This is a genomic window from Pseudoalteromonas sp. 10-33, assembly GCF_001469195.1.
In the GTDB taxonomy this organism is placed as follows: Bacteria; Pseudomonadota; Gammaproteobacteria; order Enterobacterales; family Alteromonadaceae; genus Pseudoalteromonas.
Genome location: NZ_LOFI01000005.1, coordinates 1 through 57,093 on the forward strand (window position 1 = coordinate 1; position 57,093 = coordinate 57,093).

60 protein-coding genes (1 of these 60 only partly in view) are annotated in these 57,093 nt (G+C 40.6%); 37 read left to right on the top strand and 23 right to left on the bottom strand.

Features of this window, described 5'->3' with window-relative positions; translation table 11 throughout:
* The coding region (locus tag ATS76_RS05390; RefSeq protein ID WP_082664322.1) for an EF-Tu/IF-2/RF-3 family GTPase at positions 1-631 on the top strand (631 nt) is incomplete at its 5' end.
* A gap of 529 nt (positions 632-1,160) precedes the next feature.
* Here the strand turns inward: ATS76_RS05390 and ATS76_RS05395 are convergent.
* The 5 genes from ATS76_RS05395 to ATS76_RS05415 form a co-directional block, all read right to left on the bottom strand.
* A complete protein-coding gene (locus ATS76_RS05395; protein ID WP_058551428.1) occupies positions 1,161-2,357 on the bottom strand; it encodes a dipeptidase in 1,197 nt (398 codons plus the stop codon).
* A 64-nt stretch (positions 2,358-2,421) separates the two neighbouring features.
* Complete coding sequence (locus tag ATS76_RS05400; protein WP_058551349.1) at positions 2,422-2,676, bottom strand: YheU family protein; 255 nt, start codon at positions 2,674-2,676, stop codon at positions 2,422-2,424.
* Between the two features lie 2 nt (positions 2,677-2,678).
* Positions 2,679-3,665, bottom strand: a complete 987-nt coding sequence (locus ATS76_RS05405; protein WP_058551350.1) for a hydrolase — start codon at positions 3,663-3,665, stop codon at positions 2,679-2,681.
* 1,032 nt (positions 3,666-4,697) lie between these two features.
* Positions 4,698-5,111: a TIGR02444 family protein gene (locus ATS76_RS05410; protein WP_058551351.1), complete on the bottom strand. Its 414-nt coding sequence runs from the start codon at positions 5,109-5,111 to the stop codon at positions 4,698-4,700.
* Positions 5,095-7,017 (bottom strand): ATP-binding cassette domain-containing protein, encoded by a 1,923-nt coding sequence (locus tag ATS76_RS05415; protein WP_058551352.1) that lies wholly within the window; start codon positions 7,015-7,017, stop codon positions 5,095-5,097. Before ATS76_RS05415 ends, ATS76_RS05410 begins: the two co-directional genes overlap by 17 nt.
* A 132-nt stretch (positions 7,018-7,149) precedes the next feature.
* Between ATS76_RS05415 and ATS76_RS05420 the strand changes: the two genes are divergently transcribed.
* On the top strand, positions 7,150-7,353 hold the full coding sequence (locus tag ATS76_RS05420) for a YheV family putative zinc ribbon protein (RefSeq protein WP_010557786.1): 204 nt from the start codon (positions 7,150-7,152) through the stop codon (positions 7,351-7,353).
* 30 nt (positions 7,354-7,383) lie between these two features.
* On the opposite strand, the gene ATS76_RS05425 is transcribed toward ATS76_RS05420, so the two are convergent.
* On the bottom strand, positions 7,384-7,599 hold the full coding sequence (locus ATS76_RS05425; RefSeq protein ID WP_058551353.1) for a SlyX family protein: 216 nt from the start codon (positions 7,597-7,599) through the stop codon (positions 7,384-7,386).
* Positions 7,586-8,584, bottom strand: coding sequence for a WD40 repeat domain-containing protein (locus ATS76_RS05430; protein WP_058551354.1), 999 nt, complete (start codon positions 8,582-8,584; stop codon positions 7,586-7,588). The genes ATS76_RS05425 and ATS76_RS05430 overlap by 14 nt, the downstream gene beginning before the upstream one ends.
* A gap of 216 nt (positions 8,585-8,800) precedes the next feature.
* Here ATS76_RS05430 and fkpA point away from each other — a divergent pair, with 216 nt between their 5' ends.
* Entirely contained in the window at positions 8,801-9,547 is a 747-nt protein-coding gene (fkpA, locus tag ATS76_RS05435; RefSeq protein ID WP_008126756.1) for an FKBP-type peptidyl-prolyl cis-trans isomerase, read from the top strand.
* A gap of 71 nt (positions 9,548-9,618) precedes the next feature.
* On the opposite strand, the gene ATS76_RS05440 is transcribed toward fkpA, so the two are convergent.
* Positions 9,619-10,089, bottom strand: a complete 471-nt coding sequence (locus ATS76_RS05440; protein WP_058551355.1) for an Rsd/AlgQ family anti-sigma factor — start codon at positions 10,087-10,089, stop codon at positions 9,619-9,621.
* A 523-nt stretch (positions 10,090-10,612) separates the two neighbouring features.
* Here ATS76_RS05440 and hemE point away from each other — a divergent pair.
* Positions 10,613-11,677: a uroporphyrinogen decarboxylase gene (gene hemE / locus ATS76_RS05445; RefSeq protein ID WP_008126752.1), complete on the top strand. Its 1,065-nt coding sequence runs from the start codon at positions 10,613-10,615 to the stop codon at positions 11,675-11,677.
* 74 nt (positions 11,678-11,751) lie between these two features.
* Here the strand turns inward: hemE and sthA are convergent, their stop codons facing one another.
* The gene (gene sthA, locus ATS76_RS05450; RefSeq protein ID WP_010557785.1) at positions 11,752-13,182 is read right to left on the bottom strand and encodes a Si-specific NAD(P)(+) transhydrogenase; all 1,431 of its coding nucleotides are present in this window, start codon (positions 13,180-13,182) and stop codon (positions 11,752-11,754) included.
* A 13-nt stretch (positions 13,183-13,195) separates the two neighbouring features.
* Positions 13,196-14,329, bottom strand: coding sequence for an acyl-CoA desaturase (locus tag ATS76_RS05455; RefSeq protein WP_006793749.1), 1,134 nt, complete (start codon positions 14,327-14,329; stop codon positions 13,196-13,198).
* A 126-nt stretch (positions 14,330-14,455) separates the two neighbouring features.
* On the opposite strand from ATS76_RS05455, the gene fabR reads away from it, so the two are divergent.
* The 5 genes from fabR to leuD all read left to right on the top strand — a co-directional run bounded on the left by fabR (position 14,456) and on the right by leuD (position 20,164).
* Positions 14,456-15,079 (top strand): HTH-type transcriptional repressor FabR, encoded by a 624-nt coding sequence (gene fabR / locus ATS76_RS05460; protein ID WP_058403645.1) that lies wholly within the window; start codon positions 14,456-14,458, stop codon positions 15,077-15,079.
* A 403-nt stretch (positions 15,080-15,482) separates the two neighbouring features.
* Positions 15,483-17,036 carry a 2-isopropylmalate synthase gene (leuA, locus tag ATS76_RS05465; protein ID WP_010557777.1) on the top strand — a complete coding sequence of 518 codons (1,554 nt, stop codon included), beginning with the start codon at positions 15,483-15,485 and terminating at the stop codon, positions 17,034-17,036.
* Positions 17,033-18,109, top strand: coding sequence for a 3-isopropylmalate dehydrogenase (leuB, locus tag ATS76_RS05470; protein WP_058551356.1), 1,077 nt, complete (start codon positions 17,033-17,035; stop codon positions 18,107-18,109). Before leuA ends, leuB begins: the two co-directional genes overlap by 4 nt.
* A gap of 55 nt (positions 18,110-18,164) precedes the next feature.
* Complete coding sequence (gene leuC, locus ATS76_RS05475) at positions 18,165-19,565, top strand: 3-isopropylmalate dehydratase large subunit (RefSeq protein WP_058551357.1); 1,401 nt, start codon at positions 18,165-18,167, stop codon at positions 19,563-19,565.
* A complete protein-coding gene (gene leuD, locus ATS76_RS05480; protein ID WP_058551358.1) occupies positions 19,565-20,164 on the top strand; it encodes a 3-isopropylmalate dehydratase small subunit in 600 nt (199 codons plus the stop codon). The genes leuC and leuD overlap by 1 nt, the downstream gene beginning before the upstream one ends.
* A 72-nt stretch (positions 20,165-20,236) precedes the next feature.
* Here the strand turns inward: leuD and ATS76_RS05485 are convergent, their stop codons facing one another.
* Positions 20,237-21,745: a DUF3360 family protein gene (locus ATS76_RS05485; RefSeq protein ID WP_058551359.1), complete on the bottom strand. Its 1,509-nt coding sequence runs from the start codon at positions 21,743-21,745 to the stop codon at positions 20,237-20,239.
* A 410-nt stretch (positions 21,746-22,155) separates the two neighbouring features.
* Here ATS76_RS05485 and ATS76_RS05490 point away from each other — a divergent pair, with 410 nt between their 5' ends.
* Together ATS76_RS05490 and ATS76_RS05495 are read left to right on the top strand one after the other, a co-directional pair.
* On the top strand, positions 22,156-23,142 hold the full coding sequence (locus ATS76_RS05490) for a hypothetical protein (RefSeq protein WP_058551360.1): 987 nt from the start codon (positions 22,156-22,158) through the stop codon (positions 23,140-23,142).
* Between the two features lie 43 nt (positions 23,143-23,185).
* Positions 23,186-23,779, top strand: a complete 594-nt coding sequence (locus ATS76_RS05495; RefSeq protein WP_058551361.1) for a hypothetical protein — start codon at positions 23,186-23,188, stop codon at positions 23,777-23,779.
* A 2-nt stretch (positions 23,780-23,781) separates the two neighbouring features.
* On the opposite strand, the gene ATS76_RS05500 is transcribed toward ATS76_RS05495, so the two are convergent.
* Positions 23,782-24,147 (bottom strand): hypothetical protein, encoded by a 366-nt coding sequence (locus ATS76_RS05500; protein ID WP_058551362.1) that lies wholly within the window; start codon positions 24,145-24,147, stop codon positions 23,782-23,784.
* Positions 24,148-24,245: 98 nt separating this feature from the next.
* On the opposite strand from ATS76_RS05500, the gene ATS76_RS05505 reads away from it, so the two are divergent.
* The gene (locus ATS76_RS05505; RefSeq protein ID WP_058551363.1) at positions 24,246-24,692 is read left to right on the top strand and encodes a tellurite resistance TerB family protein; all 447 of its coding nucleotides are present in this window, start codon (positions 24,246-24,248) and stop codon (positions 24,690-24,692) included.
* 11 nt (positions 24,693-24,703) lie between these two features.
* Here the strand turns inward: ATS76_RS05505 and ATS76_RS05510 are convergent, their stop codons facing one another.
* Positions 24,704-25,270, bottom strand: a complete 567-nt coding sequence (locus ATS76_RS05510; protein ID WP_058403636.1) for an NADPH-dependent FMN reductase — start codon at positions 25,268-25,270, stop codon at positions 24,704-24,706.
* A gap of 119 nt (positions 25,271-25,389) precedes the next feature.
* Between ATS76_RS05510 and ATS76_RS05515 the strand changes: the two genes are divergently transcribed.
* Positions 25,390-26,289: a LysR family transcriptional regulator gene (locus tag ATS76_RS05515; RefSeq protein WP_058551364.1), complete on the top strand. Its 900-nt coding sequence runs from the start codon at positions 25,390-25,392 to the stop codon at positions 26,287-26,289.
* On the opposite strand, the gene norR is transcribed toward ATS76_RS05515, so the two are convergent.
* On the bottom strand, positions 26,282-27,838 hold the full coding sequence (norR, locus tag ATS76_RS05520; protein WP_058403634.1) for a nitric oxide reductase transcriptional regulator NorR: 1,557 nt from the start codon (positions 27,836-27,838) through the stop codon (positions 26,282-26,284). The two genes, ATS76_RS05515 and norR, sit on opposite strands and share 8 nt — an antisense overlap.
* 160 nt (positions 27,839-27,998) lie before the next feature.
* On the opposite strand from norR, the gene ATS76_RS05525 reads away from it, so the two are divergent.
* The 3 genes from ATS76_RS05525 to hmpA are packed head-to-tail and all read left to right on the top strand — an operon-like array spanning position 27,999 to position 30,702.
* Positions 27,999-28,268, top strand: coding sequence for a hypothetical protein (locus tag ATS76_RS05525; protein WP_058551429.1), 270 nt, complete (start codon positions 27,999-28,001; stop codon positions 28,266-28,268).
* The gene (locus ATS76_RS05530; RefSeq protein ID WP_058551365.1) at positions 28,268-29,500 is read left to right on the top strand and encodes an NnrS family protein; all 1,233 of its coding nucleotides are present in this window, start codon (positions 28,268-28,270) and stop codon (positions 29,498-29,500) included. Before ATS76_RS05525 ends, ATS76_RS05530 begins: the two co-directional genes overlap by 1 nt.
* Before the next feature lie 20 nt (positions 29,501-29,520).
* On the top strand, positions 29,521-30,702 hold the full coding sequence (hmpA, locus tag ATS76_RS05535; protein ID WP_058551366.1) for an NO-inducible flavohemoprotein: 1,182 nt from the start codon (positions 29,521-29,523) through the stop codon (positions 30,700-30,702).
* 60 nt (positions 30,703-30,762) lie between these two features.
* On the opposite strand, the gene ATS76_RS05540 is transcribed toward hmpA, so the two are convergent.
* The 4 genes from ATS76_RS05540 to ATS76_RS05555 form a co-directional block, all read right to left on the bottom strand.
* Positions 30,763-31,134 carry a hypothetical protein gene (locus ATS76_RS05540; RefSeq protein WP_058551367.1) on the bottom strand — a complete coding sequence of 124 codons (372 nt, stop codon included), beginning with the start codon at positions 31,132-31,134 and terminating at the stop codon, positions 30,763-30,765.
* Positions 31,134-32,750: a S41 family peptidase gene (locus ATS76_RS05545; RefSeq protein ID WP_058551368.1), complete on the bottom strand. Its 1,617-nt coding sequence runs from the start codon at positions 32,748-32,750 to the stop codon at positions 31,134-31,136. The genes ATS76_RS05540 and ATS76_RS05545 overlap by 1 nt, the downstream gene beginning before the upstream one ends.
* 147 nt (positions 32,751-32,897) lie before the next feature.
* Positions 32,898-33,551: an endonuclease gene (locus ATS76_RS05550; protein ID WP_058551430.1), complete on the bottom strand. Its 654-nt coding sequence runs from the start codon at positions 33,549-33,551 to the stop codon at positions 32,898-32,900.
* 62 nt (positions 33,552-33,613) lie between these two features.
* Positions 33,614-34,312, bottom strand: a complete 699-nt coding sequence (locus ATS76_RS05555; protein WP_058551369.1) for a hypothetical protein — start codon at positions 34,310-34,312, stop codon at positions 33,614-33,616.
* 246 nt (positions 34,313-34,558) lie between these two features.
* Here ATS76_RS05555 and ATS76_RS05560 point away from each other — a divergent pair, with 246 nt between their 5' ends.
* Positions 34,559-34,939: a hypothetical protein gene (locus tag ATS76_RS05560; RefSeq protein WP_006793771.1), complete on the top strand. Its 381-nt coding sequence runs from the start codon at positions 34,559-34,561 to the stop codon at positions 34,937-34,939.
* Position 34,940: 1 nt separating this feature from the next.
* On the opposite strand, the gene ATS76_RS05565 is transcribed toward ATS76_RS05560, so the two are convergent.
* Positions 34,941-35,384, bottom strand: a complete 444-nt coding sequence (locus ATS76_RS05565) for a PaaI family thioesterase (RefSeq protein WP_006793772.1) — start codon at positions 35,382-35,384, stop codon at positions 34,941-34,943.
* 176 nt (positions 35,385-35,560) lie between these two features.
* Between ATS76_RS05565 and lexA the strand changes: the two genes are divergently transcribed.
* The 5 genes from lexA (at position 35,561) to ATS76_RS05590 (ending at position 40,769) form a co-directional block, all read left to right on the top strand.
* Positions 35,561-36,178, top strand: a complete 618-nt coding sequence (gene lexA / locus ATS76_RS05570; protein WP_006793773.1) for a transcriptional repressor LexA — start codon at positions 35,561-35,563, stop codon at positions 36,176-36,178.
* A gap of 415 nt (positions 36,179-36,593) precedes the next feature.
* The gene (coxB, locus tag ATS76_RS05575) at positions 36,594-37,736 is read left to right on the top strand and encodes a cytochrome c oxidase subunit II (RefSeq protein ID WP_058551370.1); all 1,143 of its coding nucleotides are present in this window, start codon (positions 36,594-36,596) and stop codon (positions 37,734-37,736) included.
* Positions 37,736-39,328 carry a cytochrome c oxidase subunit I gene (gene ctaD / locus ATS76_RS05580; RefSeq protein WP_058551371.1) on the top strand — a complete coding sequence of 531 codons (1,593 nt, stop codon included), beginning with the start codon at positions 37,736-37,738 and terminating at the stop codon, positions 39,326-39,328. Before coxB ends, ctaD begins: the two co-directional genes overlap by 1 nt.
* Positions 39,328-39,858, top strand: a complete 531-nt coding sequence (locus ATS76_RS05585; RefSeq protein WP_058551372.1) for a cytochrome c oxidase assembly protein — start codon at positions 39,328-39,330, stop codon at positions 39,856-39,858. Before ctaD ends, ATS76_RS05585 begins: the two co-directional genes overlap by 1 nt.
* A 35-nt stretch (positions 39,859-39,893) precedes the next feature.
* Positions 39,894-40,769, top strand: coding sequence for a cytochrome c oxidase subunit 3 (locus ATS76_RS05590; RefSeq protein ID WP_058551373.1), 876 nt, complete (start codon positions 39,894-39,896; stop codon positions 40,767-40,769).
* Here the strand turns inward: ATS76_RS05590 and ATS76_RS19530 are convergent.
* Positions 40,669-40,980 carry a DUF2909 domain-containing protein gene (locus ATS76_RS19530; RefSeq protein WP_082664323.1) on the bottom strand — a complete coding sequence of 104 codons (312 nt, stop codon included), beginning with the start codon at positions 40,978-40,980 and terminating at the stop codon, positions 40,669-40,671. The genes ATS76_RS05590 and ATS76_RS19530 overlap by 101 nt on opposite strands.
* Positions 40,981-40,994: 14 nt before the next feature.
* Here ATS76_RS19530 and ATS76_RS05595 point away from each other — a divergent pair, with 14 nt between their 5' ends.
* From ATS76_RS05595 to ATS76_RS05655, 13 genes are all read left to right on the top strand, one after another.
* Positions 40,995-41,735, top strand: a complete 741-nt coding sequence (locus tag ATS76_RS05595) for an SURF1 family protein (protein WP_058551374.1) — start codon at positions 40,995-40,997, stop codon at positions 41,733-41,735.
* On the top strand, positions 41,725-42,231 hold the full coding sequence (locus ATS76_RS05600) for a hypothetical protein (RefSeq protein ID WP_058551375.1): 507 nt from the start codon (positions 41,725-41,727) through the stop codon (positions 42,229-42,231). The genes ATS76_RS05595 and ATS76_RS05600 overlap by 11 nt, the downstream gene beginning before the upstream one ends.
* A 22-nt stretch (positions 42,232-42,253) precedes the next feature.
* On the top strand, positions 42,254-43,243 hold the full coding sequence (locus tag ATS76_RS05605) for a COX15/CtaA family protein (protein ID WP_058551376.1): 990 nt from the start codon (positions 42,254-42,256) through the stop codon (positions 43,241-43,243).
* Positions 43,244-43,255: 12 nt separating this feature from the next.
* The gene (gene cyoE, locus ATS76_RS05610; protein ID WP_058551377.1) at positions 43,256-44,185 is read left to right on the top strand and encodes a heme o synthase; all 930 of its coding nucleotides are present in this window, start codon (positions 43,256-43,258) and stop codon (positions 44,183-44,185) included.
* The gene (locus tag ATS76_RS05615; RefSeq protein WP_058551378.1) at positions 44,182-44,793 is read left to right on the top strand and encodes an SCO family protein; all 612 of its coding nucleotides are present in this window, start codon (positions 44,182-44,184) and stop codon (positions 44,791-44,793) included. Before cyoE ends, ATS76_RS05615 begins: the two co-directional genes overlap by 4 nt.
* Before the next feature lie 174 nt (positions 44,794-44,967).
* A complete protein-coding gene (locus ATS76_RS05620; RefSeq protein WP_058403661.1) occupies positions 44,968-45,240 on the top strand; it encodes an STAS domain-containing protein in 273 nt (90 codons plus the stop codon).
* 8 nt (positions 45,241-45,248) lie between these two features.
* Positions 45,249-45,611 (top strand): response regulator, encoded by a 363-nt coding sequence (locus ATS76_RS05625; RefSeq protein ID WP_006793785.1) that lies wholly within the window; start codon positions 45,249-45,251, stop codon positions 45,609-45,611.
* 14 nt (positions 45,612-45,625) lie between these two features.
* Positions 45,626-47,740: a chemotaxis protein CheA gene (locus tag ATS76_RS05630; protein WP_058551379.1), complete on the top strand. Its 2,115-nt coding sequence runs from the start codon at positions 45,626-45,628 to the stop codon at positions 47,738-47,740.
* On the top strand, positions 47,737-48,201 hold the full coding sequence (locus tag ATS76_RS05635) for a chemotaxis protein CheW (protein ID WP_058551380.1): 465 nt from the start codon (positions 47,737-47,739) through the stop codon (positions 48,199-48,201). The genes ATS76_RS05630 and ATS76_RS05635 overlap by 4 nt, the downstream gene beginning before the upstream one ends.
* A 50-nt stretch (positions 48,202-48,251) precedes the next feature.
* A complete protein-coding gene (locus ATS76_RS05640; protein ID WP_058551381.1) occupies positions 48,252-50,951 on the top strand; it encodes a methyl-accepting chemotaxis protein in 2,700 nt (899 codons plus the stop codon).
* Between the two features lie 72 nt (positions 50,952-51,023).
* A complete protein-coding gene (locus ATS76_RS05645) occupies positions 51,024-51,848 on the top strand; it encodes a CheR family methyltransferase (protein ID WP_058551382.1) in 825 nt (274 codons plus the stop codon).
* Positions 51,838-52,455, top strand: coding sequence for a chemoreceptor glutamine deamidase CheD (gene cheD / locus ATS76_RS05650; protein WP_006793790.1), 618 nt, complete (start codon positions 51,838-51,840; stop codon positions 52,453-52,455). Before ATS76_RS05645 ends, cheD begins: the two co-directional genes overlap by 11 nt.
* Positions 52,456-52,463: 8 nt before the next feature.
* Positions 52,464-53,498: a protein-glutamate methylesterase/protein-glutamine glutaminase gene (locus tag ATS76_RS05655; RefSeq protein WP_058551383.1), complete on the top strand. Its 1,035-nt coding sequence runs from the start codon at positions 52,464-52,466 to the stop codon at positions 53,496-53,498.
* A gap of 14 nt (positions 53,499-53,512) precedes the next feature.
* Here ATS76_RS05655 and ATS76_RS05660 read toward each other — a convergent pair whose 3' ends face one another.
* Positions 53,513-54,538, bottom strand: coding sequence for a polysaccharide deacetylase family protein (locus tag ATS76_RS05660; protein ID WP_058551384.1), 1,026 nt, complete (start codon positions 54,536-54,538; stop codon positions 53,513-53,515).
* Positions 54,539-54,580: 42 nt separating this feature from the next.
* Here ATS76_RS05660 and ATS76_RS05665 point away from each other — a divergent pair, with 42 nt between their 5' ends.
* Positions 54,581-55,852, top strand: coding sequence for an MATE family efflux transporter (locus ATS76_RS05665; protein WP_058551431.1), 1,272 nt, complete (start codon positions 54,581-54,583; stop codon positions 55,850-55,852).
* 3 nt (positions 55,853-55,855) lie between these two features.
* Here ATS76_RS05665 and ATS76_RS05670 read toward each other — a convergent pair whose 3' ends face one another.
* Entirely contained in the window at positions 55,856-56,125 is a 270-nt protein-coding gene (locus tag ATS76_RS05670; RefSeq protein WP_058403611.1) for a hypothetical protein, read from the bottom strand.
* 9 nt (positions 56,126-56,134) lie between these two features.
* On the bottom strand, positions 56,135-56,710 hold the full coding sequence (gene nfuA, locus ATS76_RS05675; protein WP_058403610.1) for a Fe-S biogenesis protein NfuA: 576 nt from the start codon (positions 56,708-56,710) through the stop codon (positions 56,135-56,137).
* Between the two features lie 149 nt (positions 56,711-56,859).
* Here nfuA and ATS76_RS05680 point away from each other — a divergent pair, with 149 nt between their 5' ends.
* A protein-coding gene (locus ATS76_RS05680) for a M14 metallopeptidase family protein (RefSeq protein WP_058551432.1) crosses the window boundary here: on the top strand, positions 56,860-57,093 show its 5' portion. Its footprint extends 2,316 nt past the window's final position; the window shows 234 of its 2,550 coding nt (coding positions 1-234); its start codon is at positions 56,860-56,862; its stop codon lies beyond the right edge, outside the window.

Here is a 57,093-nt window from a genome sequence, read left to right on the forward strand (position 1 = left end):
GGAAGACAAGATTGTAGAGCTTGCAGAAGCACTAGATTCTTACATTCCAGAGCCAGAGCGCGACATCGATAAGCCATTCATCATGCCTATCGAAGACGTTTTCTCAATCCAAGGTCGTGGTACAGTTGTAACTGGTCGTGTTGAAGCGGGTATCATCAACGTGAATGACGAAGTTGAAATCGTTGGTATCAAAGAGACTACTAAGTCGACTTGTACTGGTGTTGAAATGTTCCGTAAGCTTCTTGACGAAGGTCGTGCTGGTGAGAACATTGGTGCACTATTACGTGGTACTAAGCGTGAAGACGTTGAACGTGGTCAAGTACTAGCTAAGCCTGGTTCAATCAACCCACACACTACATTCACTTCAGAAGTATACGTACTTTCTAAAGATGAAGGTGGTCGTCATACTCCATTCTTCAAAGGTTACCGTCCACAGTTCTACTTCCGTACAACTGACGTAACAGGTGACGTACAGTTACCAGAAGGCGTAGAAATGGTAATGCCTGGTGATAACATCAAGATGACAGTAACTCTAATCGCACCAATCGCGATGGATGAAGGTCTTCGTTTTGCTATCCGTGAAGGTGGCCGTACTGTAGGTGCTGGTGTTGTAGCAACTATCGTAGAGTAATAATTAACATTTAAGTTAATTGTTAGAAAAAGGTCACTTAGGTGGCCTTTTTTAATGCCTGCAATTTACGTCACGTGAAGGTGGCGCTCTTATCTTAGGCGTAGGTGCTTTGTAGCAACTATCGTAGAGTAATAGTTAACTTTTAAGTTAATTAATACTAAAAAACCCGAGCTTAGTCTCGGGTTTTTTAATGCCTGCAATTTACATCACGTGAAGGTGGCGCTCTTACCTTAGGCGTAGGTGCTTTGTAGCAACGTTCAATGAGTAATATTTAGCGTATAAGTTAATTGTTAGAAAAAGGTCACTGAGGTGGCCTTTTTTAATGCCTAAAGAAAACTGTTTCGTTTTCAGCTATTAGTAGCTTGGTGTTAAATTATACTTAACACATAAAAAAGCACGACTTTAAGCCGTGCTATTAATTAAACTTTTTGACAACTGACAACTGACAACTGACAACTGACAACTGACAACTGACAACTGACAACTGACAACTGACAACTGACAACTGACAACTGACAAATTTTACAGCTTAGTGTTTTTTCGCATACGCTTCAGCTTGCTTCCATACTCTTAGTGTATTGCCACTTAAGATTTTTTTAATATCGGCGTCGCTGTAGCCTCTATCCATTAAGCCTTGTACTAAGTTTGGATAACTAGATACATCTTTTAAGCCAATGGGTAGTGAATCGCCAACGCCGTCGTAATCAGAACCAATGCCAACGTAGTCAATGCCAATTAATTCTACAACATGATCTATATGATCAAGTACTTGTTCAAGGCTTGCAAACGGATATGGATTTTTAGCGCGATAAGCCGCATCAAAATCATTACTTAATTTAGTGCCTTGTTTTTTGGCAGACTCTTTTGTGCTTTTTAGTTGCTTGCCCCATGCACCTGCTTTTGCTGTAACAAAACTCGAACCAAAGTTAATTTGAATTACGCCTCCATTTTCTTTTAGCGCTAGTAGCATATCGTCATTCATATTACGCTCAAAACCTGGAGTGTATTTACGAAGCGATGAATGTGATGCAATCACCGGTGTTTTAGACAATTCCATTACCTGATAAAACGCATCGTCAGAAATATGCGATACATCTATTAACATACCCATATTATTCATTGCAGTGACCAGCTCTTTACCAAAGGGGCTTAAGCCTTTCCATTTACGGCGAATATCGTAAGACGAGTCAGAAATATGATTACTTTGTGAGTGTGCAAGGGTGATATAACGTACGCCACGATCAAAAAAGTGCTGAAGGTTTTTTAAGTCACCTTCAATAGGGGAGCCGTTTTCCATTCCCATAGCAATAGACAATTTACCCTCTTTAAACTGTTGCTCTATGTCGTTTGTAGAGCTTGCCATTGCAAATTTAGCAGGCGCACGTTGTGCAATGGCTTCCATCCCATCAATTAACTGGTTAGCTAACTGATAGCTTTTGCCTTTACCTTCAAATTCTAAATGAGCAGGAATATAAATCGACATAAATGGCGCGTTTAATCCCCCCTCAACTGCGCGAGGGTAATCAAAATCGCCATCTTCAGTTGCTTTGGTTACATCAGCCCACGTATCGTGAATGCGGTAAGGAACATCAATGTGGGTGTCGATTAAAATAGTGTCTTTGGCAAGTTTAACCGCTTTGTCTGACGCGCTAATTGGTTGCTCTGCAAAGGCTTGGTTTGTTAAAGCTAGTGATATGGCTACCACTAGAGTGCTGAGTTTTATCATGTTTTGGCTCTTTGGGTAAAAAGCCATTGTGTACGCTCAGCTAAAAAGTTACAAGTATTACACTTTAATCATACGATGCTTGTTGATGCTCTTCACTTTGCAGTGCTTTAAATTCGCCCTTTGAAATAATAGTGACCGATTCGTGCAGCTCTGAAAAAAACACCATGGCTTCGCCGCTTTTTAATTGTTGATTTACCTGCGCGACTTTACTTTCAATACTGAATTCTTGTTCGCCATAATCGGTGCCTTCACGCAGTACATAGCTTTCAATTAGATTGTATAGGGTGTCTTTATCAAGTTGCTCAAAAGGAATAATCATTACTACTGGTTGCTCGCTTTATTTATTATGTGTTGGCCAAAATAACTGGGTACGGCTTTTTCTAACCAAAAAATGGGTTTAAACGGATTGTTTCCGCTAATGAATCCAACGTGCCCACCTTTTTCAGAAACACGCAGGGTAACATCTTCACTCACATCTTGCTTGCTTGGCACCGCTTTAATCGACAGCATTGGGTCGTCTTTCGCATGAATGATTAAGGTGGGTACAGCAATATGTTTTAAGTAGGGCATAGCACTGGCTTGGCGATAATAATCGTGTGCATTCTCAAAGCCATGCAAAGGAGCTGTTATATGGTTATCAAATTCTAATAAATCATCAATTTCCATTAATTCATCAGTGGTAATAGGTATTTGCTGCTTAATTTGAGGTAATTTGCGCTGCATCGATTTTTTCATACGATCAAGCAAATACTTTTGATAAATTTTACCTAAGCTTTTGCGTATTACATCACTTGATGATGATAAATCATACGGTGCGGATATAACGGCTGCTGCATTTAGTGGGCATCGCTGGGCTTGCTCACCTAAATATTTTGCTAATACATTACCACCTAGCGAAAAACCAACAGCAAATAAAGGTCTGTTTGGAAACAGTAACTTTAGGTGATTAATAAAAAAAGCTAAATCGTCCGTATCACCACTATGGTAGGCGCGAGGAAGCCGGTTTACCTCGGTCGAGCAGTTTCTAAAGTGCATGAGTACAACGGCATACCCTTGCTTTTTTAGCGCTTTCATCATGCCTTTGGCATAAAAACTATTTATATTACCTTCAAGGCCGTGTAACACAATGGCAAGTGGGGCAGTTTCGTTATGCGGAAGTGACCATGCAAGCTCGATAAAGTCACCATCAGGTGTATCAAGTTGCTCTAATTCGTAGCGAGTATTATGAAAAGGGCGGAAAAAACGCGGCATTATGGTTTGGACGTGACGATTGGTCATCCACCATGCTGGTTTAAACGTATGGATCATGTTTGTACTACACACTTTGCAAAAACGAAGCGTTAGTGTATCAAAAAGAATAAAAAGCGCCTAATTAGTAACTAATTAGACGCTTTGTGCGTCGTGCTTAATTTTTTAATGTTGTTCTGTCAGATCAGCGTCGTGTACTTTTTTCATGAAAAAATACACAAAAAATAGGCATAAACTAATAACGACGCCTAAAAAACCAAATGATAAAAATAACACTGGGTCGCTAAAAAAATCTCTAAAGAATACGTCCATAATTGCCTCCTGATGTCTATGGGTTAATCATAGGCTGGCTCAGCAGTGCTTGATATGATCCAGATCAAGCTATTTTCCTGATTATAAAAAGAGCTGTAAAGAAGTTGATTTGGATCAAAGTTGCCAAAAGAAGTTAGCGAGCTTGCAGGATTAAAGATCTTTTTGCACAAAGAGAAAAACATGAGAAGTAAATGAGAATTGCCAAGCAGTAGCACAGTTACTATTAGTTTTTATCACCCAATCTAAAAGCGTAGCGTCTCTAATCCTCTTTTTGATTCATTGGTTTAAAGATCTTTTTGCACAAAGAGAAAAGCATGAGAAGTAAATGAGAGCTGCTAAGCAGTTGCACGGTTAATATTAGTTTTTATTGGTCATTCTAAAGCGTAGCGTCTCTAACCCTCTTTGTGATTCATTGGCTTAAAGATCTTTTGCACAAAGAGAAAACATGAGGAGTAAATGAGAACTGCCAAGCAGTTGCACGGTTAATATTAGTTTTTATTGGTCACTCTAAAGCGCAGCGCCTCTAGCCCTCTTTGTGATTCATTGGCTTAAAGATCTTTTGCACAAAGAGAAAACATGAGGAGTAAATGAGAACTGCCAAGCAGTTGCACGGTTAATATTAGTTTTTATTGGTCACTCTAAAGCGCAGCGCCTCTAGCCCTCTTTGTGATTCATTGGCTTAAAGATCTTTTACACATAAAGAAAAACAATGAGTAGCAAATGAAGGTAACCAGGCTGCTGGTCGCTGACAGCTGAAAATGATAGCTAATTAGGGATTGCTTACAAATACAGCGCACTATTATCTGTTGCTGTACATGCTACTAACTCAAATCCATTAACGGCATTGATCAACATCTTTTGCTGCTGCTTTTCGAGCTTGAGCTCGGCGCTCAGTAGTTCTTGTCGAATGTTTGCGTAATCGGCAATCTCGGCTTGATTTGCTTTTAAGTAACCCCGAGCCCTGCGCAATGGCTTTAAAACCTCAGTATCAAACTCACTAATCACTTTTTGTAAGTGACTTAATTGCGCTGTATTAATGCTCAAATTTAACGAATCTAAATAATAAAGTAACAAGCACAGATTAACGTTTTTACCTTGCTGGTTTTGTAGTGCCAGCAAGGTGTGTTGTTGCCCAGGCTTTGCATACAAAGTGCATGCAAATTGCCAAAAGTCATCGCTATTGAGCAAGTTCATCGGCAAAGGCCTGTTCTTTTTCTTCCATTTCTTCAAGCGCCATAAGTAACTCTTCTTCAATGTCGTTAAGTTTAGGCGTAAGCGTGGCTTGCTTAGCTATTAATTCTTTTAATTGGGCTTTGTTGTCATCGTTATAGAGTTCATTATCGCCAAGTGCAACCTCCACTTCGCTAAGCTCTGCAGAGTGTTTGTCGAGTTGTTTTTCAAGTTTCTCAATTTGCTTTTTCAGCGGTTGAATCGCTTTTCTAAATTCGGCTTCTAAGCGTTTCTGCTCTTTTCGGTTCACACCTGAATTAGCTTTAGGCTCATCACTTTGCTGGGCTTTTACAGCTTCTTTATTCGCATTCAGTAACCACTGGTAATACGCATCTAAGTCGTAACCAAATTGAGTTACTTTGCCATCATCGACTAAATAAAACTCATCAGCAGTGTTTTTAAGCATATGGCGGTCATGCGATACGGTAACCATGGCGCCTTCAAAGCCTTGCAATGCCATCACTAGCGCGTGGCGCATTTCTAAATCAAGGTGGTTGGTAGGTTCATCAAGTAGTAGCAGGTTAGGCTTTTGATATACCAGCATAGCAAGGACTAAACGGGCTTTTTCACCGCCCGAAAAGGGCGCTACAGATTCAAGCGCTTTATCGCCAATAAAGGCAAAGCCACCTAAAAAGTCACGTAGTGATTGTTCAGTAGCTTTTGGGTTTAAACGTTGTAAATGCGTAATTGCGCTGGCGTTTAAATCAAGCGATTCAAGTTGATGCTGGGCAAAGTAACCAATATTTAAACCATGGTGCTGCACAACCTTACCTGCTTGCGGTTCTAAATCACCAGAGAGTAGTTTAATGAGCGTTGATTTACCTGCACCATTTCGTCCCAGTAAAGCAATGCGACTACCAGGCACTAAGTTAAGCTCTATATTATTTAAAATAGTCACTTCACCATAACCCGCTTTAGCTTTATCTAAACTCATTAGCGGGTTTGGTAGGGCTGTAGGCTCTGCAAACTCAAAATTAAATGGTGAGTCGGCATGTGCAGGGGCAAGCTTTTCCATACGCTCAAGTGCTTTAACACGGCTTTGCGCCTGTTTAGCTTTACTGGCTTTTGCTTTAAAGCGAGTAATAAACTGCTCTAGGTGGGCAATTTGCTCTTGCTGCTTGTCGAACATGGCTTGCTGTTGTAATAAACGCTCTGCTTTTTGGCGTTCAAATTGCGAATAGTTACCTTTGTACACATTGATAAGTTGTTTATCTATGTGCCAAATTTGATCAACTACTGCATCTAAAAACTCACGGTCGTGCGATATAAGTACCAATGTGCCTGTGTAGGCACGTAAAAAGCGCTCAAGCCAATATACGGCATCTAAATCAAGGTGGTTTGTTGGCTCATCGAGTAGCAACAAATCAGCATTACGGATAAGTGCTTGGGCAAGGTTTAAACGCATGCGCCAACCACCTGAAAACGCACTCACGGGGTTTTCTATTTGGTTATTAGCAAATCCTAATCCATGCAAAAGTTCGCCAGCTTGCGATTCGATGCTGTAGCCTTTCATATTTTCTAGCTGAATATGCACTTTGGCTTGGGTATCGCCATCGTTATTTTGTTCTGCTTCTCTCAGCGCAATACGCAGCGCGTAGTATTCAGGGTGTCCTTGCAATACATAATCAATGGCGCTTATTTCGAGGGCTGGGGTTTCTTGTTTAACCGAGGCAATAGACCAATCTTTAGGAATACTGCAATTACCGGCATCAAGTTGCAATTCAGATTTTAGTAAACCAAATAAGGTTGATTTCCCGCAGCCATTGGCACCCACAAGGCCTACTTTGTGCTCTGGAAATAACGTAGCTGATGCATTTTTTAATAAGGCTGTTCCGCCACGAAGGAGTTCTATTTCTGATATTTGGATCATGAATGCGTTACTTTACTGTGCCCTTGTTAAGTTGGCGCTATCATACCATAGAACTTAATGCGCTTATCAAGCGTATCAACAAGTGATGTTATACGATAAAATAGTAGTAGTTCAAACCACAGGAAAAATGTTGTGAGACAAAAGAAGCGATTTATTGCTGGCGCATCGTGCCCTGACTGTAAAGCCATGGATACTATGATGCTATACAGAGAACATGATGTTGAAAAAGTAGAGTGTGTTGAGTGTGGGCATAAAATGTCACAACCAGAAAACGCTGTTCAGGCGTCAACTCGCCAATTTGAGCAAGTCATTGGTGTGTTTAAACCGGGCGACTAACCCGGTTTTTATTGCCTAGCTACACACCTTTTAATAATGTGGAGGCGGTGGCTCAGGTACTTCAGACATCATTGAAGGCGAGGTTTGCGCTTCTTTAATTTTTTCTGCCAGCAGTTCTGTTTGGCGCTTCATTTTAGCTAGGATTTGCTGATGTACTTTGATCTCATCGTTTAAGATTTCAATTGTTTCATCTTGAAAAGCCACTTTGGCTTCAAGTTCCATTACGCGGTGTTCAATCGTGTTCATTAGTGTCTCGTATAATAAATCGCTCTGCGATACCGCTGGAGCTTTCGGTTAACAACGACTTATCGTTATCTATAAATGCCACATCAAGCACAACGGCCGATTTTGGTTTACTACCTTCTCGCGGCGTAACTTGCCACGTTTGAATTTTTTCACCGCTTGATATTTGCCATAAATCAACTCGCTTATTAGGCGAACCCGTTGCCAGCAATGTGCCTTGCTCGTTAAAGCGCACGGCGGTAAAAATTTTCTGACGCGCAATATACGCCAGTTTACTCACAAGATCACCTGTAGTCAGCTTCCATACATGTGCTTGCTTCATACTATCGGCAGTAAACGCAAAACGACCTTGTGGATCAAGGGTTACTTGAGTAACACGTGTTGGGTGGCTAAAGCGGTGAATAACTTGCCCAGTATTGGTATCCCAAAAATAGGCAACGTAATCGTTAGAGCCGCTTAATGCAAAGCGTCCGTTAGGCGCTAAATCAACGGTATTTACCTTATCTTGGTGGCCTAAAAACTCAATGCGACGTCCGGTTTCAAGGTTTAAAAATACAACCACGCCATCGCTGCGGCCATACAACACACTGCGACCTTGGTTGCTAATGGCAATATCTCGAATCGTGGCTTTTTGTATTTTGTAATAGCCTTTATTTTCGCCGGTGTTGATATCCCACACTGCGAACGTTGTTTTTTCTGCGGTAACCGCCACGCTGTTATCAAACGCAATAGCCACGCTGTAAACTAAGTTGTCTTGCGATTGCTGCTGAAACCATTGGTATTTTAAAACGTGCTGTTGATTATCCCACAGCGTGACCCCATGGTTGATAGAAGAGATTAAACTGTACTTTCCATCGTGAGAGAGTGCTGACGAAAATGCACCTTGTGCGGTGTGTTCAAAGCTTTCTACCGATTGATTTTTTTTATCGGTACAAGCAATGGCTAAAAAACAGCTAAAAACGATTAAAAAAGTACGAAATATCGACATCTTACAGGTATTTCCTCTTAACTCTTAGTGACTGAGAGGTTAGACTAGGTGCGTTAAATGCCTAGGTTGTTTGTCTAATCACTGGATATATATTTCTAAGTTTAGCTAACAATACAGACTTTAGTTATTAAACAAACAGCCTACCATGTAGGGCATTAATCTTTAACTAGTAATATTACAATAAATGACAACTGCAAAGTATGTCGGAGATTTAAAATGAAAAAGACGATTAGATTGTCATTGATTGCAGCGTCGGTTTTAGCGCTTACAGCTTGTAATCAAGAAGCAAAAAAAGAGCAAGCTGAAGTAACATTAGACACTGTAGAGCAACAACAAGCATACGGTATTGGTGCTTCTGTAGGTAACTTTTTAAATAAAGACCTAGCAGACAAATCTGAAATTGGCATTGAGCTTGACCAAGCGCTATTAATTCGTGGTTTTGAAGATGCACTTGCTGGCAATGCAAAAATTGACGAAGAAAAAATTCGTGAAGTGTTAACAGCTTTAGATACCTCAGTACGCACTAAGCAAGAAGAAAAAGCGAAAGTTGAGTCTGAAAAAAGCAAAGCGGCAGGTGTTCAATACTTAGCTGATAACGCTAAAAAAGAAGGCGTAACGGTAACTGAGTCTGGCTTACAATACGAAGTATTAAGTGAAGGCGAAGGCGAAAAGCCAGCAGCAACAGACGTTGTTAAAGTACATTACAAAGGTACTCTATTAGACGGCACTGAGTTTGATAGCTCATACGCACGTAATGAACCAACTACATTCCCACTTAATCGCGTAATTGCGGGTTGGACTGAAGGTTTACAACTTATGCCTGTAGGCTCTAAGTACAAGTTTACTATTCCTTCAGAGCTTGCTTACGGCGACCGTGACCTTGGTAAAATTCCAGCTAATTCAACACTTGTTTTTGAAGTTGAATTACTAGAAATTCAAAATGCAGAAGCACCAGCAGAATAAGCCAAGCTTAAAACGTAAAAAGGGACCTTAAGGTCCCTTTTTTAATTCGTGTAACTTAATTTAAACGTGATTTAATCAGTATGATTAGAAAACAAGTTATCGATTAGTTCATCTTCAAGCTCAAAACGAAGCTCTAATGATTCGCCAATAACTGAAAGATCGTTGTCAAACCCTTCTAACAAATCATCTTTATTTACTTCTGCGTACTTGTCATTAAAATCAAGTGCAACATCGGTTGTGCTAGAAATACGCGGATAAATTGAGTTTGCCAGCTTTTGGCTCTCTAACCCCTTTTTTTCACAGGCTTTAGCAATATCATCGTACACTTCAAAGTGGCCTGCAGACAGGTAATCCATAAGCAGTTGGCAAAAAGATTGAATTTGTTCAGGCTCTGGTAGCGCGTGATCTTTTTTATCATAAGGCGCAAACCCTGCAATCTTACAATACAGTACAATAAGTTCTTGGCGTTCATTGAGCCAGTTATCGATTACTGTATGACTACCACCCCATTTCTGTTGAGCTTTTTCTACACGCGTCAGCATAACTGTTCTCCTAAGCTGGGTTGGTTGTTAGTTACATTTGTTTTTATGTACATCAAGATATATTTAATTTGCGTGTATATCAACAAGTAATGCAGATGTTCTAATTGCGAATAAGCTTTATTTGATAGGAGGGGCAAAATTTTATTGCAGGCAAGAAAAAACCACCGGTTAAGGTGGTCTAATTTCTTCAAGTGGCTTGTTATAACAAGCTTTCTTATTTTTATTAAATGATTTTTATTGTTATTATTTAAAACTTTTTATTTTTATTGTTTTAATAATTTATTATTGTTTTTGTTAACGCGGGAAAGACAATACCAAGGTTTTTATTATGTTGCAAACATATTAACAAAAAGTTTTAAATGTTAGTGTTTTTTGCTCGTTTTATAATCAAAATGGATTAAAACCATCAATATTGTTGATCTACTTCTATGTAAAGGTGTTTTCGTCTTTAAGAAATAGAGAGGCGATGAATATGGTGATACAATCTTGCACAATTTCTATAAGCATTAGGATCATTTACGCCATGAGCGAATTAAAAAACGACCGTTATTTACGTGCACTTGCAAAACAACCCGTTGATGTAACGCCTGTATGGATGATGCGTCAAGCTGGACGTTATTTACCAGAGTACCGTGCTACACGTGCACAAGCGGGCGATTTTATGAGCCTGTGCCGTAATGCTGAGCTTGCCTGTGAGGTGACACTTCAGCCACTGCGTCGTTACCCATTAGACGCCGCCATTTTGTTCAGCGATATTTTAACGATTCCTGATGCAATGGGTTTGGGTTTGTACTTCGAAACAGGTGAAGGCCCTAAATTTGAACGTCCTATTTCATCGCTTGCCGATGTTAAAAAAATACCTAAGCTAGACCCAACCGATGAGCTTGGCTATGTAATGAACGCGGTAAGCACTATTCGCCGTGAACTTAAAGGCGAAGTACCGCTGATTGGTTTTTCGGGTTCACCATGGACACTTGCTACATACATGGTTGAAGGCGGCAGCAGCAAAGTATTTGGTAAAATTAAAAAAATGGCGTTTGCAGAGCCGCAAACACTGCATTTACTATTAGACAAGCTTGCTGATTCAGTGATCGACTACTTAAATGCACAAGTAAAAGCCGGTGCACAGTCGTTAATGGTATTTGATTCGTGGGGCGGTGTATTAAGTCCGCGCGACTACAACGAGTTTTCACTGCAATACATGCATAAAATAGTAGATGGCTTAATTCGCGAATACGATGGACGCAAAGTGCCAGTAACGTTATTTACTAAAAATGGCGGCCAATGGATTGAGGCAATAGCAGCAACAGGCTGTGATGCAGTAGGCCTAGATTGGACCATTAATATTGGTGACGCTAAACGTCGTGTAGGCGATAAAGTGGCGTTACAAGGTAATATGGACCCGTCAATGCTGCACGGTACACCAGATCGTATACGCCAAGAAGTGGGAACTATTTTAGAGGACTTTGGTACAGGCAATGGCCATGTGTTTAATTTAGGTCACGGGATTACGCCAGACGTTGACCCAGAAAATGCCGGTGTATTTATTAATGCCGTGCACGAGCTAAGCGGTCAGTATCACAAATAATTAATGCGTTTTATGCATTAATACTAAAAAGCCCGCATAACAGCGGGCTTTTTGTTTATACGCTTTAAAGTCGCTTATTTAAACAAGCGATTTAAGCCATTTAATGCCGCAACCCGATAGGCTTCTGCCATGGTTGGGTAGTTAAATGTGGTATTTACAAAGTAGTCGATATTATTGCCACCATTTTTTTGTTCCATAATGGCTTGGCCAATGTGAACAATTTCAGAGGCACGTTCGCCAAAGCAATGTACCCCAAGTACTTCTTTGGTTTCTGTGTGGAATAATATTTTTAAGCTGCCTACTTCAGTACCTGCAATCTGTGCGCGTGCAAGGTGTTTAAACTGAGCACGGCCTACTTCGTAAGGTACTTTAGCAGCGGTTAGTTCTTGCTCTGTTTTACCCACTGAGCTCATTTCTGGAATGGTATAAATACCCGCTGGGATATCAATAATTAACTTATCATCACAGTTACCACAGGCTATGGCATCAGCTGCAATACGGCCTTGGTCAAACGCAGCGCTAGCAAGGCTTGGATAGCCAATTACATCGCCCACAGCATAAACGTTTTCAACCTCAGTTTGGTAGGTTTCGTTTACTTTAATTTGCCCACGGCCGTCGGCTTTTAAGCCAATGGCTTCAAGGTTAAGTGTGTCAGTGTTACCAGTGCGGCCATTGGCAAATAAAATACAGTCAGCCTTTACACGCTTGCCCGATTTTAAATGCATAACAACGCAATCGTCGCGCGTTTCTACACGATCAAACTCTTCGTTATGACGAATAACAATGCCGCTATTCCAAAAGTGGTAGCTAAGTGCATCAGATATTTCAGCATCCATAAAGGCAAGTAAACGGTCGCGAGTATTTACTAAATCAACTTTAGCGCCTAAACCTTTAAAAATAGAAGCATACTCACAGCCAATAACCCCTGCGCCGTATATAAGTACGCGCTGAGGGTCGTGCTCAAGGCCTAAAATAGTATCGCTCTCATAAATACGAGAATGGCTAAAATCAACTTCAGGTGGGCGGTAAGGGCGAGAGCCTGTGGCAATAACAATGGTTTTTGCTGTAATACGCTCAGTTGAACCATCAAGGCGTTTTACTTCAACCGTGTGTTTATCAACAAAGCTCGCATCACCTTGAAACATATGAATGCGATTACGATCGTAAAAACTACTACGTAAATTAGACTGCTTAGAAATAACCGAACTTGCGTGACGTAAAATATCAGGAAACGTTAAACGACTAGGGCGCTCACCAATATTAAACAACGGGTTGGCTTTGTATTCAATGTAGCGGCTAACCGAGTGACGTAATGCCTTAGAAGGGATTGTTCCCCAATGTACACAACCGCCGCCGACTGTTTCTTGGCGTTCTATAACCGCTACTTTTTTGTTGTTTTTTGAAAGATTCATGGCGGTGCCTTCACCGCCAGGGCCCGTACCAATAATTATTGCGTCATATTGGAAACTTACGGGTGCTTTTTTCTGTTCTGGTTGTTTGGCCACAGCCACTCCTAAATTAATTAAAAGAGGCTTTTAATAACCTCGCATTAAGTGCTAGCCATGCCTGCTTTTGATTTTCCCAGGCGGCTTCCAGCTCGTGATATTGTGCCATTAAAGCTGAACGTTCACACTGCTTTGCCATATTATTTTTTTTAACTTCTAAAACTTGTTTTTGAAGTGAACAATAAGTCTGCAGTTTTTTCAGCAATAAATCGTACTCTTGTTGTAATAATGTAAGCCTATCTTGTGCTAAAGGCAATTTTGCAAGGCGTGTTTGCGTTTTGCTCATAAGCGTATCGGCTTTAGCTTTTTCTATGCGCTCAACAGGGGTACGCTTTAATTTACTGGCTAAACCAACAGCAGCTAAAGAGCGGATCATCCATTTGGTGGGGTCATAATGAAACCACTTAATCCCATTACGGTAATCACTTGCAAAAATATGATGAAAGTTATGGTAACCCTCGCCATAAGTAAATAACGCTAAAAAGCCATTATCGCGCGCGGTATTTTTTTCAGTGTATGGGCGCGAACCCCATATGTGTGCCACCGAGTTAATAAAAAAGGTAAAGTGTTGGCTTAATACCAAACGCAGTAAACCCGCTAAAATAAGCATACCCCACACGTCGCCCACCAATAAACCAAGTACCAATGGTAGGCCAACATTCATGGCAATAACCAGTTTTAGGTAGTGCTTGTGTTGCCACATAACGATTTTATTACGCTGTAAATCACGACAATTACTGTAATCACCGTAGCTATCGCCTTGGTAGTCACGTAACATCCAGCCAATGTGGCTGTACCAAAAGCCGTTAGTTGCGGCGTAAGGGTCTTTTATTGGGTCGTCAACTTGGCCATGGTGTATACGGTGATCGCTACTCCAGTGTAGCGCACTGTTTTGCAACGCAAACGCGCCGCCTAGAGCAAATATAAATTCAACAGCAGGATGAGCATTATACGTTTTATGTGCCCATAAACGGTGGTAACCGGCTGTGATAGATAGTCCCGCAAAAAACATGCAGGCTACAAAAGCAATCCAATGTGCGCTGGTAAATCCGTAGCTAATGCCATACCAAGGAACAAGTGTGATAGCCGCTAAAAAGGTAAGGCTAAAAAATAGGACGTTTGTCCAGATAATCGGTGGTTTATTCATCATTCTCAATCTCAGCGTACAACTGTAAGCTAAAATAGTATTTCAAACTCTCGCCGTCAAGTATTAGACTGGGGAATTGAGCTATTATCACTAAATATTAATATAAAATTATTCAGGGAGTTGTTGATGTCGGGTGTTAGAGCGCAACAGAAACAAAAAACACGACAAGCCTTAATTCAGGCGGCATTTAATCAGCTAAGTGCAGATCACAGCTTTTCGAATTTAAGTTTACGCGAAGTAGCCCGCGAAGCCGGCATTGCACCCACCTCGTTTTATCGCCATTTTAAAGACATGAACGAGCTAGGTTTAACCATGGTAGATGAAGCCGGTTTAACCCTTCGCCAGCTTATGCGCCAAGCCCGCAGACGCATAGCAAACGACGGTGGCAGTGTTATTAATACCTCGGTTGTTACGTTTATGGAATTTATAGACAGCTCAAGTAACCAGTTTAGATTATTACTGCGTGAGCGCTCTGGTACATCTAAGGCATTTAGAGCCGCAGTCGCACGGGAAATCAAACACTTTATTTTAGAGCTTGCTCACTACTTAGAAAGCGAAACCAAGTGCGACGCCATGCACGCCTACATTCAATCAGAAGCCATGGTAACACTGGTATTTAATGCCGGCGCAGAGGCGCTAGATATAGAAGGCCAACAACTAGACGAACTAGTTGAGCGTGTTATTTGGCAGCTGCGTTACATAACGCGTGGTGCAACCCATTATGTAAGAGAAACAAATAAAGTAACTTAGCCTAAAAAATAGTAAAAAGTTAATATAAGCAGAGCAACTTGTTTAGGTTATATATTTAAGCGTGGTTTTGGCTTTTTTTGATATTTAAATCCTGAAATTAATTATTTTTTAAATAATAAAACCTAAAATAATGTGAGTTTAAGTCGTTTTGTGGAATTTTTATGCTTGCTTCCATCTCTAGGTAATGTTAAAAATAGGCCTCACTGAACACACACACAAGAAACAAGATGCAAAATATTCGTTTAATTACACTAAAACTTAACCTCTTACTGCTATGGCAAGTAAGCGGGGATTAGTGTGTTTGCATTGAGTTGAACATTAAAAACCCCGCAATTGCGGGGTTTTTTTTATCTCGCGGCTGGGATAAATTGAAATTTGGGTAACACAGGAATGAGGGGCAGTTATGCAAGACAAAGATAAAGTATGGATTTTTGATACCACCTTACGTGATGGCGAGCAGGCACTTAAAGCAAGCCTTACAGAAGACGATAAAATTCAGTTAGCGCATACAATTAGCCGCTTGAATGTGGATGTGATGGAAGTGGGTTTTCCAGTTTCGAGCCCTGCTGATTTTCGCTCGGTGCAACGTATTGCAACCGAGGTTAAAGGCCCAATCATTTGTGGTTTAGCACGCTCGGTTGCTAAAGACATTGAAGCCTGTGGTGAGGCGCTTCGCACAGCACAGCAAAGTCGTATTCATACTTTTATTGCCACAAGCCCTTTGCACCTTGAACACAAATTACGCATGAGTCTAGATGATGCAACGGCCATGGCGGTTAAATCAATTAAATTAGCGCGTAACTACACTGATGATGTTGAGTTTTCATGTGAAGATGCTGGGCGTACGCCGCATTGGGATTTATGTAAAATTGTTGAGCAGGCCATTAACGCGGGTGCCTCTACTATTAACTTGCCCGATACCGTCGGCTTTGTAACGCCAGACGAATACGCTGCAATGATCCGCCATTTAATGAATAACGTGCCAAATATTGATAAAGCGCGTTTAAGCGTACATTGTCATAACGATTTAGGTTTAGCTGTAGCTAACTCGGTAGCCGCTGTACAAGCGGGTGCTCGCCAAATTGAATGTACAATAAATGGTATTGGTGAGCGTGCGGGTAACTGTTCGCTTGAAGAAGTGGCGATGATCATGAAAATGCGCAAAGACCACTTAAAAGTACACACTGATATTAAAAGCGAAGAAATTTATCGCGCATCTCGCCAAGTGGCAAAAATTTGTAATATGCCTGTACAGCCAAATAAAGCCATTGTGGGCGAAAACGCCTTTGCACATAGCTCGGGCATTCACCAAGATGGTGTATTAAAAGCGCAAAATACTTATGAGATTATGTCGCCAGAAAGCGTCGGTGTGCCAAATAACCAATTAAATATGACTTCGCGTTCGGGTCGCCATGTTATTGAGCACCGCTTAGAAGAGTTAGGTTACCAAAAAGCTGATTACGATATGGACAGCTTATACGAAAGCTTTTTAGCGTTAGCTGATCAAAAAGGCACGGTGTACGACTACGACCTTGAAGCCATGATTTACTTAAATCAAATTAACGACAAAGACGAAAAATACCAATTAGAGTTTGTTAACTCAGCGTCTAATTCACAGTCGGTGGCCAGCTCTACCATTGGTATGGTGATTGATGGCGAAGTTAAACAAGAAGCCGCAACAGGTAATGGTCCTGTTGAAGCCTCATTTGCAGCTATTGAGCGCTTAACCGGCATGAGCGTTGAAATGATTGAATACAACTTAGAAGCCACAGGCCAAGGTGCAAGTTCGCTTGGTCAAGTAAACATTATTGCTAAATACGATGGCCGCCCTTATCACGGTGCGGGTATTGCTGCGGATGTGGTAGAAGCGTCGGTACGCGCTATGATCCGTGTTTACAACTTAATTTATCGTGCACAAAAAGTGTCTGATTTAAAACAACAAAGGAAAGCAGGATGAGTAAAACAAACTACAGCGTTGCAGTATTAGCTGGCGACGGTATTGGCCCAGAAGTAATGGCAGCAGCAGAGCAAGTACTTGATGCTGTGAGCAATAAGTTTGGTTTTACTCTAAACCGCGAGCATCATGCTATTGGTGGCGCAGCCATTGATGAATTTGGTGAAGCATTACCACCAAAAACACTAAGCGCGTGTGAAAACGCCGATGCCATTTTATTTGGCTCAGTAGGTGGCCCTAAGTGGGAAAACCTACCACCTAACGAGCAACCTGAGCGTGCATCGCTTTTACCACTTCGTAAGCACTTTGGTTTGTTTTGTAATTTACGCCCAGCGCAGCTTTTACCGGCGCTTAGCGCAGCATCGCCATTGCGTGCAGATATCAGCGAAAAAGGTTTTGATATTTTATGTGTGCGCGAGCTTACCGGCGGCATTTACTTTGGTGAAAAAGGCCGAGGCGGCGAGGGCGAAGAAGAGTTTGCCTTTGATACGCAAAACTACTCGCGTAAAGAAATTGAACGCATTGCTCGTTTTGCTTTTGAAGCAGCAAAATTACGCAGTAACCACGTAACCTCGGTAGATAAAGCCAACGTACTTGCATCAAGCGTATTATGGCGTGAAGTCGTTACTGAAGTGAGCAAAGACTACCCAGAAGTAAGCCTAGATTACATATACGTAGATAACGCCGCAATGCAGTTAGTCAAACAGCCTAGCCAGTTTGATGTACTACTGTGCGATAACTTATTTGGTGATATTTTGTCAGATGAGTGTGCGATGATCACAGGCTCTATGGGCTTATTACCTTCGGCCAGCTTAAATCAATCGGGCTTTGGTTTGTATGAACCTGCTGGTGGCTCCGCTCCTGATATTGCAGGTAAAGGCGTAGCAAACCCGATAGCACAAATATTAAGTGCCGCACTGATGCTACGTTACTCATTAGGGCAAGACGAAGCAGCGCGCACCATTGAAAAAGCCGTAGCCGAAGCCGTAGAAGCAGGCGTTGGCACGCCAGATATCTACCCAGAGGGTGGATACAGCACAAGCGATGTGGCAGCCGCCATCGTTTCACGTATTTAATTATTAAAGGCGCAGCACCGTTATGCTGCGACTTAACAAAGTAGGGAATTAGCAAGTGGCCCAAACGTTATACGACAAAATTTGGCAAGCACATACCGTTGCCAGCATAAACGAGCAAACTGATTTACTTTATATTGACCGCCATTTAGTGCATGAGGTGACATCACCGCAGGCCTTTGCAGGTCTACGTGAAAAAAACCGTACGGTACGCTGCCCAGAAAAAACCTTTGCAACAATGGATCATAACGTATCGACTAAAAGCCGATCACTTGATGCCGCAAGCGAAGTATCTAAAAACCAGTTAATGGCACTAGATGCAAACTGTAAAGAGTTTGGCATTGTACTTTACGATTTAAACTCAATTAACCAAGGTATAGTGCATGTAATGGGGCCTGAACAAGGTATTACCCTGCCTGGCACTACCATTGTATGTGGTGATAGCCATACCTCTACGCATGGTGCGTTTGGCGCATTAGCACACGGTATTGGTACGTCTGAGGTTGAGCACGTATTAGCAACGCAAACCCTACAGCAAAAAAAGGCAAAGTCGCTAAAAATTCAAATTAACGGTGTGCTTCGCCCAACAGTAACCTCTAAAGATTTAATTATGGCGGTTATTGGTAAGTTAGGTACAGCTGGCGGTACAGGTTATGTTGCTGAATTTTGTGGTGAAGGCATTGAAGCACTTTCAATGGAAGCCCGTATGACGCTATGTAACATGAGTATTGAAATGGGTGCTAAAGCGGGCTTAATAGCGCCAGATCAAATTACGTATGATTACTTAAAAGGTCGCCCATTTGCACCTAAAGGCACTAACTTTGACGCCGCAGTTGCATACTGGGAAACCTTAAAAACAGATGAAGGCGCTGAGTTTGACTTAAGTGTTGAGCTTGAAGCTAACGACATTCAGCCGCAAATTACCTGGGGCACAAGCCCAGAGCAAGTCATTGGCGTTGATGAATGCATACCAGATCCTGACCAAGAACCAGATTTAATTAAAGCCGACGCTATACGCAGTGCACTTAGATACATGGACTTAAAAGCGGGCGATAAATTATCAAGCGCAAAAGTAGATACAGTCTTTATTGGTTCGTGTACTAATAGCCGTATTGAAGATTTACGTGCCGCGGCAAAAATTGTTGAAGGTAAGCAAGTTGTAGCTGGCATAGAGGCGTTAATTGTACCGGGCTCGGGCCTTGTTAAAAAGCAAGCAGAAGACGAAGGTTTAGCCGATATTTTTAAAGCGGCAGGTTTTGAATGGCGCGAGCCAGGCTGCTCAATGTGTTTAGCAATGAACGACGACCGCTTAGAAGCGGGCAAGCGCTGTGCATCTACGTCTAACCGTAACTTTGAAGGCCGCCAAGGTCGTGGCGGGCGCACGCATTTAGTAAGCCCTGCAATGGCAGCAGCAGCTGCAATACATGGTCACTTTGTTGATATAAGAGGAGAAGTCTAATGAGCGTATTTTTTAGTGGCTTAATGGCCCCGCTTGATAAAAACAATGTAGATACAGACCAAATTATTCCTAAGCAGTTTTTAACATCGACAAGTCGCGATGGCTTTGATGCGGCACTGTTTTACGATTGGCGTTACCTAGAAAACGGCGAACCAAATCCTGATTTTATTTTAAATCGCCCATGCTACCAAGGCGCACAAATATTATTAACGCGCGACAACTTTGGGTGTGGCTCATCGCGTGAGCATGCACCATGGGCGCTTAAGCAATATGGTTTTGAAGTGATTTTAGCGGAAAGTTTTGCTGATATTTTCTTTAATAACTGCGGCAACAACCAAATGCTAGCCATTGCATTACCGGCGGATACGCTTGAGCAATTGTTTGTACTTAGTGAGCAGCACGACGATATAAACATTCAAATTGATCTTGAAAACCAAACACTAACAAGCGATAAATTTGCGCTAATTAGTTTTGATATTCGTAAAGACGTAAAAGAGCGTTTATTAAGTGGCTTAGACTTTATTGGTGTGACCGAAACGCTAAATCCACAAATTGATACGTTTGAAAAACAACTTGCTGCTGAGCGCCCTTGGCAGTAACGAAAAGCAATTAATTACATATGAAAACAAAGCGCGGCTGAGTATATTAGCCGCGCTTTTTTATACCCTAAATTAATGTCTAAAATCAGCCATTAGCGCAGGAATGCCTGGTAACATACCAACAATAGCCATAACGGTAGTTAAAACCACAAACATAATGAGTGGTACAACCCAGCGGCTCATTTTAGTTAAATTAGCACTGCGCTCTTTACAGCCAATTAAGCCTAAGTTATCAAGCAGCATAGTCAGTGACCAACCAAAAGCAGGGTTAACCAAGCTTGACGCAAATACAACTATTGCGGCCGATTGCGTTGTTTTACCTTCGCGTGTCATTTCCATACCTGCCTCAAGCAGCGGAATAAACACACCAACAATAAGCGCAACGCAAAGCACGGGTTGCCAAATGGCTAAATCCATTGGGTAACCCCATAAACCCGCAATAATACAAAATACGGCTGTTAAAATGGCGCCCGCCGGTATAGGGCGTTTAGCAATAGCGGCTGGTACAATGTAGGTCCCCCACGATGAGGTAAAGTTAGCACCACCGGCCAGCGAGCCAAAGGTTTGTCTAACCGATGCGCTTAGCATGGTGTCGTCTATGTTCATTTGTACTTTTTCAGTACGTTGCGGGTAACTAATTTTTTGAAAAACTTGATGCCCTAAAAAATCCGGTGACCACATAGCCACGGCTAATACCGCAAATGGGAGCACAACCACAAAGCTTTCAAGCGTCGGTAGGCCAAGCATCCAACCTGTGTTTTCGCCCCACCAATAAGCTGGGTTCATATTTGGTAAGCCCGGTGCCGTATTAAATTCAAATGGGGCACCGAGTGCAAACGCAACCACACCGCCAATAAGGCAGCTAAGCGGCACCGCTAGCCAGCGCTTTTTAAAATGCTCTAGTAACGCATACAATAAAATGGTGGCCAAAATAACAATAAATGCAATGTGCGCCATATCAATGGCCTCAGCCCATGCAAACAGCTTTTTAACCTGCGAAATAGTACCAATAAAGCCCAAGTATATGAGTAAGCCCCCGCACACCCCCTTACTGGTTAAGCGTGCCAGCAAACTCCCTCCTTTGGTTATCGCTAAAATAAAGCCAAAGACACCAATGAGTAAGCCAAATGCCATAGGGTGGCCACCAGCGGCAACCACAATAGGAATAAGAGGAATAAGTGGGCCGTGAGTACCGGCTAAGTTAGCGGTGGGTAAAATAAAGCCTGAAAACAAAATAATAAAAATAGAAACAATGAGTAATTCATAGCGTACGTTTTCTAAAACAAACGCATCGCTTAAACCTAGTGGCGCTGCAAAAGTAGCGGCAATAGCCCCTACCATAACGACTTTACCAATGGCGCCCGCCATAGCTGGAATCGTGTCTTCAAATTCAAAGCGGTAGTCTCTAAATGGTAAATTAGGCCGCCAGCGCTTTGGCTGCATAATTTGCAGCTCGTGCTCTAGGTATTCGTCGCGGGTATTAAACTCTGAACTGGGTTTATGATTGTTTTGATAGCTGTTGATATTGTCGTGCAATGTATCTTTGTGATCTGAGTTGTGACCCTTTGGGGTAACTGGCATAGTCCCTCCTGTTACTCGTTGCTTATTTTTCAAAACGCCCTAAAGCAAATGAATGGTGAAGGGGCAGGGTAGAACAGCTTTTACTCAGGAATGTATAGGCAAAAGGTCGTGTATGATTATTTTTAATACAGTTAATTAAAAAACAGCTTTACACTAAAAATCATAAAATTACAGAAGGTGATTAAAAGTTTTTATAAATCATATTCTTGATTGCATCATTAATGATGCGCAGAGCTATTTGCCGAATAGTATCGTGTTAACGACAGGTTATTATCCTTTAGTCTTAGTGGTTGTTAAATTTGTTTTATTTCAGGATATTTGCTTGCAGGAGCCGTTAATTTTGTTTTATTTGTGGTGGAATAATACTTCTGTTACTTTCTGATTGTTAATAACAACAATAAAGAATAGAGATGCAATTCAACTCCCCTAAATCAATTGGTATTTTACTTGGTACGCTTTACGGCATATTTATGCGGCTGTTTGTAGAGCTATTTGATACTTATAATTTAAGTAGCCTAGTCTCTATATCATTTATGTTTTTAGTGCCCGTTGCAATTGGCTATATTCGTATTCATTTTGAATTTAAAAGCGCAAAAACATTAACTAAAAGGCAAATGGTGATAATTGCTTGGCAGCCAATTTTTGTTTTTTTACTTGTCAGTGTTATTACGTTACTTGAAGGCAGTATTTGTGTGGCAATGGCTTTGCCTGCCTTTATGATCTTTGCAAGTATTGGCGGTTTACTGGCAGGTTTTATTAAAAATCGCAAAACTAAAAACGCTAACCGTTCTTTACTTTCAATAGCTTTGCTTCCTGTATTGCTCTCACCTATTGAGGTGAATTATTTAAACTTATCAAAAACGTACGAAGTCACCAACTCTATAATTATTGAAGCGCCTATAAACCGTGTGTGGCAGCAGCTTGCAAATGTAAGCATGATAGAGCCTCAAGAATTGCCATTTTCGCTTACCCAATTAATAGGTGTACCTAAACCCTTAGAGGCAAATATGAATGCTACGGGTGTTGGTGCAACCAGAACCAGTAAATGGCAAAAAGGGGTTATATTTAAAGAAGTTATTACGGATTGGCAGCCAAATAAACAGATGCTTTATAGATTTGACATAGACCCTGATGCTATCCCCGATGACGCACTCGATAAACATGTAAAACTAGGCGGCGAATACTTTTCACCTCTTTACGGTGGGTATGAGTTAAGTGAAGATAAAAGCGGCAATACCATTTTAACTTTAAAAACGACCGTGCAAGATAATACAAATTTTGGTGTTTATTCGCGAATATGGGGTGAGGTCATTTTTCAAGACTTCCATCATTCACTTTTAACATTAATGAAAAACAGAGCAGAGAAGCCACTTGTCGCAGTTATTTCCCAAAATTAACTTAAACCGCTATGGTATTAAAAAATTATTATAAGAGTACTTTATGAAATCATTAACGGCAGCAGCGTTATTACTTGCCTCATCGGCAGCTATTGCGCGCCCTGCGCCTTTGGTATCTATACCGACGCATGATGCGTTTTTTAATAATATTGCAGCGCACTGTGGTAAAGCGTTTGAGGGCAAAGTAAGCATAGATAACGCAAAGGGCCCAAGCTCATTTGATAATAAAAAACTAATCATGCATGTACGCAAATGTACTGATAGCGAGCTGCAAGTACCATTTCATGTGGGTGATGATGCATCACGTACCTGGATCATTACAAAAACAGGCAGTGGTTTGAGCTTAAAACACGACCATCGCCATGAAGATGGTACTGACGATGCTTCAACCATGTATGGCGGTCATACACTTGATGCGGGTTATGCACAAATGCAGTCGTTTCCTGCTGATCAATATTCTAAAGAATTATTTGTAGCACAAGGTATTGCGCAATCGGCAGGGAATACATGGCAAATGTATATTTACCCTGAGGTATTTACTTACCGTTTAATTCGTCAAGGGCGCGAATTTAAAGTGGATTTTGATTTAACCAAATCTATTACGCCACCCGCTGCACCATGGGGATACGAAGAGTAAGCTTATTGTTCGGGCTCTTCGCATTGCAATAAAACCGTTAAAGGTGGTTGATAGGCACGTGGCTTAGTAGGAAAACGTTCGTATTCTTGCACGCCTTCAAGCATTTTTAACATAAAGGTATTACCACGGCACAACCTCTCTGCATGGCGAAGTAAAAACATACTTTGATTGGCAAAATGCTTATAGTCGTCTGATTGTATTTCTAGTTTGTAATTGCTGTCGTCAATTTTGGTTTGGTAGTAATGCACTTTATTATCAAAGTCGTATGATTTTTCTTTTTCGATGGTGTCGGCTTGCGCAGTGCCTATACTCGAAAGGCCCACCAGTGCGCTACTAATAATAAAGCGTGGTGAAAATAACCCTTTCATAAAATGTATCCTTTAATTTGCGAACTTAATACCCATTAAATACTCATATAAGTTCGGTTTATGTACGTTAAGTCTAACACCCAAAAAGAGATAATGTGATGTTCAAACAAATAAAACAGCTTTTTGCAGCATTCGATGATCAAGCGCCGAGTATAGAGCCGCACGATTTAAAGACGGCGTTAGCAGCGTTGCTAATTGAAGTCATGCGTGCCGATACTAAGCTCGACCATAATGAACAACACACCCTGACTGTAACCTTAAAAAAATATTTTAATTTAACAGATTCTGAGGTTGAAGAGCTCACCACCAATGCAGCAAGCAGTTTAGATAGTGCAATTGATTACTTTCAGTTTTCAAAGCAGATTAATGAACATTGCAGTGCAGCCGAGCGCATCGAAATAATAGAATTGCTGTGGCGTTTAGCCTATGCAGACGGTGAAATAGACCCACAAGAAGAGTACGTAATACGTAAAATAGCGGGTCTATTATATGTAACGCATGTTGATTTTATCGCCGCAAAAATAGCGGCGACAAAGCAAAAGTAAAGCGTATAAGGTTACTTTAATTTGCTTGCAACACTGACTAATTGATGAGCAAGTGAAGATACTTTATCGGCTACTTCTGGGTCGCTAATTTGGCCATTATCGCCAAAAACAGAAAACGCAGAGGGTACAGCAAGTTGGTCGGCAAGCACTAACGAACCAATGCCGCTTAAAATATCACGTACGTGATTTAAACCGCGTAAACCGCCCAATCCACCCGGTGAAGTAGCAAATAATGCCACTACTTTATTACGAAATGCCGGTACTGCACCTTGCTCTGTACGTGACGCCCAATCGATGGCGTTTTTTAATGGCGCAGTGATCGAGCCGTTATACTCTGGGCTTGCCAATAAAATACCATCTGCAGAGCGGAGTTTGTCTTTTAAAAGCTGGGCGTCGACTGGTGTGCCTTGCGCTTCAATGTCCTCGTTAAATAGTGGAATATCTAATTCGTTTAACTGAATAACTTCTACTTCAGCACCGGTTTGCAAAGCAAAACGTGCTGCTTCATTAATAAGTTTTTGATTAAAGCTTTCTTTTCGTAAGCTGCCCGCAAGAGCGATAATTTTTGGTGCTGACATGGATTTGGCCTTTTTATGTTTTAAGTTACATACCTAATGTAGCAAACTTTTACTTGTAGAAAACCCAAATAAACGCAACACTTATGTGCGTATACGCACATAAGTTTAAGGCAGGGCGCATGGCAATAAAATTTGACGACTGGCAAGACGTAAAAGTAGCCTTTGAAGTGGCTCGGCTTGGCACGCTTACCGCTGCGGCAGAGGCACTAAATGTACACCACAGCACAGTGTTAAGACGAATTAACAGCCTTGAAAAAAACCTAGATACCCGCTTGTTTCATCGCCATGCTCGTGGTTACAAGGTAACTGAAATAGGCGCTAAATTATTTGCTACAGCGCAAACTATAGATACCTCGCTCGAACAGCTACATAACGATATTGCCGCTGCCGATAGTACTTTACGCGGAAGTTTATTACTTACTACGGTGAGTGGGTTTATTGATGTAATGGGCGATGTATGTGAACAATTTCAGGCATTACACCCACAAGTACAGCTTGAAGTTATTTTGGAGCAAAAACGCTTGCGCCTCGATCACGGGCAAGCACATATTGCGCTTCGTGCAGGGCCTAAACCTGATGAAGGTGACTACATTGCTCAGCATCTAGCAAAGCTAACATCCGGTTTATACGCCAATAAACGCTACATTGCCAAGCATGGTATGCCCAAATCGTTAAGTGATTTATCGCAGCATAATTTTGTATCCGGAGTGGCGGGATATAATGCGCGGGTGCCTTATTTTGCTTGGGCAGACGAAAACATTCCTGCATCGCAAATCAAATTACGTGTATCAGAAACCGCCGAGGCTACACGCGCTATTATTAAAGGCTTAGGGATTGGTGGTTTACAGCATGATGTAGCAGCGCAATATAGCGATTTGATTCCTGTTTTACATGGTGAACTAAGTTGGCCAACGGATGTGTGGTTAGTGACCCATCATTTAGTGCATCGCACCGCGAAAGTACAAGCTTTTGCAGGATTATTAAAAGCGCATTTTAATAAGCCTCAAACTCTTAAATAGTTTTTTTAACCTCAATACCTAAACGCTTAGCAAGGCGTACAAGGTTTGCTCTGTCGAGTTCCAGCACTCTTGCAGTTGCTGCCCAGTTATAATTATGCTGCTTTAGTTGCTCGGTTATAACTGTAAATTGTAAAGATTCAACGGCCTGCTTTAATGGCTGATTACAGGCAGTGTGAATGGTGTTTTGCGTGTTAACTTGCACTGTATTACTTAGCTGTGGGGTTAAATCGCAGTGCTCGCTTGTAATCGTAACTATAGGGTTTTGCCATTGGCTTTGCTTAGCCTTTAATGCGCTGCGGCTAATAACATGTTCAAGCTCGCGTACATTACCAGGCCAACTGTATTGGTTAAGCAATGCTTGCGCTTCAGTGCTTAGCTTTAATTGTTTAATACCTAATTTACGGGCTGTTTGCTCAATAAAATAACCAGCAAGTAGGGTTATGTCGTGCTCACGTTTATTAAGTGGCGGCACGGTAATAGGGTAAACACTTAGCCGGTGATATAAATCGGCTCTAAAGCGACCTTGTGCTACCTCATGTTTTAAATCACGATTAGTGGCAGCGACTACTCGAACATCTACGTATTTTGGTATGTCTTCACCAACGGTTTGAATTTCACCACTTTGCAGTACGCGCAGCAATTTACTTTGCATAGCCAATGGCAGCTCGCCAATTTCGTCTAAAAATAATGTGCCGCCATCAGCTAGCTGAAACTTACCTTGGCGGGCATTTTGTGCGCCAGTAAAAGCGCCTTTGGCATGGCCAAAAAATTCACTCTCTGCAAGATTTTCGGGAAGTGAGGCACAATTTAAGTGAATGAGAGGCTGATCTTTACGTGCAGAATTTAAGTGAATATTACGCGCTACTAACTCTTTTCCTACGCCTGTCTCTCCTAAAACCAATACACTAAAGTTAGAGGCAGCAACTAGTTTTATTTCATTTTTAAGCGTTTTTATTACTGGGCTTTGGCCAATTATTTCACCGCCATCGCGAGTAAGTGCATCACGTGTTAACTCTTGCACAAGTGCACTTGAATGCTGCGCATGTTGTTTGTAATGGGCAAGCTCTAGAGCCGTTTTAAAATGTGCACTACACAGCGTTTGTAAGGTGCTTAGCGTATCTGTGCTGATACTGCTAAAGGCATTTGCATTAAGGCTATCAAACGTGAGTACGCCAAGTAGTGCATTTTTATCGTAAAGGGGTAAGCCTAAACAGGCATGCACAGGAATATCGCCTGTTTTAGCCAGCAGTAGGCCGTCGTATGGGTCGGGCAGTGGGCAGTCGTGTGCAAATTGTAATGCGTGGCTAGCACTACAAATAGCCTTAAGGCGAGGGTGCTCTGCTATTTTAAAACGCCTGCCAAGGCTGTCGGGCATCAGGCCTTTAATGGCTAAGGGTTTAAGTTGCTCGCCCTGCACCACAAGTAATGCACTGGCATCGCTAGGTATTACACGCTCAACCGTTGCCAGTAATTGGTCAAAGCTGTGCTCGTGCAGGGTGCTTTGGGCAAGCTCTAAAGCTACTTGGGTGAGGTTGAATTGCTGGTTCATGTCAAAATGACCTATACGTGTTTTTATGATTTAAAATAGGGTAGGTCATAAAGACTCATTTTGTAAAGTGGTTATATTTAACCTGCTGAATAGTAATGCTTTATTTTATTGGCACAGTATGTGTAATAGCTAAGTAACGTTAATGGTTACTGAGGTAGTTATGGACACACTTACAATAAATAATGTAAGCAACAATGTTGAGTTAGGCTCATTTTTTGAATCGCTTTTATTTACTGCTAATGCCGTATTAGGGTTGAGCGTTATTTGTATAGTTGTAAGTATTTTAATTAGCTACTCCTATGCAGAGTACTTTTCGATGCAGGTACAAATATCAGCACATATTAGCACTATTGTAGTGGCAGCTATTTTAAAAGTTAGTTATGTGCTGCGTTGTGTTGCTCAACATGGTTTAGGGCAGGAAGTACGCTAATGCGCCCACTAAATTTAACCGAGCCAATGCCAGCGCACATAGCTATCCATCACGTAACTAAATGGCCGTTATGGCTGCTTGCATTTAGACCTTACTTTTTAGCCGGCGGTTTGCTGGCATTTTTCTCGATAGGGTATTGGTTACTTATTTTATCAGGCCATGCTAGTTGGCACTTAACCATACCAGCTACATTTTGGCACGCGCACGAAATGCTGTTTGGCTTTGCAGGAGTGGTTGCTGTAGGTTTTTTACTTACGGCGGCACAAACATGGACGGGCATTGGAAGTATAAGTGGCAAAGCACTTATGCTACTTACTTTAATATGGGTAATTGCTCGTTTAGCTTTTTTTATTGTGCTGCCAGATTTTGCCAATATTAATTTATTGGCTGTTATTGTGCTGCAGCTAGCATGGTGGATAGGTGCAATTGCTGCGCTGGCTAATATGCTGTTAAAAGCACGCAGTAAAAATAACTATCAGTTTTTAGCTATTTTAAGTGTGTTGTGCTCCCTCAATACACTTTATTTATTACTTGTTTTAAATAACAACATGCAGCTTGCTTTGGCTGTGGTTGACACCGCTGTACTCGTTATTAGCTTACTGGTAGGCATTGTTGCAGGAAGGGTGCTTCCCTTTTTTACTGCTAAAGGTTTATTGCTTAGCGAGCAAACACGCACTCCTAAAATTGATAAAGCACTGCTGTATTTATCAATATTGGCAATTACTTTATTTTTTATCAGTAAGTTATTTTTAAGCTCAATTAGCCCTGCATTAATTGTTGCAATAGTTGCTGCGCTTCACTTAATTCGATCAGGGTTTTGGTGGAACGCAAAAGTGCTAAAAGTGCCTTTATTATGGTCTCTGCATTTTTCTTATCTTGCTTTAGGTGTTGGCTTGATGATGATTGCATTTAGCTTTTACACAAGCGTAATACCCTTCAAAGATGCGCTCCATCTTATCACTATTGGCACAATAGGGATGATGATTTTAGCTATGATGACCCGTGTATCGCTTGGTCATACAGGGCGTACGCTTAGCACCCCTAATTATATATCTGTTGCTTTTGCTCTTGTGCTGGTGGCAGCTATTACTCGCTCAATACTCCCCTTAATTATTGGGCCACACTTTGCTTGGCAGGTAAGTGCTTTGCTGTGGTTAGTGGCTTTTTTGTTATTTTTAATTTACTGCACACCTATATTAACGCGGCGTCGTGTTGATGGGCGTTGTGGTTAGTTTACCTACAGGAACACATTATGTTATCTGATAAAACTATTGAGATTGTTAAAAGCACCGTTCCGTTATTAGCGCAAGCCGGCACGGTTGTTACCGATCATTTTTATAAGCGTTTGTTTAGCCATAACCCAGAGCTTAAAAATATTTTTAATATGGAGAATCAAAACACCGGCCGCCAGCAATTTGCTTTGTTTAACGCATTAGCGGCATACGCCCAAAATATTGATAACTTAGCGGTGTTAAAAGAGGCATTAGCGCGCATTAATCATAAACACACCAGTTTAAATATTTTACCAGAGCACTACCCCATTGTTGGTGCTCATTTAATTGGCACCTTAAAAGAGCTTATTCCTGATCAATTTACGCCAGATGTAGAATACGCATGGCGTGAAGCTTACGCATTGCTTGCTGATATTTGTATTACCGAAGAAGCGGCTTTGTATGAACACAGTAAAAACACACTGGGTGGTTGGGCCGGTACTCGCCAATTTGAAATAACCAACAAGCAAGTTGAATCTGAGCTAGTAACAAGCTTTACACTTACGCCGGTTGATGGCGAAGCGGTTATTACCCATAAACCTGGCCAATATTTAGGTATTAAAGTTAAGCCAGAGGGCGCTGAATATGAAGAAATTCGCCAGTATTCTATTTCGCAAAAAAGTAACGGTAAAAACTACCGTATTAGTGTTAAAAAAGAGCTACAGCCAAAGCCTGGCATGGTGTCTAATTATTTACACTCACTAGCTCAAGGTGACATAGTTGAACTATACCCGCCTGCAGGTGATTTCTTTTTACGCAATAGCACTCAACCGACGGTACTTATTTCAGCAGGTGTTGGGCAAACGCCAATGCTTGCTATGCTCGAAACGTTATTAAGCGATAACCCTAATCACGACATTCTGTATTTACATGCGTGCGAAAATACTCAACAGCACTCGTTTGCACACTATTTAAATGAATTAAGTACGGTTTATAACTGTTTACAAACTATGACGTGGTTTAATCAAAGCAGTGATGGGGCTGACTTTACTGGGTTAATGGATTTAACAGCCATAAAAACACAGTTACCTCTTACAAATAGCGATTTTTACTTATGTGGCCCCGCTGGGTTTATGGCGTTTGTGAAAAGCCAGTTACTGGCACTAGGCGTTAAAAATGAGCATATTCATTACGAAGTGTTTGGTCCGCATCAAGACTTATAAACCAAGTGAAAAATGATAAAGGCACACAGTATTAATGCTGTGTGCCTTTTTAATAGTATTTTATTGCGCTTTACAACTTACGTTTTTAAGCTCAATAGACATATCTTTTTTAGGATAATAAAGCACGCACTGCTCGCCGATTATTTGTAAAACAAATTTTTCAGACTTTATATTATGCGCGCCCATTATGGGCATGCCATTTGGGTCTTTACTATTTCCATGGCTTAGTAAAAGCTCGCTACGTTTGGTAAACACAGTGTCGGCAAGTGTAACTAGCGTGCCACCTTTGGCTTTTATAATGGCCTGTTGTAGCACAGTAATAACGCCCGGGTTAACCTCTGTTAATAGCGCAGGTTTTGCAACGACATTACTCATACTATTACACCCCCCTAGGCTAATTAATACAGTGAGTATTGCCAATAACTTTACCATTATTGCTCCTTAGACAACGTAGGCCATGTTAGGTCCATGTTACCGCGGGTAAGATCATTTGGTGCGTTTAAAGGCTGCAGTTTTTCGCTAGTTGTAGCAAAGCTTGGTACATCTACTTTACTATTAGCGACTGTTGTTGTGATTGGGCACTCACCGTTATTATCTATATGAAAAAGTGCCGTAGATAGTAAAGCTTCGTTGCTATCACCAAGTTGATTATCAAAGTCGTCGTTAACAACACACCCTTGTACATCGGCATTAAATTGTGGCGTTGGTGTAGGGGTAAAGCCAGCGGCATATTCACCAAAGCCTTTGCTGTTAACGCCACTAAATTGAATGGTGTAGTAGGTTGTTCCACAGTTGTGTGTAGGCGTAAATCCGTATGGTTTACCACAGGTTGTATCGCCAATCAGTATCACCTCTGCATCTATCCCTTTTAAGCCATTTACAAACGCTTCAGAGGCTGAACAGGTACCTGATGTACTTAATACATACACTTTAGATAAGTTTAAATCAGGTAATTTATCGCCAGTACTGAAAAACGTTGAGTAGTCTATTTCTTCGTCAATAAACGGGAATGGAGAATCAATAGGCTGCTTATCATTTTGTTGCGTTTGATAGTAAAAACGGTTTTGTACATTCGCGCTCCCCGCCACCATATATGCAAGCTGCGAAGACAGTGCTAATAAACCACCGCCGTTGTATCTAAAATCAATAACGAGTTCGTCCACGTTATCGGTTCTAAATTTATTTACTGCATCAATGAGTCCTTCTTGGGCAATACCTATGTGACTATTAAACTGCATATACCCAACGCGCGTGTTATTGCTTGTTACAATCGTTTGTACATTTTGAACTGGAGTCTGCTCGATGTTACCTGCAGTGACATTAAACGTTTTTTCCGTGCCGTCGTTACTGCGTACAACAATTGTATGTGAGTCACCGTTGGTTGGGCTAAATAAGCCTTCGTTTAAAGTGTCTATGCCTGCTTGGGTATTGGTATTAATACTCACACCATCAACTTCAAGTACAGTATCGCCTCGTTGAAAGCCAATTTGGCTTGCTGGAGAGTTATCTTCAAGGTAAGCAACACGTAAAATTCTATCGGCTGAATCACCAATAAATGCCCAGTTAATACCATAGCCAGAAATGACGCCCGACTGTGCTTCTTGGAAGTAATCTTCAGAGGGTTCTGAAAAATGAAAGTTATCTTTTTTAGCACCCGAATCGGTTAGTTCTTCAGTTTTTAGTTGAGCAAAATACTCAGCCACGGTATCGAACGATTCAGGGTTGTTATCGGCAATTTCATCATACCAAAGGTAGGTTTCGTCACTCCATGAGCGAAGCCATAGTTTTTCGTATAAGGCTGAACCAGCTTGGTCAGGGTATGGTTGGTTATTATTAAACGGGTCGTTACCTGTGCGTGGTGTTTCACAAAAGTTTTTAAGTTCGTCTGAAGGTTCAAATACACCAGCAGTCCATGTCGGTGTGCTACTTGTTGGTGGCGTAACAGGAGATGGTGTATTGTTACTACCTCCGCCTCCACCACAACCTGTTAAAGCAAAAACTGAGAGCGCGCTGATAATTGCAAGCGATAGTGTGTTGTTTTTAAACATGCTAAGTACTTCCTGTAAATAAGTTGTTTAAAATACTACAACACCTGATTATTTATTCAACGTTTAGCTTTTTCTTTATGTAAATAAGTGTGTCATTTTTATTTGCAAAGCAGGGGCTTGAATTTCTTTATTAGCGGGTAGGCGCTATTACAATTTATTGGTCGTGTTTTTTAGTGCTAGGTCTTGTTTTTGCCAGGCATTAAAGAGTTTTTGTTGCTGTTTTGAAATTTTTAAATCATATGTTTTTTGCATGTAAGCATAGGCGTCGGCAATTTGTTTTCGGGCATAAAGCGGAGGCTCTACAACACGTTGTTTAAAGTTTACTTTTACATTACATTGGCCATATTGGGTCGCGGGCTCACCCAGCATACCAAAGCGGTAATTAGAACGGTCAGCGTTTATTTCGCCAATGGCGGGGGCTAAATTGTTTATGTCGGCTTCCATCTTCCTAAATTTAGCACTGACCTTACGGCAATTTTTTCGCCCGCCGTTTTGCCAACATTGTAGTTGATGGCCAAACTCCCATGCCGGCACTATGTGCTCCCATTCAATACGTAAAGCGCGCTGATTTATTTTGCCAGAGCGCGTGAACGTATTACGAGGTACATAGCCACAACCCGTTGGATCTGGCACTAGTTTTTTACCTTGTTTTTTAATATCACAACCGCAATACAGGCTTTTTGCATTGTTCGGTAGTGTTTTTATTAAGTGCTTTTTAGCAGTAGAGAAACGAGTAAAGTCTTTACTTGATACCGAAAAACAGACACAGCAAGCCAGTAAGGCCAAAATCAATCGGGTCATATCCATCACATACGTGAACTACAGGAGCGCCTAGTTTACTGGCTTAACAGGCAAACATACACTTATTTAAAACTGCGTTTAATCCTTATATTTTGCAATAGCAGCAAAAAACCACTTAAACAAAAAAGTACACTGGTTGCTGCAAAGCTAATTAATAAAGGATTATTAAAGTTTTCACGCTCATCGTAATCCATAATATGAAGCATCCAAAAGAAGTCGAAAATTCGCCACAGTGTACTGCGCACAGTAATCACTTGGCCTGTATCTGATGACAAATAGAGGGTGGTGCTAAATGTATCGTTAAATTGTACTTGCCATACATTTTTTTTATAACCGCTTTCTCGTGGTCCTACCGCTAATAATGCGGTACTTTCGGGTTGAGCATCAATAAGTAAATGTGCGTGCGCATTAGCAATTATTTGCTGTTTGTTAGGTGCTTTAAATGGTTGCCCAGTGATGCCATTAAAGCTTTGTTGGTTGTCTTTACTGGTTACGGTTATAAGTGGGGTAGATAAAAAATGCGCAAAGGTTATTTTAGTCGGATTAGTGACTTGCGAAACAATATCATCAATTGATGCGACGTAATGATGGCTTTTAAAAGGGTTGGCTAGATTGCGTGTTGCTAGGTGTTTTCCATGTACTTTTTCAAGCGGAATAGCGCTCATCACTAAACCGCCAAGCAACCAAGCTAAAATTTGTAGGCCTAATAAATAGCCTAACCATTTATGAAGTTTACGTGCTGGCTTAAATATTTTTTTCATAGGTGTTTATCTTATTATTTTTAATAAACATTTTACGCGAATGGTAGGCAAGGTGAGTGCGACAAAATGTCGCACTAGTACATTAAAACTGAGTTGCAGCACAATAGCGCGAATAGTAAGTAGCAATAACACTCTAAAATAAGAGTATTAACTGATAAAGTGTCTATTTATAGGGTGTTGATTTGGTATAACGATAAAACTGCGTTAAAGTTTGCAAGGTAACCATTAGAGGATAAATACGAAACAATGTCGGAAATTCAATTTTTAAATGTAGATCTAGAGCTTGAGTCAAAACAAGATATTAGTGTGCTGGTGGCCGACCTAAAAAAAGTCGCAACGATTTTACATTATGACAAAGACGAATACCGTCAATTAGCGCGTATTGAGGTAGCTGGCGATGTTAAATCACCAGACAAAGCAATAAACCATATTTGTGAGCTTATTGAATCGTGTTCACGCAATGCATTAAAGCAATGGTTAAGCTGTTCACGCAGAACGTTTGATATAGGGTTTGAGTCAGGCACATCGCCAAAGTGTTTTAATCAAGCTTTACATGCAGATACACTACTTCGTATATCTGCTATTGGCGCGGGTATGGAAATAACAATTTACCCTCTCGAGAAGTAACCTACGCTTTTCGTTCAACAACGGCTGCGGTCATTTTTGATACGCAGCACAGCTCGTTACGGCTATTTGTGATTTTTATTTCCCATACTGAACTACGCTTTCCAATATGAAATGCGCGTGCTGTTGCCGTTAATGTACCATTACGAGAAGCCTTTAAATGGCTTGCGCTTATTTCTTGCCCAACACAGTAAAATTTTGTGAAATCGACAACAAAATTAGCAGCATAGCTGGCTACCGTTTCTGCCAGTACAACGTTAGCGCCGCCATGAACCATGCCAATAGGATTATGATGTGCAGGGATTGCAGGCATAGTTGCGACTAAGTAATCATCGCCTATCTCTGTTATTTCTATTCCCATGGTTTTCATTAGGGTACCTTGGCCATTAATGCCTTCGTCCAATTGTTTGCACAGTGCTAATGTAATCGGTTGATGCCAAATACTCATATAGATTCCTTTAAATTTAATGAAGCAAGTTACTATTTTTATAGGCTATTTTAGAAAGCACCTAAAATGTACACGTAAGGAAGTAATTTGGCTATTTGAACGGGTAATTTAAATTTGCGATTTTTATTTAACTGTATATACTCACAGTTAAATGTACTGTATGGAAAACCAGTTGTATGCGCCCATTAACTAAACGCCAAGCTCAAATACTCGAATTAATTAAAGTGTTTATTAAAGACACTGGTATGCCGCCTACACGTGCTGAAATAGCACAAACGTTAGGGTTTAAAAGTGCAAATGCCGCTGAAGAACATTTAAAAGCCCTTGCCAAAAAAGGGGTGATTAAAATGAAGCCAGGCGCAAGCCGAGGGATTCAACTTGTTGAAGAAGAGGAACCGGAGCAATTAGGTTTACCGCTTATTGGTCGAGTTGCGGCGGGTTCACCCATTTTGGCGCAAGAGCATGTTGAGAGCCACTGTAAAATTGATCCATTAATGTTTAAACCAGCTGCTGACTTTTTACTGCGCGTAAATGGTATGAGTATGAAAGATATAGGCATTATGGATGGCGACTTACTTGCTGTACATAAAACACAAGTGGCTGAAAATGGCCAAGTTGTGGTTGCCCGTGTTGATGACGATGTAACAGTAAAACGTATTGAAAAGGCAGGTCGTCAGGTATTACTTCATGCCGAAAATGACGAGTTTGCACCAATTAAGGTCGACCTCGAAACTGAGTCATTCAACATTGAAGGCTTGGCAGTGGGTGTTATTCGTAACGCAGACTGGATGTAGCTTTACCATATTTTATAAATTGCGCACTATTTTGGTGCGCATTTTTATTTTTTTAAATTTGTTTTTTTTATTCATACTCCTTATTTCATTCTCAGCCCTTACTACCTCTCGATTTTAGCTACTTTTTTCTACGCTAAACTAAATCAACTCTCTACTTTTTACATATTTATTGTTTGTTTTTAATACAAAAAACTTGCATGCTGGTTAAATATTAACTAATTGTTAATGAACTGACGCTGGCAATACTCATCGCTTTTAAGTTTTGAGCACACACAATAAATTTGTTGCTAGCGCAGTGAATGCCAATTTTTTTATAAATCAAATGGCATTAATACAAAAATAAAAATAACGAATTGGCGTTTAAGCCGTATGCCTCTTCGCTTTGCACTAGCAACAGCATCAAAGGAGTCGTCACATGGGTAAACTTAGTTGTACCTTGTGGCTTATATTGTGTGTTTTTCCGCAGTTAGCGTTGGCCAACAGCCAATATAATATGCGCAAGGGCGTTACAGATATAAGTGAAAATGTTTACGAATTACACATGACCATATTTTTTATATGTTGTGTAATTGGAATAATAGTGTTTGCCATCATGCTTTGGGCACTCATTCATCATCGAAAATCTAAAGGGGCGGTTCCCGCTCAATTCCATGAAAGTACTAAAGTAGAAATTCTTTGGACTGCAATACCATTTGTTATATTAATTGCGATGGCAGTGCCAGCTACAAAAACGTTAATAGCGATGGAAGATGCCAGTAAAGCCGACTTAACAATTAAAGTGACAGGCTCGCAGTGGAAATGGCATTATGAATACATGGGAGAAGATGTAGAGTTTTACTCAATGCTTGCAACCTCTCAAGATGAAATTACCAATTTAGCAGATAAAAACCCGAATTATTTGCTTGAGGTAGACAAACCCCTCGTACTGCCAATTAATCAAAAAATTCGTTTTTTAATGACCTCAGATGATGTTATTCACTCTTGGTGGGTACCAGACTTTGCCGTTAAAAAAGACGCAAATCCGGGCTTTATTAACGAAACATGGACCAACATAAACGAAGAAGGAATTTACCGAGGCCAGTGTGCTGAGCTGTGTGGTAAAGATCATGGATTTATGCCTGTTGTAGTTGAGGCTAAATCTGAAGCTGATTTTAAAGTATGGCTTGCCGACGCTAAACAAGCTAAACAACAAGCAGCTTTAGCTGATGCAGCTTTACTTGATCAAACATTACCAAAAGAAGAGTTAATGGAACTGGGTGCTCAGGTATACATGGCAAGTTGTGCCGCGTGTCATCAGCCTACAGGTATGGGGCTACCGGGCGTATTTCCGGCTCTTAAAGGCAGCCCAATTGTACTTGGCGATATAAAAGGTCATATAGACATACTTATTCATGGGAGCCCAGGCACGGCAATGCAATCATTTGCCAAGCAGTTATCTATAAAACAATTGGCTGCGGTTATTACTTACAAGCGCAATGCATGGGGTAACGATACCGGTGATGTTATTCAGCCTAGTGAGATTCAAGCAGCACTTGATGCCGACGCGGAGGCTAACTAATGAGTAGCATAGCAGAACAACCTAATGCCAACGAAGCGCACCATGCTCATTACCCAGCTAAAGGCTTTAAACGTTGGCTTTATACAACTAATCATAAAGATATTGGTAGCTTATATTTAATATTTTCGCTGACCATGTTTTTAATTGGTGGCGCAATGGCTATGGTGATCAGGGCCGAGTTATTTCAGCCAGGATTACAGTTAGTCGACCCTCACTTTTTTAATCAAATGACCACAGTTCACGGTTTAATAATGGTGTTTGGTGCCGTTATGCCGGCTTTTACGGGATTAGCCAATTGGATGATACCGTTAATGATAGGTGCGCCAGATATGGCATTACCTAGAATGAATAACTGGAGCTTTTGGATTTTACCTTTCGCATTTTTAATTTTGCTTGCTTCTTTATTTATGCCTGGAGGAGGTCCTGCTTTTGGCTGGACCTTCTATGCTCCGCTTTCAACCACATACAGTAACGACAATACTGCCTTGTTTGTATTTGCGGTGCACATTATGGGTATTAGCTCAATTATGGGTGCTATTAATGTGGTTGTGACTATAGTTAATTTGCGTGCACCTGGGATGACGTGGATGAAACTCCCCCTGTTTGTATGGACATGGCTAATAACGGCATTTTTACTCATTGCTGTTATGCCCGTTTTGGCAGGGGCGGTGACCATGGTTTTAACCGATAAATATTTTGCGACTAGCTTTTTTGATGCTGCCGGCGGTGGCGATCCGGTAATGTTCCAGCATATATTTTGGTTTTTTGGTCACCCCGAAGTTTACATCATGATTTTGCCAGCCTTTGGTATCATTTCAACCATAGTGCCCACTTTCTCGCGTAAAAAGCTATTTGGCTATGCATCTATGGTTTATGCCACGTCATCTATAGCATTGCTAAGCTTTATTGTGTGGGCGCATCACATGTTTACCACCGGTATGCCGGTAGCTGCAGAGCTATTTTTTATGTACTCCACAATGCTGATATCGGTACCTACCGGCGTGAAAGTATTTAATTGGGTAGCCACCATGTGGCGCGGTTCTATTAGCTTTGAAGTCCCTATGATGTTCAGTATTGCTTTTATAGTGCTGTTCACATTAGGTGGTTTTTCAGGGTTGATGCTTGCTATTACTCCCGCTGATTTTCAATACCACGACACTTATTTTGTAGTGGCTCACTTTCATTATGTGTTAGTGACAGGGGCGGTATTTTCTATCATGGCGGGTGCTTATTACTGGCTGCCAAAATGGACCGGCAATATGTTTAATATCACGCTGGCTAAGTGGCATTTTTGGTTGTCGTTAGTCAGTGTAAATGTGCTGTTTTTTCCAATGCATTTTGTAGGTTTGGCTGGTATGCCTCGCCGTATTCCTGATTATGCACTGCAATTTGCAGACTTTAACGCAATTATAAGTATTGGTGGTTTTGCATTTGGTTTATCTCAGCTGTTGTTTGTAGTGGTTGTTTTTAAATGTGCAAGAGGCGGCGAAAAAGTCCCTGCAAAAGTATGGGATGGCGCTGAAGGGTTGGAGTGGGAAGTTGATTCGCCAGCGCCTTATCACACTTTTTCAACACCACCGGAAATTAAATAATGACCCATGCACCGCTCCTTAAACGCTTAGTACTTATCAGCATAGGTATGTTTGCGTTTGCGTTTGCCTTAGTGCCGTTATACGACGTGTTTTGTGACTTAACCGGGCTTAATGGGAAGCCATCGTTAGAGCAAGCGCAGCAAAGTAGCGTGATTGAGCAAACAAGAGACGTTAGCGTGAGTTTTACAACTCATGCACAAAGCGGTGCACCTTTTGAAGTGAAATCAAAAGAGTACAGTGTGGTTGTGAAACCCGGAGAAATGCGAGAAGTCGTTTTTAGCGCAAAAAATAGTAGCGAACTCGATAAAGTTATGCAGGCTGTACCGTCTGTTTCACCTGGGAAAGCAGCAAAATATTTACATAAAATGGCCTGTTTTTGCTTTGATCAACAACCCCTAAAAGCGGGAGAAGAGCTCGAATTTAAATTGCTTTTTTATGTTGATACAGCGCTTCCAAGTGATGTTGAAGAGCTAACTTTATCTTATACCGTATTTGATATTAGTGAACAGCTAGTAGCCAGTAATAACTAGCGTTTAATACTAGTGTGAAACTAGGAGCAAGTAAAATGAATCAAGAATATGAGCATTATTACGTACCAGAGCAAAGCCCGTGGCCTATCGTAGGGGCGGTTGCATTGTTTTTTATTGCCGTAGGCGCAGGCTTAACTGTTATGGAGGTTGGAAAGGAAGGGGGTAGCGGTGTTTATTTGCTTTATGCCGGTATAGCCGTTCTTATGTATATGTTATTTAGCTGGTTTAAAAACGTTATACATGAGTCAGATCAGGGTTTGTACTCTGCGCAAATGGATCGCTCTTTTCGACAAGGCATGAGTTGGTTTATTTTTTCTGAGGTTATGTTTTTTATGGCCTTTTTTGGTGCGTTATTTTACGCGCGTATGATTTCGGTGCCTTGGTTAGGGGGCGCGGGCAACAACGCTATGACCAATGAGGTTTTGTGGCCTACTTTTGAAGCTATGTGGCCTTTAGTTGTTACACCTTCGGGAGACACAACGCAAGCCATGGGTTGGCAAGGGCTACCACTAATTAATACGTTAATTTTAATCGCGTCATCAGTTACGTTGCATTTCGCTCATGTAGCAATGGAAAACAATAAACGCAAACCCCTCAAAGTGTTTTTAGGGCTTACGGTGCTATTAGGTGTGTGCTTTTTAGCATTACAAGTAGAAGAATATGTTCATGCATATAACGACCTAAACTTAACATTAGATGCCGGTGTTTACGGGAACACATTCTTTTTGCTTACTGGCTTTCATGGCATGCATGTCACGCTTGGAGCCGTACTTTTATTTGTTATTTTAATACGAATATTAAAAGGGCATTTTACAAAAGAAAAGCACTTTGCATTTCAAGCTGCTGCTTGGTATTGGCATTTTGTTGATGTGGTATGGCTGTGTCTATTTGTATTTGTATATGTGCTGTAACGTTTATGGGCGAACTGTTTGCCTTTATAAAACCGAGCTTAACTGCTGCAATTGCAACCACTAATACAATAACCGAAAACAACACTCGGCGACCTAAAAAATGAGACATAGGTCGTCCGTTTGTTTTCCCTGACACCATAATAAATAACGCTCTAAATAAGTTAAAAAGTATAAACATTAACAACAGTACAATAATAATTTTAATAATCACTGAGTTGACCCTTTATGCAAGTAGTTTTAAGGCACAAACAAAAGCTTAGTTCAATAATCACAATTTGTATGGTTGTGGTTGTTGTGCTGGTATGTGTGCGCCTAGGCTTTTGGCAATTAGAACGAGGTGAAAAAAAACAGCAACAGCTTACTGCCATTGCTCAAATACAAACTCATGGTGTTATGAATTGGTCGCAGTTGCTTGAGTTACCAAAACAATGGAATAAAACCGGCGTATTAGTTGAGCTTAAAGGGACACTTTTAAGCGAGCATTACTGGTTGTTAGATAATCAAGTATATAACGGGCAAGTAGGTTACGACTTACTAGCTCTGTTAAAACCAAACAATGATACGCGTGCAGTATTGGTTAATTTAGGCTGGGTCATGGCCCCAGTATCACGTGATTTTTTACCCAAAGTGGTTTTGCCCAAAGGTGAGTTTACGGTCAAAGCACAAATTAAAGAGAACAACCTCAGTAGTTTTACTCTAGAAGATAAGACCGCGAGTGGTGATCTGCCCAAACGCATTCAATCAATCGACTTAAGTTTTATAAAATCGCAAACAAACATTCCATTAGTTAACTTTATGGCTTATCGCCAAGGTGATGGTGGTGAAATGGCGATACCGCATTACGAAGCGGTTGTAATGAGCCCACAAAAACATAATGCCTATGCCTTACAGTGGTTTTTAATCGCGTTTTCATGTGTTGTTGTTGCCATTTTTGCGAGTAAAAAAAGGACAAAAAATGAAAAATAAACCTCTTTTATTGTTTGTAACCTGTTGTGCTATTCCTTTGCTTTTAGCTTATGGCGCGCTCAAATTTGATTGGTTACCCAGTGCGGTTACAAATCATGGTGAATTTCTAAATGAAGAAATAAAGCTAAAAAATTGGCAAAACGATAACCCTAAACAATGGACTATAGCGCTTAATTATTCGCGTGAGTGCAGCGCGTCATGTAGCGCGTCATGTAGCGAGCAGCTTGAGGCGCTTAATAATCTTTATATAGCGCTAGGAAAAAACCAAGGCAAGGTTGATATGGCTGTTATGGGAAGCCCTTCACAAGCAGATTTACCATGGAAAAAAATGGCTCAGCAACCAAATTTAACGCCAGCTAGTTTGTATTTAATTGATCATATGGGGCTTGTGGTGCTTGAGTACCCTTATAAAGTACAGCCTCAAGAAAACCGCTTAGTTCAAAAGGGGTTATTAAAGGATTTAAAAAAACTACTTAACTATTCTCGTTCAAGCTAACACGGTTAGTGTGAGGTAAAAGATGTATAAAAATTATAAAAATTGGGTTTTATTAACTGGACTTTTTGCTTTAGTGGTTGTTGCTCTGGGTGCTTACACTCGTTTGAGTGATGCCGGGCTGGGTTGTCCAGATTGGCCGGGGTGCTACGGTTTTTTAACGGTACCTAAACACGAAGCTGATATTGCTTTAGCGACACAAAGTTACCCTGACATGGTGTTTGAAAAAGCGAAAGCCTGGAAAGAAATGATTCATAGGTATTTTGCTGGCACCTTAGGGCTGATGATTCTAGCGTTGTTTATTGTTGCTTTTTTAAAACGCCAATTTCCAACTACCCCATTAAAGCTAACATCTTTGTTGTTATTGCTTGTTGTGTTTCAGGCTGCATTAGGAATGTGGACTGTCACTATGAATCTGCAGCCACTTATTGTAATGGGGCATTTGCTAGGTGGCTTTAGTATCTTATCGCTGATTACTTTGCTGTATTTAAGGTTAACAGCAAAACCTATTATGGGCGGAGATGAGGGCGCTAAGCAGTACTTCGGATTGAGTTTGATTGCGCTTTTTGTGCTGATTTTACAAATAGCGCTTGGCGGCTGGCTTGCAGCTAATTACGCAGCACCACACTGTAATGGTTTACCTTTATGTGATTACGCTCAGCCTTTTTCGTTGAGTAGTGTTTTTCAATTACCGCTTGAGCACAGCAACTACGAGTTTGGTGTGCTGTCACAGCAAGCAAGAATGTCTATCCATTTATTACACCGCATTTGGGCATTAGTGACCTGCATCGTATTGGCGCTTGTTATGTGGAAAATTTACAGCCACGCTTATTCTCAAAAAATTAAAAGCTGCGTAATAGCGGTATTGGTTACTTTATTTTGCCAAATTAGCTTAGGACTTATTTTGGTACATTGGCACTTTCCGTTGGGGGTTGCACTGGCGCATAACTTAATGGCTGCCATACTGTTATTAAGTATGGTTAGGTTGTGTTATTACCTAAAATCACGCACATAAAGGAGAAATATAATGGCACTAACAATAAACAAAAAAACAATACAGCCTGTTCATACTCAATCACTTAGTGTGCGTGCTTACGACTTATTACAAGATTACTTAGCCATTAGTAAATTTAAAGTAGTGGCTATGTTGGTTTTAACAGCCTGGGTTGGATTAGCATTAGCCCCTGATGTTGGGCGTGGAATAGGCGTTCAAGTTATTAGCTTATTAGGAATAGGTCTGTTATCTGCTGCAGCCGCCGTTATTAATCATGTAGTGGATAGCGAAATAGACTCTAAAATGGCAAGAACGCGTCATCGGCCTGTTGCTAAAGGGCGTTTAAGTAAAACACATGCATTAACGTTTGCGGCAAGTATTGGCGTTGCTGGTTTTGTGATGCTTATGGTGTGGGCTAATACGCTTACAGCAATATTAACGTTATTTGCATTAGTGGGTTATGCCTTTATTTATACGTCATTTTTAAAACGCGCGACACCTCAAAATATTGTAATAGGCGGACTTGCTGGAGCGATGCCGCCATTGCTTGGTTGGGTATCTGAAACAAACCAAATGGCAGCAGCGCCATGGTTGCTGGTTATGATTATATTTACCTGGACCCCACCCCATTTCTGGGCTTTAGCTATTGCTCGAAAAAGTGATTACGAGCGTGCAAAAATTCCAATGTTGCCGGTAACACATGGTATCGACTTTTGTAAAACATGTGTGGTTGCATACTCAGTTTTACTCGCTTTAGTGTGTGTGATGCCATACTTAATTGGTATGTCAGGAGGTATTTACTTAGTCGGTGCTTGTGTGCTTAATAGTGTGTTTATGTATAAAGCCATTAAGTTAAAATTTGCAGCTAATAACGACAAGGCTATGGATTTATTCCGTTTTTCGATAGTGCATTTAATGGTACTCTTCGTGATCTTATTTATAGATAAATGGCTCCCTTTATGAAGCGACTCTGGCTTTTAGTAATTGTTATTTTAAGTTTATTTTTATCAGCATGCTCAAGTGAAAACGATCCTCAAAATTTAAATGCACTTGTTTATGAAAACGCTAAATCACTTTCGGATTTTACGTTAAAAAATCAGCACGGCGAACCAGTTACAAAAGCGCAATTTAAGGGACAATGGAATTTAGTATTTTTAGGGTACACAAGTTGTCCCGATATTTGCCCGTTAACGTTAGCTAAGTTAAACGCTGTTTATAAAGAGCTGGAAGCTGATTACCCGTTGCAAATATGGTTTGTGTCGGTCGATCCAAATAGAGATACAGCAGAAAAGCGAAAACAATATATAGATTACTTTAACCCGAATTTTTTGGCTGTTTCTGGTGAACATAAAGATCTTTTTCCAGTGGTGAGAGAACTTGGGCTAATTTACGCAATTAGTGATACAACAAAAGCTGATTATGCGGTTGATCATAGTGCATCAGTTGCGTTGGTTGATGATACTGGAGCGCTAAGGGCTATTTTTAAACCTGAGTTTAAGCAAGGTAGTGTACCGCTTATTAATTCAACTCAATTAACGCAAGAGTTTAAAGTTATTGCAAACTACTACTAAAAACTGACTTTTTAATTTTTCACGTATTTTAAGGGGGCTTTAGGCTCCCTTTTTTGTTTTTTCATTCCTGTTTATAAATTTATTAAAATTTTTTTTGACCCTTTTATGGCAATTTTAACAACTAGAGCTAAGCTTTTGTTATGAATTGAAATGAAAGGGATTACACAATTTTAAATGTTAAAACTTCCAAGCGAACTTGTGATTACCCGAGTTGAAACGCTCCACCAAGACTTACTACAAGAACTCAATAGCAACGACGACATCAGTCTTGATATTAGCGATGTAGTGTCTGCAGATACTGCATCTATTCAGCTGTTATGCGCGCTTCAAAAACACTTACTTACTATACAGCATAAAATTATATGGGTAGGTAGCAGTGCAGCATTAGCACATACCATTAATCAGCTTGGCTTGAGCCATTATTTAACAATCGAAATAAATAGTTAGAGGTTTATATGAAAAAAATCTTAGCAGTTGATGATTCAGCGTCTATGCGTCAGATGGTGAGCTTTACTTTAAAAACCGCAGGCTTTGATGTAACAGAGGCCAAAGACGGCAGTGAAGCATTGGCTATTGCTAAGCAGCAAGGTTTTGATGCGGTTATTTCAGATGTAAACATGCCCATTATGGATGGCATTACATTAATACGGGAGCTCCGCACATTACCCGACTATAAATTTACGCCACTACTTATGCTAACCACCGAGTCGGGTCTAGAAAAAAAAGTAGAAGGTAAAGCGGCTGGTGCAACAGGCTGGATAGTAAAGCCATTTAATCCTGAGCAGTTACTAGCGGTGATTAAAAAGGTTATTCGTTAGTCAAGGAGCGCAAAGTGAGCATAGATTTAAGTCAATTTTTTGAAGTTTTCTTTGAAGAGAGTTTTGAAGGCCTAGATACCATGGAAGCTGAGCTTTTAAACTTAGTGCCTGGTGAGGAAGACTTAGAAACTATTAACACTATTTTTAGAGCCGCTCATTCAATAAAAGGGGGGAGTGGGACGTTTGGTTTTTCATCGGTGTCTGACTTTACTCACGTACTCGAAACCTTGCTAGATCAAATTCGTCAAGGTGAGCGCACCCTGACAACCGAGCACGTTAATTTATTACTTAAAGCGGTTGATTGCCTTCGATCGTTACTCGCTGGGTTGCAAGCAGAGCAAGCGCCCGACTTAACTGAAGCCGATACACTACGAGCACAATTTGAAGAGGTGCTAGGAATAAAGGGCGCAACACAAGAGTCCACCACTCAACCCTCTGACAAGCAACCCGATAGCGATACTTATCAAATAGACTTTAAGCCCCATCATCACTTATTTAAAACAGGCAATGAGCCACTCATTATGATTAGTGAGCTTGAGCAATTAGGCGAGCTAGATACTACTGTTTTTTACGATGAGGTCCCTGAAATAACTGATTTAAGTAGTGATGAGTGCTTTTTACATTGGCGTTTTTTCTTAACTACCAGTCATGGAAAAAGCGCGATTAAAGAAGTGTTCGAATGGGTTGAAGATGACGCTGATATCACTATTGAATTATGTGGTGGCTTATTTACCGATGATATACCAGCACCAGCAACCAACATAATCGATAGCAGCGATGTTGGTAATGACGCAGCACCTACCTTAGAGCCTTTGACCCAAGAGCCAATAACAGAGCCGACGAAACAGGCTAAGCCCATAAAGCCCAACTCTGCGAGTGCCAATAAAAAATCAACAACGCCCGAATCGACTTCCATTCGCGTCGGGATTGATAAAGTTGACTCATTAATAAACATGGTCGGTGAGCTTGTTATTACCCAAGCTATGCTTAATCAACTTAGTGAGCAAGACATTACGCCGGCTACAATTACTGCATTGCAAGAAGGCTTAGCGCAACTTGCGCACAACACCCGCGATTTACAAGAAAACGTAATGCGTATCCGCATGTTGCCAATTAATTTTGTATTTAGCCGTTTCCCACGCTTGGTACGCGACATTGCGCAAAAGCTAAATAAACAGGTTGAATTGAAGCTGATAGGCGAGCAAACCGAATTAGACAAAACGGTAATGGAAAAAATTTCCGATCCTATGGTTCATTTAGTTAGAAACTCATTAGATCATGGCTTAGAAACTGTTGAGAAAAGACTGCAAGCCGGAAAAGATCCTGTAGGAACGGTGACCTTAAATGCATTCCATCAAGGTGGAAATATTGTTATTGAAATAATGGATGATGGACAAGGGTTAAACACTAAAAAAATCCAAGAAAAAGCCATTGCAAATGAGCTTATTTCTGCCGACAACCACCTTAGCGATGAAGAAATTAACGAGCTGATATTTATGCCAGGCTTTTCCACTATGGACGAGGTGAGTGACTTATCTGGTCGGGGTGTTGGTATGGATGTCGTTAAGCGTAATATCCAGTCATTAAATGGTTCTGTAGAAGTCACATCTGCACCAGGGGTAGGCTCAACATTTACAATTAGATTGCCACTTACACTGGCTATTTTAGATGGTCAGTTAGTTAAAGTTGCCCAGCATACTTATATTATTCCGCTCATTTCTATTGTTGAATCGCTGCAAATTGATATTGCCAAGGTAAGTCGTGTAGGAAAAAACCTTGATGTACTTAGGTTACGTGATGAATATATTCCAATTTTAAGGCTCTACGATATTTTTAATCATGATAACGCCATTGAATCTCTCGATAAAACCTTACTTGTTGTTGTAGAAACCGACAACCAAAAAGTGGGTTTATTGGTAGATGACCTTTTATCGCAACAACAGGTGGTAATTAAAAGTTTAGAGGCAAATTATCAAAAAGTAGATGGCATATCCGGCGCGACTATATTGGGTGATGGGCGGGTTTCGCTGATAGTTGATATAAGCGGGTTGATAAAACTTTCAGGTTTAAAAAAACCGGGCAGTCAAGAGTTAAGTATTGAGTCGCAAGCTGCTTTGGAGGCGTTATGATTTCTGAGCTTAACCTGCAGCAGCAAAAGGGCGTGAAACAGTTTTTAACATTTATTATGGCTGATGAAGAATATGGCGTAGATATTTTAACTGTACAAGAAATTCGTAGCTGGGAAGAGATAACCGTTTTACCCAACGCTCCCGAGTTTGTAAAAGGGGTTATTAATTTGCGTGGCACCATAGTGCCGATTATTGATTTAAGGCTGCGGTTTGGTTTGCCCAGTATAGAGTATGGGCCGCTTACAGTGGTGATTGTAGTAAAAATAGAGTTTGAACAAGACAGTAAGATTATTGGTATTACCGTTGATGCGGTTTCTGAGGTTTACAGTATTTCAGAGCAAGATGCTAAAGCGGTTCCAAGTATTTCAGAAACAAATAACGACGATTATGTGGCAGGGTTAGTTAACGTGGGCGAGAAAATGGTGGCGTTAATCGACTTACAAAAAACAATGAATATTTAGAGTCAGTATTTGCTAAATAAAGTAAAAATAACTTAAAGGTGGTGATGAGCATGGGATGGTTTAGTAATCCAAAACAGTCTGAATCAAATAATGATTTAATTGTAAGTGCATTAAATAAGTCATTAGCTGTGATTGAGTTTGAGCCAAGCGGAAAAATTATTACCGCTAATGCTAACTTTCTTCGCGTAATGGAATATCAACTAGAAGAAATTCAAGGCCAGCACCACTCTTTATTTGTGGATGATACTGAAGCTCAAGAAAGTGACTACAAACATTTTTGGCTGCGATTGAATAACGGCGAATTTATATCTCAAGAGTTTAGACGCATTACTAAAAGTGGCAAAGAAGTGTGGATTCAGGCCACCTATAATCCAATTGTGAACTCTCAGGGCCAAGTCATTAAGGTTGTGAAATTTGCGACTGATATAACAGCACAAAAGCTCGTTTCAGCAGAGGCAATAGGACAAATAAATGCAATTAGTAAGTCTCAAGCAGTAATAGAGTTTAATTTAGACGGCACTATTATTGATGCAAACGATAATTTTTTAAATACTTTGGGGTATCAGCTTAACGATATCATGGGGCAGCACCATCGAATATTTGTTACACCTGAATACGCAGAAAGTGATGAATATAAAACTTTTTGGGCTAAATTAGGGCGTGGTGAATTTGACTCGGGTGAGTATTTAAGAATAGGAAAGCAGGGTCAAGAAATTTGGATTCAGGCTTCTTATAACCCAATTTACGACATGAATGGTAAGCCCTTTAAAGTAATTAAATATGCGTCTGATATAACAGCTCAAAAAGAGTTAGAAAAATCTTCACGCAAAGCTGCAGACCTAGCTAGCGCCTTAAAAGTATGCCAAGCAAATGTAATGATTGCAGATCAAGATCTTAATATTGTTTTTGTAAACGAGCGCGTGCAAGACATGCTAAAAGCGCGTGAAAAAGACCTACAAACGGTATTACCACACTTTTCTGTTGATAATTTAGTGGGGACTTGTGTTGATGATTTTCATAAAAAGCCGTCGCATCAACGAGAATTACTAAAAAATTTAGATAAACCTTACAAAGCAGAGCTGCGTTTAGCGGGGCTGATTTTTACATTAATAGCGACGCCATGGTACAGCCAAGAAGGTAAAAAACTTGGTACTATTGTTGAGTGGGACGATATTACTGATAAGGTTGCTAAAGCTGACGCTGAGCGTGCTATAGCGCAAGAAAACCTTCGTGTTCGCCAAGCGCTTGATACTGTTGCCACTAATACCATGATTGCAGATTCATCAAATGTCATTGTGTACATGAATAAAGCCGTTAGAAGCATGATGAGCATTGCTGAAAACGACCTTCGAAAAGACTTACCTAATTTTGATAGCAAAAATCTACTTAATCAAAATATTGATGTATTTCATAAAAACCCAGTGCATCAACAAAATCTATTAGCAGCGTTAAAAGAGACTTACAGCACGCAAATAAAGGTTGGTGGACGCACATTTGGTTTGGTTGCAAACCCAATAATAACCCCAGAACAAGAGAGAATTGGCACCGTTGTAGAGTGGGAAGACAGAACCGCAGAAGTTGCAATAGAAAGAGAAATAGCGCAATTAGTAAGTGCTGCAGGAGAGGGTGACCTCGATACGCGTGTGATAGAAGAAGGTAAAGAAGGGTTCTTTTTACGCTTGGCACAAGGGTTAAACAGTTTAGTTAAAATTGTAGATGATGCTGTCGCAGATACCGGCAATATGCTAGATGCCTTGGCAACTGGCGACCTATCTAAGCGAATTGAAAAAGAATACAAAGGCTCGTTTGATAAATTAAAACGCGATGCAAACACCACTGCAGATAAATTAACGGAAGTTATTAATCGTATAAGCTCATCAGCGACCTTAGTGGCCAGTGGCGCAGAAGAAATTTCTCAGGGGAACGCAGATTTAAGTCAGCGCACAGAAGAGCAAGCATCATCATTAGAAGAAACCGCCTCAAGCATGGAAGAAATGACGAGTACGGTCCGTCAAAATGCAGACAATGCCAAAGTGGCAAATACGCTCGCAGAAGAAACATGTGATAAAGCGATTCAGGGTGGTGAAGTGGTGAATCGTGCTGTGACGAGTATGTCAGCGATTAATGAATCGAGTAAGAAAATTGCCGACATTATTGGTGTGATTGACGAAATTGCATTTCAAACTAACTTGCTTGCACTTAATGCGGCCGTTGAAGCAGCTAGAGCGGGAGAGCAAGGGCGTGGTTTTGCGGTGGTTGCGGGTGAGGTGCGTAATTTAGCTCAGCGCTCTGCAGGTGCAGCAAAAGAAATTAAAGAGCTGATAAGAGATAGCGTAGGTAAAGTGGCAGATGGCTCTCAACTTGTGAATGAGTCAGGTGCAACGCTGAAAGAAATTGTGGTGTCGGTACAAAAAGTGACGCAAATGATTTCAGATATTACAGAGGCGTCTGAAGAGCAAAGTGCAGGTATAGAGCAAGTAAATAAAGCTATATCTCAAATGGATGAAATGACCCAGCAAAACGCAGCCTTAGTTGAAGAAGCATCGGCTGCAGGTGAGTCAATGGCTGAGCAAGCAAATGAAATGCGCAGGCTTCTTAACTTCTTTTCACTGGGTCAGCAAGACATGGCTATTATGTCACCCACGATGAATACCCCAAGTTTAGCTCACAAATCACAAAGTAACGCAGTACAAAGCAAGCCAAGAGGCGATAATTTTATTGATTCGGCAGACGAGTGGGAAGAATTTTAATTATTTGATTACAGGCCTTATTGGAAAAGCGCTCAATAAGGCCACACTCACTACTATGTATGAGAGCTGCTAATGAAAGAGTTTTTGTGTACCGATCGCGATTTTAAAGACATTGCTAGTTTAGTGTACAACGCTTGCGGTATTGTTTTGGGCGATCATAAACGTGAAATGGTGTACTCACGTTTAGCAAGGCGAATAAGAGCGCTGAAATTAAACGACTTTAAAGCCTACTTAGCCTACCTAGACACGCATAAAGACAAAGAATTTGATGCGTTTATAAATGCAATTACCACTAATTTGACGTCTTTTTTTCGTGAAGTTCATCATTTTGAATTTATTAAATCTGAGCTTGTACCTAGTTTACTAAAATCAAATAAAGACACTAAGCGCGTGAGAATATGGTCTGCAGGCTGCTCAACAGGAGAAGAGCCTTACAGTTTAGCGATGACGCTAAATAATGCTTTTCCAAGTAATTGGGATGTAAAAATTTTAGCCACCGATTTAGATTCTAACGTGTTAGAAAAAGCGCAAAAAGGTGTGTATACCGCAGCAAACGTAAATGGCTTAGACGACTTTCATTTAAAGCGTTGGTTTTTAAAAAGCAAAGACGGCGAACATTATAAAGTGAAAGACAAGTTACGCGAATGTATTTCTTTTAAACGTTTAAACCTATTGCAGGACTGGCCAATGAAAGGGCCCTTTGATCTTATTTTGTGCCGTAACGTGGTTATTTATTTTGATAAAGAAACTAAAGATCATTTATTTAAACGCTATGCAAATATACTAAGCGAGCACGGCTACTTATTTTTAGGTCACTCTGAAAGTATGGGTAAAGAGCACTCAAATTATAAAAATTTAGGAAAAACTATGTATCAACTGAGAGCACATGCAGGCTGAATTTAGAAGTGTTTTGCCCAGTTTTGAACACATTAAGCGTTACTGGGATTCAGGAAGAAATCATGTAGTTGCCAAAGTGCTTCCAGGAGAATTTTATGTATCTAAAAATAATGAATTGATTTCAACTGTACTTGGCTCATGTATTGCTGCCTGTGTTTACGATGAAGTATTAGGTATTGGTGGAATGAATCATTTTATGTTGCCGATACAAAAAGGTGTAGAGCTTAAAAGCGCGCATGGTTTAAATTGCCGCTATGGTAATTGGGCTATGGAGTACCTGATAAACGAAGTATTAAAAAACGGGGCGTCTCGGCATAATTTAAAAATTAAGCTATTTGGTGGCGGAAAAATAATTAGTGCAATGACAGATATTGGACTGGGTAATATCAGTTTTGCTACCGCCTATGTTAAAGAAGAAGCCTTAAATTTAGTGGCCCATGATATGGGCGGCCCGTGGCCTAGAAAAATATTTTTTCATCCACAAACGGGTAAAGTGTATATGAAAAAACTTAAAAAATTACATAACGACACCATTGAAAAGCGCGAAGTACGTTACTTGCAAAACCTTAAAAAGCAAGAAGTGGTATCGAATATAGAGTTGTTTTAGGAGTCGCTATGATAAATGTATTAATAATCGATGACTCCCCTTTAATTAGAGGGTTGCTTACAGAGATACTGCAACAAGCCAGCGATATTAATGTTGTTGGTTGTGCAGAAGATCCATACCAAGCACGCGAAATGATAAAAAAACTTAATCCCGATGTACTTACCTTAGACGTAGAAATGCCAAAAATGGATGGGATTAGCTTTTTAAAAAACCTAATGCGCCTAAGGCCTATGCCTGTTGTTATGATTTCTACGCTCACGCAAAAAGGATCGCCTATAACATTAGAGGCATTAGAGCTAGGTGCTGTTGATTTTATTGCTAAACCGACTAGTAATGTAAGAGCGCAAATGAATCACTACGCGTCACTCGTTCAGCAAAAGGTGAGAATTGCGGCAGGTGCACGGATACGAAGCTTTAAAAAAGCGCTACCCGATGCTAAGCCCATACTTACGGATACTAAGTTTGTATTAAATAAAGTGATTGCTATAGGGGCATCTACCGGCGGCACCGAGGCAATAAAAGAAGTACTAATAAAAATGCCCGTTAATTGCCCGCCTATTGTTATTACTCAGCATATTCCTCCTGTGTTTAGTACTTCGTTTGCTGAGCGTATGGATAGAACATGTTTAATTAACGTGAAAGAGGCGCAGCATGGTGACAAGCTTAGTTCTGGTTGGGCTTATATTGCCCCTGGTGGGCTTCATTTAAGTATACAAAAACGTGGGGCTGCTCTTTATTGCCAACTCGATGATAGCGAGCCTGTAAATCGGCATAAGCCGGCAGTCGACGTACTATTTGATTCGCTCGTACATTGTGGGGCAAAAAATGTGGTTGCAACAATACTCACAGGTATGGGCGCTGATGGGGCTAAAGGGCTATTAGCACTTAAGCAAAACGGCGCATACACATTAGCACAGGATGAATACTCGTCAGTTGTGTGGGGGATGCCAAAAGCTGCAATTGATTTAAATGCAGCCAATGAAGTGGCTGCACTTGATAAAATGGCTGAGAAGTTGTTAAGCCATGCAGTTATAATTAAGTAAGTATAGGCTTAAATTTATTGAATAACCCAAGGTTGAGAAAACCAATAATAGCTATTCGGTTTTTTAATTGAAGGTGCTGTACAATTAAAACGTGAACGGCCTTTGTTAAGTGTTTTAGGAGAGGTTACTTCTACTGTTGTATCAGTTAACCAGTCTAAATTAGCTTTACCAATACCTGAAACATAACAAGCCAGTTGAGATTTATTAAAATCCTCCACTTTAAACGAAATAGTTAATGCAGGTGGGTTTTGCTTTGTTACGCTATTATCGTAGCTTAATTGAGTGATATTAAATGCCTGAGAATTTAATTTGGTTGCCAGTGTTTTTATGTCGCTGTAAACGCCAGATGCAGGAAAGCGGGGTAAGCGACTAAAGTTAGCGTGTTTACTTAGTGCACCTGAATGCTGGCCAATGCCTATATAGCCAAGCTCTGTCACTAAAGCTTGTAACTCGTTATCAAACTCTCCGTAGGGGTAGGCTAAATACTTAAAGTCGTGGCCTATTTCATCTTTTATACGTTGTTGTGAATTAACAATATCTTGAGTTATACGTTCTTTCCATTGCGCATTAGTTTCACCGTCAAGTTTTACATGTAAATAGTCATGCTGTGCAGTGTGGTTACTTATAAGTGCGCCTTTTTTGCTTAGCTCTTTCAGTTTATCCCACCCCATCACATAGCGTTTACCTTCGTCTATTAGTTTAGGGTTAACAAAAATTGTATAAGGGTAGCCAAACTTTTCTAATATTGGAGCAGCTTGATCATAATTATTGTTGTAACCATCATCAAACGTGATGGCGACGGTTTTATCAGGTAAGGTATGGTCTTGCTTTAAAGCATCAAGTAGTTCATTTAAGGCAATAACATTAAAATCATTATTTTTTAAATAGTTTAGATGCTCTGTGAATGTCTCTTCGCTCACACTCGTAACCGCCGGCAGGGTTTCACTTACATGGTGGTACTGTAAAATAACACCAGCATGAGCGCGTAAAGATAAACCAATAAGAGTCAATAATACCAAATGAAACAATTTCTTATACATAATAAAGCACACCATAAAAGCTTGCTGTTGTTAGCAGGACCAATGATATTATCAAATATCACCGTGCCACTGTTAGGAATAGTTGATACTGCAGTTATTGGCCATTTAGGCAGCGCACATTATTTGGCTGGTATTGCGCTAGGCTCAGCCGTTATATCCATTTTATTTTGGCTCGCGGGTTTTTTAAGAATGAGCACGACTGGCATGGTTGCACAAGCCTATGGCCAAAATGACTTAACCCAGCTAGCGGTTTTACTCAAACGAAGCCTATTACTTGCCAGCATTGTGGCATTATTTCTTATTGCTATGTCTCCTTTAATAAAACACGCAATAGCATTTTTATCAGACGCCCATAATGCCGTGCTAAGCGAAGCCTACACTTATTTTAGTATTCGAATTTTTAGCGCGCCAGCGGCATTATGTAATTTAGTTTTATTAGGTTGGATGCTAGGCGTCCATTATGGACGAGGGCCTTTTTACCTATTGTTGGTGACAAATAGTGTAAACATTGTGCTCGATATTTATTTTGTTGTTTTTTTAGATTGGGCTGTTGCAGGCGCTGCATGGGCATCGTTAATCGCTGATTATACTGCGCTCGTATTTGCGCTGTTTTTAATAACTAAACTCGCAAAAAAACAAGGTGTAGCTTTAAGTACTCCACACTGGTTTAGCTTCAAAAAAATGGCAGGGTTATTGAGTTTAAATCGCGACATTTTTATTCGGTCTTTAATACTTCAGTTGTGTTTTAGCTTTATGACTTTTTATGGTGCGCGTATAGGCGAAACAACCCTTGCAGCGAATGCCGTGTTACTAAATTTTTTGATGTTAGTTAGTTTTGCGTTAGATGGCATAGCCTACGCAAGTGAGGCTAAAGTAGGCCAAGCTAAAGGTCAGCAGAGTGTAAGTAAAATACAACTGTGGGTAAAAATAAGTGTATTTTGGGGAATGTTGTTTGGCGTGGTTTATAGCCTGTTTTTTGCTGTGTTTGGTGCACATATAATTACGCTACTGACCAATGTACCTGAGGTTATTAATGAGGCCACGCAATATTTACCGTGGGTAATTGCTTTGCCATTATTAGCTATGAGCTGTTTTTTATTTGATGGTGTATTTGTTGGTTTAACCCGTGCTAAGGATATGCGAAATAGTATGTTGCTTTCGGCAGCTGTTGGTTTTTTTGGTGTGTTTTGGGTATTTATTGATTGGCAAAATAATGGGTTATGGCTTGCGATGAGCTGTTTTATGCTAATGCGTGGAGTTACATTAATAATTAAATATCAAAAACTTAAGGCTAATAATCAACTGCTAGATTAAGGTTTATTTCCATAGATCTGGATCGTGATATTTTGGCCCTATGTCTTTAATTACTTGCGAAAAGCGATTGGCAAAAATGCCACTGTAGCCCCAAAAAGCAAAAAATAGCGCAGGTATTAAAATTAAAACACCAATAATTTGCAAACTATAATGGCTATAGTAACCCGCAAAAATAAAAATCACGGCTAGCACAAACAGTGCTATGCCGCGAAAAAACCGCTTTAAACTTAGCTTAGGGTTGCTCCCTAAGCGGTATATGAGAGGCTTTAGCATTTACTAGGCTTAATAGTAAGAATGGTCGCCAGCTTCGTGATCAGTAATATCTGCAACACCTGTGATCTCGTCAAACTTAGCAATCATTTCTTTCTCGATGCCTTCTTTTAACGTTACATCAATCATAGAACACCCATTACAACCGCCACCAAACTGAAGCACTGCAACGCCAGCAGCTGTAATTTCTACTAGGCTTACTTGGCCGCCATGGTTAGCTAGTTGCGGGTTAACTTCTGTTTCAAGCATGTGCTGAACACGTTCGTTTAATGATGCATCATCACCAATTTTACGTGCTTTTGCATTAGGTGCTTTAAGCGTTAGCTGAGTACCCATTTTGTCGGTAACAAAATCAATTTCAGCTTCTTCTAAAAAAGGAGCACTTTCAGCATCAACAACGGCATCAAACCCATTAAAGTTTAAGCGAATATCGCTGTCTTCAACGGCGTCTTCTGGGCAATAAGAAACACCACACTCGGCTTGTGATGTACCAGGGTTTACAACAAAAACGCGAATATTGGTCTGTTGTGATTGATCTGCTAATAGTTTAGCAAAATGTGCTTGTGCTGTTTCGGAAATAGAAATCATAAAAAACGGCTTTATACCTGACTAAATTACTCGGATACTGCATATCATACTCCGCTCATCGTGTTGCGGCTAGTGTTGAGCGTAAAAAGTTGGCATCTATTTTAAGCAATGCTAGCGTGCAATTAACAAACATTTTTAGAGTGATCTATATGCGTTTATTAATAACAATAATGGTGGTAATGCTTAGCTTTTCAAGTGTAGCAAAACCGCTTTCGTACTATTTTGAAGACGATGTTGTATTCGATCCAACCATCCCTACACCAGAAGAGGTATTAGGTTATCAAGTTGGTGAGTGGCATGTAAGGCACGACCAGCTCGTACGCTACATGGAAGTACTTGCACAAAAGAGCGACAGAATAAACTTTGAGATAATTGGCCGCACA

Excerpts from the sequence above, each read along its gene's own strand:
- ATS76_RS05395 (WP_058551428.1), bottom strand. The coding sequence starts at position 2,357 with ATGATAAAACTCAGCACTCTAGTGGTAGCCATATCACTAGCTTTAACA.
- ATS76_RS05400 (WP_058551349.1), bottom strand. The coding sequence starts at position 2,676 with ATGATTATTCCTTTTGAGCAACTTGATAAAGACACCCTATACAATCTA.
- ATS76_RS05405 (WP_058551350.1), bottom strand. The coding sequence starts at position 3,665 with ATGATCCATACGTTTAAACCAGCATGGTGGATGACCAATCGTCACGTC.
- ATS76_RS05410 (WP_058551351.1), bottom strand. The coding sequence starts at position 5,111 with ATGAACTTGCTCAATAGCGATGACTTTTGGCAATTTGCATGCACTTTG.
- ATS76_RS05415 (WP_058551352.1), bottom strand. The coding sequence starts at position 7,017 with ATGATCCAAATATCAGAAATAGAACTCCTTCGTGGCGGAACAGCCTTA.
- ATS76_RS05425 (WP_058551353.1), bottom strand. The coding sequence starts at position 7,599 with ATGAACACGATTGAACACCGCGTAATGGAACTTGAAGCCAAAGTGGCT.
- ATS76_RS05430 (WP_058551354.1), bottom strand. The coding sequence starts at position 8,584 with ATGTCGATATTTCGTACTTTTTTAATCGTTTTTAGCTGTTTTTTAGCC.
- fkpA (WP_008126756.1), top strand. The coding sequence starts at position 8,801 with ATGAAAAAGACGATTAGATTGTCATTGATTGCAGCGTCGGTTTTAGCG.
- ATS76_RS05440 (WP_058551355.1), bottom strand. The coding sequence starts at position 10,089 with ATGCTGACGCGTGTAGAAAAAGCTCAACAGAAATGGGGTGGTAGTCAT.
- hemE (WP_008126752.1), top strand. The coding sequence starts at position 10,613 with ATGAGCGAATTAAAAAACGACCGTTATTTACGTGCACTTGCAAAACAA.
- ATS76_RS05455 (WP_006793749.1), bottom strand. The coding sequence starts at position 14,329 with ATGAATAAACCACCGATTATCTGGACAAACGTCCTATTTTTTAGCCTT.
- fabR (WP_058403645.1), top strand. The coding sequence starts at position 14,456 with ATGTCGGGTGTTAGAGCGCAACAGAAACAAAAAACACGACAAGCCTTA.
- leuA (WP_010557777.1), top strand. The coding sequence starts at position 15,483 with ATGCAAGACAAAGATAAAGTATGGATTTTTGATACCACCTTACGTGAT.
- leuB (WP_058551356.1), top strand. The coding sequence starts at position 17,033 with ATGAGTAAAACAAACTACAGCGTTGCAGTATTAGCTGGCGACGGTATT.
- leuD (WP_058551358.1), top strand. The coding sequence starts at position 19,565 with ATGAGCGTATTTTTTAGTGGCTTAATGGCCCCGCTTGATAAAAACAAT.
- ATS76_RS05485 (WP_058551359.1), bottom strand. The coding sequence starts at position 21,745 with ATGCCAGTTACCCCAAAGGGTCACAACTCAGATCACAAAGATACATTG.
- ATS76_RS05490 (WP_058551360.1), top strand. The coding sequence starts at position 22,156 with ATGCAATTCAACTCCCCTAAATCAATTGGTATTTTACTTGGTACGCTT.
- ATS76_RS05495 (WP_058551361.1), top strand. The coding sequence starts at position 23,186 with ATGAAATCATTAACGGCAGCAGCGTTATTACTTGCCTCATCGGCAGCT.
- ATS76_RS05500 (WP_058551362.1), bottom strand. The coding sequence starts at position 24,147 with ATGAAAGGGTTATTTTCACCACGCTTTATTATTAGTAGCGCACTGGTG.
- ATS76_RS05505 (WP_058551363.1), top strand. The coding sequence starts at position 24,246 with ATGTTCAAACAAATAAAACAGCTTTTTGCAGCATTCGATGATCAAGCG.
- ATS76_RS05510 (WP_058403636.1), bottom strand. The coding sequence starts at position 25,270 with ATGTCAGCACCAAAAATTATCGCTCTTGCGGGCAGCTTACGAAAAGAA.
- ATS76_RS05515 (WP_058551364.1), top strand. The coding sequence starts at position 25,390 with ATGGCAATAAAATTTGACGACTGGCAAGACGTAAAAGTAGCCTTTGAA.
- norR (WP_058403634.1), bottom strand. The coding sequence starts at position 27,838 with ATGAACCAGCAATTCAACCTCACCCAAGTAGCTTTAGAGCTTGCCCAA.
- ATS76_RS05525 (WP_058551429.1), top strand. The coding sequence starts at position 27,999 with ATGGACACACTTACAATAAATAATGTAAGCAACAATGTTGAGTTAGGC.
- ATS76_RS05530 (WP_058551365.1), top strand. The coding sequence starts at position 28,268 with ATGCGCCCACTAAATTTAACCGAGCCAATGCCAGCGCACATAGCTATC.
- hmpA (WP_058551366.1), top strand. The coding sequence starts at position 29,521 with ATGTTATCTGATAAAACTATTGAGATTGTTAAAAGCACCGTTCCGTTA.
- ATS76_RS05540 (WP_058551367.1), bottom strand. The coding sequence starts at position 31,134 with ATGGTAAAGTTATTGGCAATACTCACTGTATTAATTAGCCTAGGGGGG.
- ATS76_RS05545 (WP_058551368.1), bottom strand. The coding sequence starts at position 32,750 with ATGTTTAAAAACAACACACTATCGCTTGCAATTATCAGCGCGCTCTCA.
- ATS76_RS05550 (WP_058551430.1), bottom strand. The coding sequence starts at position 33,551 with ATGACCCGATTGATTTTGGCCTTACTGGCTTGCTGTGTCTGTTTTTCG.
- ATS76_RS05555 (WP_058551369.1), bottom strand. The coding sequence starts at position 34,312 with ATGAAAAAAATATTTAAGCCAGCACGTAAACTTCATAAATGGTTAGGC.
- ATS76_RS05560 (WP_006793771.1), top strand. The coding sequence starts at position 34,559 with ATGTCGGAAATTCAATTTTTAAATGTAGATCTAGAGCTTGAGTCAAAA.
- ATS76_RS05565 (WP_006793772.1), bottom strand. The coding sequence starts at position 35,384 with ATGAGTATTTGGCATCAACCGATTACATTAGCACTGTGCAAACAATTG.
- lexA (WP_006793773.1), top strand. The coding sequence starts at position 35,561 with ATGCGCCCATTAACTAAACGCCAAGCTCAAATACTCGAATTAATTAAA.
- coxB (WP_058551370.1), top strand. The coding sequence starts at position 36,594 with ATGGGTAAACTTAGTTGTACCTTGTGGCTTATATTGTGTGTTTTTCCG.
- ctaD (WP_058551371.1), top strand. The coding sequence starts at position 37,736 with ATGAGTAGCATAGCAGAACAACCTAATGCCAACGAAGCGCACCATGCT.
- ATS76_RS05585 (WP_058551372.1), top strand. The coding sequence starts at position 39,328 with ATGACCCATGCACCGCTCCTTAAACGCTTAGTACTTATCAGCATAGGT.
- ATS76_RS05590 (WP_058551373.1), top strand. The coding sequence starts at position 39,894 with ATGAATCAAGAATATGAGCATTATTACGTACCAGAGCAAAGCCCGTGG.
- ATS76_RS05595 (WP_058551374.1), top strand. The coding sequence starts at position 40,995 with ATGCAAGTAGTTTTAAGGCACAAACAAAAGCTTAGTTCAATAATCACA.
- ATS76_RS05600 (WP_058551375.1), top strand. The coding sequence starts at position 41,725 with ATGAAAAATAAACCTCTTTTATTGTTTGTAACCTGTTGTGCTATTCCT.
- ATS76_RS05605 (WP_058551376.1), top strand. The coding sequence starts at position 42,254 with ATGTATAAAAATTATAAAAATTGGGTTTTATTAACTGGACTTTTTGCT.
- cyoE (WP_058551377.1), top strand. The coding sequence starts at position 43,256 with ATGGCACTAACAATAAACAAAAAAACAATACAGCCTGTTCATACTCAA.
- ATS76_RS05615 (WP_058551378.1), top strand. The coding sequence starts at position 44,182 with ATGAAGCGACTCTGGCTTTTAGTAATTGTTATTTTAAGTTTATTTTTA.
- ATS76_RS05620 (WP_058403661.1), top strand. The coding sequence starts at position 44,968 with ATGTTAAAACTTCCAAGCGAACTTGTGATTACCCGAGTTGAAACGCTC.
- ATS76_RS05625 (WP_006793785.1), top strand. The coding sequence starts at position 45,249 with ATGAAAAAAATCTTAGCAGTTGATGATTCAGCGTCTATGCGTCAGATG.
- ATS76_RS05635 (WP_058551380.1), top strand. The coding sequence starts at position 47,737 with ATGATTTCTGAGCTTAACCTGCAGCAGCAAAAGGGCGTGAAACAGTTT.
- ATS76_RS05640 (WP_058551381.1), top strand. The coding sequence starts at position 48,252 with ATGGGATGGTTTAGTAATCCAAAACAGTCTGAATCAAATAATGATTTA.
- ATS76_RS05645 (WP_058551382.1), top strand. The coding sequence starts at position 51,024 with ATGAAAGAGTTTTTGTGTACCGATCGCGATTTTAAAGACATTGCTAGT.
- cheD (WP_006793790.1), top strand. The coding sequence starts at position 51,838 with ATGCAGGCTGAATTTAGAAGTGTTTTGCCCAGTTTTGAACACATTAAG.
- ATS76_RS05655 (WP_058551383.1), top strand. The coding sequence starts at position 52,464 with ATGATAAATGTATTAATAATCGATGACTCCCCTTTAATTAGAGGGTTG.
- ATS76_RS05660 (WP_058551384.1), bottom strand. The coding sequence starts at position 54,538 with ATGTATAAGAAATTGTTTCATTTGGTATTATTGACTCTTATTGGTTTA.
- ATS76_RS05665 (WP_058551431.1), top strand. The coding sequence starts at position 54,581 with ATGATATTATCAAATATCACCGTGCCACTGTTAGGAATAGTTGATACT.
- ATS76_RS05670 (WP_058403611.1), bottom strand. The coding sequence starts at position 56,125 with ATGCTAAAGCCTCTCATATACCGCTTAGGGAGCAACCCTAAGCTAAGT.
- nfuA (WP_058403610.1), bottom strand. The coding sequence starts at position 56,710 with ATGATTTCTATTTCCGAAACAGCACAAGCACATTTTGCTAAACTATTA.